Source organism: Anaeromyxobacter paludicola (assembly GCF_023169965.1).
In the GTDB taxonomy this organism is placed as follows: domain Bacteria; phylum Myxococcota; class Myxococcia; order Myxococcales; family Anaeromyxobacteraceae; genus Anaeromyxobacter_B; species Anaeromyxobacter_B paludicola.
In genome coordinates this window covers 2712877-2767737 of sequence record NZ_AP025592.1, presented here as the reverse complement: position 1 = coordinate 2767737, position 54861 = coordinate 2712877, and the positions used below count along the sequence as shown (strand labels likewise).

Sequence of the window (54861 nt, the reverse complement as noted above, 5' to 3'; positions counted from 1 at the left end):
TCACCACCTCCCAGCCCGAGTGCCTGAGGAAGGTCTCGCCCATCTGGCGGTAGAGGCCGGTCAGCTTCTTGAGATTTATCCGCTCCTCGTGCGGATCGGGCGGGGCCTCGCGGTGAGGCGAGGGGCGCCCGCCGCGCGGTCCGCGCCGGTCCTCCTCGCCGCGCCGCGCCTCGCGCTCGGCGTGGGTGCCGGTGAGCCGCTCGCCGTAGGGCGGGTTGGTGCAGAGGGTCCCCTCCGGCCACTCCGGCGCGAGGTCGCGCACGTCGGCCCGCTCGACGCGGAGATCGGCGAGCACGCCGGCCGCGGCGGCGCAGAGCCGCGTCGCCTCGAGCGGCTTGGCGGCGAAGTCGCGCGCCACGATGGGCGCCGGCGCCGCCGGCAGCACCGCCGCCCGGGCCTCCTCCTTGAGCTGGTCCCAGCGCGACTGTGGCTGGCCGCGGTACACCGGCCAGCGCTGGAACCCGAAGGGCCGGCCCAGCCCGGGCGCGATCCGCCGCGCGGCCAGCGCGTGCTCGATGGCGAGGGTGCCCGAGCCGCACATCGGGTCCACGAAGGGCTTCGCCGGGTCCACCTGCCCGAGCGCCAGCACCGCCGCGGCCAGCGTCTCCTTGAGCGGCGCGTCGGTCATGGCGGCCCGGTAGCCGCGCCGGTGGAGCGGGTGGCCGGCGAGGTCGAGCGAGACGGTCGCCTCGTCGCGCGCGACGTGCAGGACGATCCGGACGTCCGGGTCCTTCGGGTCCACGTCGGGCCGGGCGCCCAGCCGGTCGCGCAGGACGTCCACCACCGCGTCCTTGAGCTTCAGCCCGGCGAACTGCGAGTGGGTGAGCGCCGAGTCCTTCACCGAGGCGTCCACGGCGAGCGTGGTGCGCTCGGTGAGCCACTCCTGCCAGGCGACGGCGCGGGCGCCCTCGTAGAGCGCGTCGGCGTCGGGCGCCGGGAAGGTGGCGAGCTCGAGCAGGACGCGCATGGCGATCCGGCTGTGCAGGCAGGCGCGCATGCCGGCCTCGAGCTTGCCCTCGAAGCGCACGCCGCCGCGGTCGCCCTTGAGGTGCTTCAAGCCCATCCGGGAGAGCTCGGTCCGGAGCGGGCCCTCGGTGCCCTTGGCGCAGGTGGCGAAGAATCTCATCCGCGCAACCTAGCGCGTTCCCCGCCGACCTGCGCGAAACGGATCCGGTTCTTCCCCTGGCGCTTGCACTCGTACATGAGGTCGTCGGCCCGGCGGAGCAGCTCGTCCACGCTGCCGGGCGGCTCGACGAAGCAGACCGCGCCGGCGCTGAAGGTGACCTCGAACCCCTGCTCGCGCGCCGCCGCCGCGAGCGTGGCGCGCACGCGGGCGAGCAGCGCCTCGGCCGTCGGCCCGTCCGTCTCCGGCAGGAGCAGGCCGAACTCGTCGCCGCCGAGCCGGGCCACGCCGTCCACCGCCCGGGTGCTGCCGCGCAGCGCCGCGGCGACGGTGGCGAGGAGGAGGTCGCCGCCGGCGTGGCCGAGCCGGTCGTTCACGCCCTTGAAATCGTCCACGTCCACGTAGGCCACCGTGAGCGGCCGGCGGTGCCGGCGGGCGCGCTCGACCTCGAGCTGCGCCGCCTCCAGGAACCCGCGCCGGTTGGGGATGTCGGTGAGCGGATCGGTGCGGGCGAGCTGCGACTCGGCCTCGAGCCGCGACCGGAAGGCGTCGAGCAGCATCACCTGGGCGAGGAGCACGCCGAGCTGGACGAGCAGGTTCCAGGTGAGGATCGCGGCGGGGAGCGGGGTGGTCCGGGTGGCGAGGTCGGTCGCGACCGAGGCGGCCGCCGACGCGGCGGAGAGCGCGGCGCCGGCCCGGGCGCCCACGAACCAGGTCGCGAAGGCCACCGGCCCGAGGTAGAGGAGCGTGAAGACCATCTCCGCGCCGGTGAGCAGGTCGCCCACCGCGACGCAGGCGGTCATCAGCACGGCCAGGGCGAGGGCGAGCCCCGGCGTGAGCTGGCCGAACCAGGCGGCGATGGGGAGCGCCCCGGTCCGGTGCGGCAGGGCGCCGGGCAGGGGGGTGGACTCGTCCGGGAGGGGCGGGCGCGGGGAGGTGACCAAGCGGGGCTCGAGCCCCGAGATCAGCCAGCGCGGGAACGGCTTGTCAACGTTTCGCCAGGTAGGACATCCAACCACCCGTCGGCGCGCGTCACCGGGGCGTTGCAAGAACGCTTCCGGTCCGTCACCGGCCGCCCGTTATAAAGGGGCCGTGCCCTCGGTGCTGATCGTCGACGACGAGCGCGATCTGGTCTCCCTGCTCGACTTCAACCTGCGGCAGGCCGGGTTCGAGACCCTGCTCGCGCAGAGCGGCGAGGAGGCCCTCGGCTGGCTCCGCCGCCGCGTGCCCGACCTCATCCTCCTCGACCTCATGCTCCCCGACGTCTCCGGGGTCGAGATCTGCCGCAAGGTGAAGACCGACCCCCGGACCCGGGCGGTGCCGGTGGTGATGCTCACCGCCCGCTCCGACGAGGTGGACCGCGTGGTCGGGTTCGAGCTCGGCGCCGACGACTACGTCACGAAGCCCTTCAGCGTCCGGGAGCTGGTGCTGCGGGTGAAGGCGGTGCTCCGCCGCGCCGCCGCCGCGCCGGCCGAGCAGCGCCCGCCGTCCGAGGTCGGGCCCATCCGCGTGGACCTCGAGGCGCACCGCTGCTTCGTGGACGGCGCCGAGGTGGAGCTCACCGCCCTCGAGTTCAAGCTCCTCACCACCTTCATGGCCCGGCTCGGGCGCGTGCAGTCGCGCGACCAGCTCCTCACCGACGTGTGGGAGATGTCGGCCGAGGTGGAGACGCGCACCGTGGACACGCACGTGAAGCGGCTGCGCGAGAAGCTCGGCTCGGCGCGCGAGCTGCTCGAGACGGTGCGCGGGGTGGGTTACCGGCTGGTGGCCCCCGGCGCGGGGGCGTGAGCGTTGGCCCGGTTCCGCAACCCGGTGCCCGAGGCGGTGGAGGCGCTCCGCGCCGAGCTCGCCGGCGGTTCGCGCGCGGAGCTCATCCCCGAGGTGCAGCTCCTCTCGGATCTCCTCGAGGCGCGGGCGGAGCGGCTCCGGCCCAAGGAGGAGCCGGAGCGGGAGCTCCTCGCCGCGATCCCCGACGCCGCCGCCCTCGTGGGCAAGAACGGCCGCGTCCGCGCCGCCAACGTCGCCGCCGACGCGCTCGCCGCCGACGGCCGCGCCGCCGGGCTCACCGCCCTCGAGCTCACCCGCAGCGCCGAGCTCTCCGAGGCGGTGCAGCGCGCCCTCGAGGGGAGCTCCCGCAAGCTCGAGCTGCAGCTCCCCGGCGGGCGCCAGACCCTGGTGGCCCACCTCACGCCGCTCCTGCGCGGCGAGGTGCTCCTCATCCTGCGCGACGTCACCCGCGAGCGCGAGGCCGAGCGCGCCCGCCGCGACCTCGTCGCCAACGCGAGCCACGAGCTGCGCACGCCGGTGACGGCCATCCACGGGGCGGCCGAGACGCTCCTCGGCGGCGCGCTGGCCGAGCCGGAGCAGGCCCGCCACTTCGTCGAGATGATCGCCCGCCACGCCGACCGGCTGGCGCGGCTCACGCGCGACCTCCTCGACCTCTCCCGCATCGAGTCGGGGCAGTGGGCCATGAACGTGGGGCCGCTCGACGTGGTGCCGCTGGCGCGCAACCTCCTCGACCTCTACGCGGCGCCCGCCGCCGAGCGGAGGCTCGCGCTCGGGAGCGCGCTGCCCGAGGCGCTGCGGGTGCAGGCCGACGCGCGCGCGCTCGAGCAGATCCTGGTGAACCTCGTCGAGAACGCCATCAAGTACACGCCGGCCGGCGGCGCGGTGACGCTCTCGGGCGCGGCGGAGGGGCCGAGCGTCACGCTCGCGGTGACCGACACCGGCCCGGGCATCGACAAGCACCACCTGCCGCGGCTCTTCGAGCGCTTCTACCGCGCCGACGCCGGCCGCGGCCGCGACCAGGGCGGCACCGGGCTCGGGCTCGCCATCGTGAAGCACCTCGCGCACGCGCAGGGCGGCGCGGTGGGCGTCGAGAGCGGGGCCGGCGGGAGCCGGTTCTGGGTCCGGCTGCCGGCGGCGGACTAGGGCCCCGAGCGCCGTCGCGCCTGCGGCGGCCTGCTCCTCCCTCAGTGAACGTCGTCGAGAGGACCCGCCAGGGTTCACCGAGTCGTCACGCGTGCAGCACGCGCGCGACACCGAGCGCTGCGAAAACCCGCGCACACTTCGAACGGTGAAAGGACCTCTCATGAAGAAGCTCGTTGCCCTCCTCGCCCTCCTGCCCGCGCTCGCGCTCGCCGCCGAGACCGACGTGGCCCCGCCGGCCGCCCCCGAGGCGCCCAAGCCGGCCCCCTCGGTGAAGGAACAGGCCGGTGGCTTCGGCCTCCTGCTGCAGGGCTGGTTCCAGGCCGACTCCGACGCCCGCTTCAACGCCGGCGTGACCAAGAAGGACTTCTCGAGCAACGGCGGCGGCGGCCAGCCCAACGCCGGGTACTCCACCTTCAAGATCCGCCGCAGCGAGATCTCCTACGACAACACCCTCGGCGGCCTCTTCGGCTACCACGTGATGGTCGATCCGGCCCGCATCCAGAACGGCAACGTCGCGGTGCCCGCCGAGACCATCACCTGCAAGGCCGGCGCGACCGCCGGCGCCGCCCCCACCTGCACCGCCGCCGCCACCTCGCTCGGCGTGAAGGACATCCTCCAGGACGCCTGGTTCAGCGCCTACGTCCTCCCCTACACCGAGCTGCGGCTCGGCCAGATGAAGACGCCGCTCACCATGGAGGGCTTCGGCTCCTCCGCGAAGCTCGACTTCGCCGAGCGGTCCTTCCTCGGCAACAACTTCGGCAACCAGCGCGACATCGGGCTCATGGCGGCCTCGACGAAGGACCTGCCGTTCGTCGAGTACGAGGTGGGCGTCTTCAACGGCACCGGCCAGAACGTGTACGACAACCAGCCGACCAAGGACGTGGCCGGCCGCGTCGTGCTGAAGCCCATCCCGGGCGTGAGCGTCGGCGCCTCGGGCGCCATCGGCGGCACCTTCGATCCCGCCTTCGGCGGCGGGCTCGTGAAGAAGACCAAGAACCGCGGCGGTGTCGAGGCCGCGCTCGAGTACGCCGGCTTCACGGTGAAGGGCGAGTGGATGGGCGGCCGCGAGGGGCAGGCCCCCGACGCCGCCGCGCTGGTCGCGAAGGGCGGCAGCGCCACCTTCTACAGCCTCGCGCCGGTCGGCTACTACCTGACCGCCGGGTACCGCTACGACGCCGCGCAGTACGGCATCTGGAACCTCGTCGCCCGCTACGACCACTGGGACTCGGACTCCCAGACCCCGGTGAGCCAGTGCAAGGGCGCCCCCTCCACCGCGGCCGCCGGCGCCTTCGCCGGCAACGCCCGCTGCGTGAAGGACACCACCGTCTCGGTGGGCCTGAACTACGAGGTCCCGCCCAAGCTCGTGAAGAACGTCAAGCTCCAGCTCGACTACTACCGGAACAACGACGACGCCCGCGACGTCTCGGCGGACGAGGTCTTCTTCGTCACGCAGCTCAAGTTCTAGCCGTCCCGCCGTTCCCTCCCGTGGCCGCCCCCTCTCCGGTCTCCCGTGCCCTCGGCGGGCGGCGGGCCTGGGAGGGGGCGTGCCCGTTTCGCCTCGTCTTCACGTAGCCGTCACACGAACGTCACACGCAGCCACCGCCGCGTCACGCTCCGCCTCTAAGAAACCCCGCAACCAAACGAAGAGAGGAAGACAGAGATGAAAAAGCTCCTCGCGACCTTGCTCCTCGCCGGCGCCGCCCTGGCGGCCCGCGCCGACAACCTCCTCATCACCGGCGCCGGCGCCACCTTCCCGTTCCCGCTCTACTCGCGCTGGTTCAGCGACTACAACAAGCAGCACCCGGACCTCCGCTTCAACTACCAGTCGATCGGCTCGGGCGGCGGCATCAAGCAGATCACCGAGAAGACGGTGGACTTCGGCGCCTCCGACGCCCCGATGACCGACGAGGAGCTGGCGAAGGCCCCCGGCATCCAGCACATCCCGACCGTGCTCGGCGCCGTGGTGGTGACCTACAACGCCCCGGTGAAGGACCTGAAGCTCACCGGCGAGGTCCTCTCGCACGTGTTCCTCGGCAAGATCACGAAGTGGAACGACCCGGCCATCGCCAGGGAGAACCCGGGCGTGTCCCTCCCGAACCAGGCCATCGCGGTCGTCCACCGCTCCGACGGCTCCGGCACCACCGCCATCTTCACCGACTACCTCGCCAAGGTCTCGCCGGAGTGGAAGGCCGGCCCGGGCGCCGGCAAGAGCGTGAAGTGGCCGACCGGCCTCGGCGCCAAGGGCAACGAGGGCGTCACCGGCCTCGTGAAGCAGACCCCCGGCGCCGTCGGCTACGTGGAGCTCGCCTACGCCAACCAGAACCACCTCGAGATGGCCTCGCTCAAGAACCACGACGGCGCCTTCGTGAAGCCGTCGATCCAGAGCACCTCCGAGGCGGCCGCCGGCGTGAAGATGCCGGCCGACTACCGCGTCTCCATCACCAACGCGACCGGCAAGGGCGCCTACCCCATCGCCTCCTTCACCTACCTGCTCGTCTACCGGGACCAGCACGACGCCGCCAAGGGCGCCGCGCTCGTGAACTTCCTGAACTGGGCGGTGCACGAGGGCCAGGCCGCCGCCGCGCCGCTCGACTACGCCCCGCTCCCGAAGAAGGTCGTGGACGAGGTGACCGCCACGATCAAGGGCCTCACCGTCCAGGGGAAGCACGTCTCCCTTGCCGCCCAGCACTGACGTCTCCCTCGAGCGCGCGCGCTCGACCGCCTCCGCACCGGCCCCCGGCGTCCGCGCCGGGGCGCCGGGGCGGGCCGCCCGCGGCCGCAACCGCGGCGACCGCGCCTGGGCGGCGCTGCTCGGCCTGCTCGGCGGGGCGGTGCTGGCGCTGGTCGGCCTGGTGGTCCTGTCGCTCGTCCACGTGGCCCGCCCGGCGCTCAAGGCCGGGGCGGGGACCTTCGTGGCCTCGAGCGACTGGGACCCGGTCTCCGGCTCCTTCGGCGCCCTCCCGTTCATCTACGGCACGGTGGTGACGAGCGTGGTCGCCATCGCGGTGGCGGTGCCCATCTCGGTGGGGCTCGCGCTGTTCCTCCAGGAGATGGGGCCGCGCCGGCTCCGCCCGGTGGTCTCGTTCGCCATCGAGACGCTGGCCGCCATCCCGAGCGTCATCTTCGGCCTCTGGGGCCTGTTCGTGATGGTCCCCTGGCTGCGCGACTCGGTCGAGCCGTTCCTCGCGCGCACCCTCGGCTTCCTCCCCATCTTCCAGGGCGCGCCCATCGGCCTCGGCTACCTCGCCGCCGGCCTCATCCTGGCGGTCATGATCCTCCCGACCATCGCCTCGGTGACCATCGAGGTGCTGAAGACGGTCCCGGCGTCGCTCAAGGAGGGCGCGCTGGCGCTCGGCGCCACCCGCTGGGAGGCGATCCGGATGGCCATCCTCCCCTACAGCCGCGCCGGCGTGCTCGGCGCCGCGCTGCTCGGGCTCGGGCGCGCGCTCGGCGAGACCATGGCCGTCACCATGGTGATCGGGAACTCGCCCACCATCAGCACCTCGCTCTTCGCGGCCGGGTACTCGCTCCCGGCGGTCATCGCCAACGAGTTCGCCGAGGCCACCGGCGACGTGCACACCGGCGCGCTCGCCGGCCTGGCGCTGGTCCTCTTCGGCGTGAGCCTCATCCTCAACTCGGCGGCGCGGCTCCTCGTGCGGATGGTCTCCTCGGGGCCCGCCCGCGTCTCCGCCTCCTAGCCCATGCGCTCGCTCCTCCTGCGCCGGGCGAAGAACCACCTCATGACCGCCCTCTGCGCGGTCGGGGTGCTCCTCGCCCTCGCGCCGCTCGCCTCGCTCCTCTGGCTCGTGGTGTCGCGCGGCGTCCCCGGGCTCTCCCTCTCCTTCTTCACCGCGCTCCCCACGCCGGTCGGCGAGCCCGGCGGCGGCGTCGGCAACGCGGTCGCCGGCACCGCCATGCTGGTGAGCCTCGCCTGCGTCGTCGGGCTGCCGATCGGGATCGGCGCCGGCGTCTTCCTGGCCGAGCGGGGCGACGGCCTCTTCGGCCGCGCGGTCCGCTTCACCGCCGAGGTCTTCTCCGGCGTGCCCTCCATCGTGGTCGGCATCGTCGCCTACGGCCTGGTGGTCATCCCCATGCACCGCTTCTCGGCGCTCGCCGGCGCGCTCGCGCTCGGGCTCCTCATGATCCCGACCCTGGCCCGGGCCACCGAGGAGCTGGTGCGGCTCGTGCCGGGGTCGCTGCGGGAGGCCTCGCTCGCGCTCGGGGTGCCGCAGTGGAAGACGAGCCTCCGGATCGTCCTGCGCACCGCCCGCGGCGGCATCGTCACCGCGGCGCTCCTCGCCATCGCCCGCGCGGCCGGCGAGACGGCGCCCCTGCTCTTCACCTCGCTCAACAACCAGTACTGGAACCTGCGGCCGGACCAGCCGACCGCCTCGCTCACCGTGCAGATCTTCAACTACGCCATCAGCCCGTACGAGGACTGGCACCAGAAGGCGTGGAGCGCCGCGCTGGTGCTCCTCCTCGTGGTCGGCGGCCTCAACCTCCTCGCCCGGCTCGCCCTGCGCAGCCGCCTCGGGAGCAGCCGATGAACGCCCAGGAGCCCAAGATCCGCGTCGAGGGGCTCGACGCCTGGTTCGGCCCGAACCACGCCGTCCGCGACGTCTCCATCGACGTCCAGCCGCTCTCGGTCACCGCCGTCATCGGCCCGTCCGGCTGCGGCAAGTCCACCTTCCTGCGCTGCCTCAACCGCATGCACGAGCTCGTGCCGGGCGGGCGCGCCACCGGCAAGGTGACGCTCGACGGCGAGGACCTCTACGACCGGAGCGTGGACCCGGTCTCCATCCGGCGGCGGGTGGGGATGGTGTTCCAGCGCCCCAACCCGTTCCCCACCATGTCCATCTCCGACAACGTCGCCGCCGGCCTGCGGCTCAACGGCTGGAAGGGCGACCTCGACGAGATCGTGGAGCGCTGCCTGCGCCAGGCGGCGCTCTGGGACGAGGTGAAGGACCGGCTCCACACCGCGGCCACCTCGCTCTCCGGCGGCCAGCAGCAGCGGCTCTGCATCGCCCGCGCCCTGGCGGTCGAGCCGGAGGTGCTGCTCATGGACGAGCCGGCGAGCGCGCTCGACCCCATCGCCACCGCCCGCATCGAGGAGCTCATGCACGAGCTCAAGGTGCGGTACACCATCGTGGTGGTGACCCACAACATGCAGCAGGCCGCCCGCGTCTCCGACCAGACCGCCTTCTTCTACATGGGCGAGCTCGTCGAGGTGGGCGACACCGAGACCATCTTCACCAACCCTCGGGAGCAGCGGACCGAGGACTACGTCACCGGGAAGTTCGGGTAGGAGCGCCGATGGTCACCATCCACACCGATCGCGCCTACGAGGCGGAGCTGCAGGACCTCCGCGACAAGCTGCTGGCCATGGGCGGCAAGGTCGAGGCCGCCATCGCCCTCTCGGTCCGCTCCATCCTGGAGCGCACGCCCGAGCTCGCCGAGCGGGTCAAGGACGACGACCGCGAGGTGAACCGGCTCGAGGTGGAGATCGACTCCGCCTGCCGCCGCCTCCTGGCGCTCCGCCAGCCGGCCGCGAGCGACCTGCGCTTCATCACCACCGCGCTCAAGATCGTGACCGACCTCGAGCGCATGGGCGACCTCGCGGTCAACGTCGCCGAGCGGGCGCTCGACCTCGCGAGCGCGCCGGCCCTGGCGCCGCAGCACCGCCTGGCGCGGCTCGCCGAGCTCTCCGAGGCCCAGCTCAAGAAGGCGCTCGACGCCTTCGTCTCGCGCGACGCCGCCAAGGCCGAGGAGGTCATGAAGGGCGACGACCTGCTCGACGCCCTGTACCTCGAGATCTTCAACGAGCTGCTCGCGCTCATGATGGAGGACTCGCGCGTCATCCGGCGGGCCACCGCCCTCATGTTCGTGGCGAAGCACCTCGAGCGCTTCGGCGACCACGCCATCAACCTCGCCGAGATGGTGATCTTCATGGTGCGCGGCACCGACGTGCGCCACCCCGGCAGCCGCGAGCCCGCGGCGTAGCCGATTCGTCACCCGGGGTTCGCCGGCCGGTCTCGCCGGCGCCCCGGGCGCGCCACGCGCCCCCTGCACGATCGTCTCGCTCCGGCCGGTTCCGGAGCGAGACCCGCGCAGGAGGTACCGCCGTGGCCGTCGCCCTGAGCAGCCTGCTCCTCGCCGCCGCCCTCGGCGGCCTCCTCCTGCTGGCGGGGCAGTACCTCGCGCTGCGCGGGCACCTGAGGGGAGCGTCACGGCCGCCCCTCCCCGGCCCTCCCCGCCCGAGCGGGGAGGGAGCGCCGGTCGTCTCGGTGCTGAAGCCCCTCTGTGGCGCCGACGACGACCTCGCGGCCAACCTCGACACCTTCGCCGCCCTCGACTATCCCGACTACGAGGTGCTCCTCGGCGTCCGCAGCCCGCGCGACCCGGCCTGCGCGGTCGCCCGCGCCGCCATGGCCCGCCACCCCGGCCGGTTCCGGCTCTGCCTCCAGCGGGGCGAGCCGGGCATGAACCCCAAGGTGAACCAGCTCCTCACCCTCGCGCGCGTGGCCCGGGGGGAGCTCCTGGTGGTGAGCGACTCGAACGTGCAGGTGCACCCCGACTACCTCGCCGAGATCGCGGTGCTGCTGCGGGATCCGGCGGTGGGCCTGGTGACGCACCCCATCGTCGGCGTCGGCGAGGAGCGGCTCGGCTCGGTGCTCGACGGGCTGCAGCTCGCGGGGGGCGTGGCGCCCGGGGTGGTGGCGGCGAAGCGGCTCGCCGGGCACGACATCGTGGTGGGGAAGTCGATGGCCTTCCGCCGTTCGGACCTCGACGCGCTCGGCGGCTTCGCCGCGGTGAAGGACGTGCTCGCCGAGGACTTCGTGCTCGGCCGCATGGTCCCGGCGGTCCTCGGCAAGCGGGTGGCGGTGGCGCGCCGGCCGGTCCGGAACGTGAGCCAGCGGCGCAGCGTCGCCGACTTCTTCTCGCGCTACCAGCGCTGGAGCGTGCTGCAGCGGGCCCTCGCCGGCCCCGCGCTCCACGCCGCCCAGGGGCTCCTCAACCCGACGCTGCTCGCCACCGGCGCGGCGGCCCTCGCCCCCTGCCCGCGCACCCTCGGCGCGCTCGCGGCGGTGGCCGCGGCCCGCGCCCTCCACGACGAGGGCTGTGCCCGCCTCCTCCGCGGCCGGGGCTACGGCCTCGCCGCCGCCGCCGCGCCGGTGAAGGACCTCGTGCTCGGCGCGGCCTGGGCCCACGGCCTCTTCGCCCGCGAGGTGGTCTGGCGCGGCAACCGGCTGCGCGTCCTGCCGGGCTCGCGCCTCGAGCCGGCCCGGCCCCGCCGCCTCGGCCGCGCCGCGCCCGCGGCGAGGGCGGCGTGACCGGAGCCGCGGCGCCGCTCGTCGTGGCGGCGGACATGGGCTACGGCCACCTCCGCGCCGCCTGGCCCATCGCCGAGGCGCTCGGGGTGGAGGTGCGCGAGGTGGACCGGCCGCCGCTCGCCGGCGCCGAGGAGGAGCGGCTCTGGGCCCGCACCCGGGCCGCCTACGAGCTGACCTCGCGCCTCTCGCAGTGGCCGGTGGTCGGGGCGCCGCTGCGGGCCGCGCTCGACGCCGCCACCGCCATCGAGCCGCTCCACCCGCTGCGGGACCTCTCCGCCGCCACCGGCCCGGTGCGCGCGCTGGAGCGGCTCCTCGGCGGCGGCAAGCTCGGCCAGGGGCTGGTGGAGGAGCTGCGGCGGAGCGGCGCGCCGCTCGTGACCACGTTCTACACGCCGGCGCTCGCGGCCGACCGGGCCGGCTGCCGCGGCGTGCACTGCGTGGTCACCGACTCGGACCTCCACCGGATCTGGGCCCCGGCCGAGCCGGCCACGAGCCGGATCCGCTACCTCGCCCCGACCCCGCGCGCGGTGCGCCGGCTCGTCGCCTACGGCGTGCCCCGCGAGCGGGTGGTCCTCACCGGCTTCCCGCTCCCCGACGAGCTGGTCGGCGGTCCGGAGCTCCCCGCGCTCACGCGGAACCTCGCGGCGCGGCTGGTGCGGCTCGACCCGGAGCGCGAGTTCCGGCGCGACTTCCGGCACGAGCTGTCGCGCTTCCTCGGGCCGCTGCCGGACGAGGAGGAGGGGCGGCCGCCGCTGCTCGTGTTCGCGGTGGGCGGGGCGGGCGCGCAGGCCGGCCTCGCGGCGAGCTTCCTGCCCGGCTTCCGGCCGGCGCTGGAGGCGGGGCGGCTCCGGCTCGCGCTCGTGGCCGGGCTCCGGCGCGAGGTGGGCGACGCCTTCCGCGAGGCGATCGACGCGGCCGGCCTGGGGGCGCTCCCGCCGGGCGCCCTCGAGCTCGTCGAGGCCACGTCGTTCGGCGGCTACTACCGCGCCTTCAACGGGCTGCTCGCCCGCGCCGACGCGCTCTGGACGAAGCCCTCGGAGCTCTCGTTCTACGCCGCGCTCGGGCTCCCGGTGATCTGCGCCTGGCCCGTCGGCGCCCACGAGAAGTACAACCGGCGCTGGCTCCTGCAGGCCGGCGCGGGGCTGAAGCAGGGGGAGCCGCGCTTCGCCGCCGAGTGGCTGCCGGAGTGGCTCGCCGACGGGACGCTGGCCGGCGCCGCCTTCTCGGGCTTCCTCCGGCTCCCGAAGTTCGGGCTCTACCGGATCCTGGAGGAGCTCCGGGCCGCCGCGCGCCCGGCCTGACCTCTCAGGCCGCGAGCCCGGGATCGACCGGCCGCGGCGCCCGCGCCGCCGGCCTGGGCGCGAGGATCGGGGCCACGCCGGCGTCCGAGTGCAGCCACCGTTCCCCGGCCACCCGCCCGTCCGCGTAGTCGAGGAGCCGGGCGGCCTCGAGCTCGGTGGAGCAGCCGGCGTTGAGCACGGCGAGGGGCGCGCCCGCGGCGCCCTCGAGCTCGACCCGCGAGGCCGCGTGCCGGTGGCCGTGCAGGACGAGGTCGCAGCGCCCGGCGATCCGCGCGAGGAGCGCCGGGCCGAGCGCGAGCTCGGCGGTCCAGGGGCGGCCCAGCCAGGAGGAGAGCCGCTCCACGAGGCAGTCCTCCGGGAGCGGCAGCGGGTGGTGGTGCAGCATGAGGACGCGCAGCGCGCCGGGGCGCGCGGCGGCGAGCGCCCGGTCCACGAGGTCGAGGTCGCCCGGCGCGAGCGCGCCGTGGCCGGAGAGGAAGGAGCGGTTGTGGGGACCGGTCGAGTCGAGCCGCACGAGGTGCAGCCCCTCGTGCTCCTCCACCTGGACCCGGTCGCCCGGCATGAGCGCGCCCCCGAGGTCGTGGCCGAGCCGGTCGTGGTTCCCCGGCACGAGGGTGAGCCGCCCGGCGTCGCGCCAGGGGGCGAAGACCTCCTCGAACTCGTGCAGCTCGCCGCGCTGGCCGCGGTGGGTGAGGTCGCCGGTCAGGAGCAGCCGGTCCACGCCGGCGGCGAGGAGGGCCCGGGCGAGGCGGCGGGCGGCGGCCCCGGTCGCCTCGTCGCGGCCGAGGTGGAGATCGGAGAGGTGGGCGAGCGTGGGCATCGAGTCGTCCTCCGGCGGGTGGCGCGACGGACTAGACCAAGGGTGCGTGTCGGGGGCGCGGCGAGCGCGTGAGGAGCGCGCGAACTCGGCGGGGCGGGGCGCCGGGGCCGGCGCGTTCAGGCCCCGCGGGCCCACGTCCCGAGGACCCGCCAGACGCGCTCGCGCAGCATCCCGAGGTCGCCCTTGCAGACGTAGCCCGCCACCCCGAGCGCGCTCACGCTCTGCCGCAGGACGTCCTCGTCGTTCGACGAGTAGAGCACGATGGGGGCGCCGCGCGGCGCGCCGCCCGCCCAGCTCGCCCGCCGCTGCTCGGCCCGGCGCAGGATGCCGGCGAGGGTCTCTCCGGAGAGCCCAGGCATGTTCACGTCGAGGAGCACGAGGTCGGGCTCGACGTCGCGCAGCCGCTGGGTCGCGCCGAACGCGCCCTCGTGGCAGTGCACCTGGAGCCCCTCGTCCTCGAGGAGGCTGCGCGTCAGGTAGAGGTGCGTGGGGTCGTCGTCGATCACGAGCACGACGGGCTTGGCGGTGGGCATCGCGGGGGTCCTTCGTCGAGGGAGGGGATGGTGAGGGTGAAGGTGGAGCCCTGGCCGCGGACGCTCTCGACCGCGAGCCGGGCGCCGACGAGCTCGGCCATGCTGCGCGCGATGGCGAGCCCGAGGCCGGTCCCCTCGTGCCGGCGCACCCGGGCGTCCTCGCACTGGTGGAACGGCAGGAACAGGCGGGGGAGGTCCTCGGCCCGGATGCCGATGCCGGTGTCGCGCACCCGCAGCGCCCAGGCCTCGCCCTCGCGCGCGAGCGAGAGCGCCACCTCGCCCCGGTCGGTGAACTTGACCGCGTTGCCGGCCAGGTTGAGGCCGATCTGGCGGAGCTTCTGCGGATCGGAGCGCACCCGCGCCGGCTCGGGCGGCGCCTCGACCGAGACGCGCACCGGCTTCTGCCCGGCGAGCACCCGCGCGGTCGCGGCGAGCTCGGTCACCAGCGCGGAGAGGTCCACCTCCTCCGGCACCACGTCCATGCGGCCGGCGTCGAGCTTGGAGAGGTCGAGCACGTTGCCGACGATGGCGCGCAGGCCGGCGGCGCTCGACAGGAGGAGCCCGAGCCGCTCGTCCACCGCCTCCGGCTGCCCGCGGGCGCTGGCGCGCCGGGCCAGCTCGGCGAGCCCGATGATGGCGTTCACCGGCGAGCGCAGCTCGTGGGTGACGTGGGCGAGGAAGCGCGAGCGCAGCGCGTTCTCGCGCTCCAGCTCGGCGGCGCGCGCGGTCGCGAGCTCGCGCTGGGACATGCTCGTCGCGAGCGCGGCGCTCTGGTGCAGCGCCAGGTCCCGGACCGAGATGAGGCCGACGAAGCGCCCGCCGTCCTCCACCAGCAGCTCGTCGTAGACGAGCGCCCGGGGGCGCGACAGCGCCCGGTCCACCACGTCGGCGAGCGGCGCCGCCGCCGGGACCGTCAGCGGGGCGGTCTCGGCGATCCGCTGCACCGGGCCGCGGCCGAAGAGCTCGTAGCCGAAGTTGCGGAGCAGCTTGAGGAGGAGCTTCGGGCGGGTGACGAGGCCGCGCGGCGCGCCGTCGTCCACCAGCGCGAGGGCGTCGAGCTCCGGCTGATCGAAGAACCGGTCGGCCACGCGCCGGACCGGCATCGACGGGGGGACGCTCTCCCGGGAGGTGACGAGATCGCCGGCGCTCAGCATCGGGAGGCGAGTAACACGGCGCCGCGAGCGCCCGCGGCGACGGTTCGGTGAAGGGTCGGTGACGGTCCCGGGGCCGCGGTCTTCTGGGGCGCGCCCGAAAGCGGCGCGCCGATTCGCCTCTGTAAACGGACGCTTGAGGACTCCCCCGGCCGTGGGAGGGGTTCGACACCGTCTTGTCACCGACGACCCCGCTCCCGGGGCCTATGGATCGGATCGCACACCCCTCCCCGAGGCTCCCGATGAGCACGAAGCGCGAGCGATTCTTCCGTTGCCGGTCCCAGGACGCCGGGACCGAGGAGCTGGTGCTGCAGGCCTGGGACGCCCAGGCCGCGGCCCGCGCCTACCGGGAGGCGCTCCGGCGCGGCGGCCTGTCCTCCGCCGTCGCGGTGGAGGTCGAGGAGCTCGCCGGCCGGCCGATCACGCCGGGAGCTCTTCTGGCGGCACCGGCCGGCGCTTGAGCCGCAGCTCGAGCCAGAACGCCTCGTCGAGGAAGGCGTCGGGCTCGCCGTCGGCCAGGAAGGCCTCGTGACAGTCGGGGCAGAGGGGCAGGTCGCCGGTGGGGGCGGCGGCGCGCTCGCCCTCGAGCTTGCAGCCGCACATGTGGCAGGTGGTGGGATCGAGCGGTTCGTTCATGGTGGTTCCTAGGCGACGAGCAGGCGCGCCAGCACCCCGGCGGCGACGCCCAGCACCGAGCCGGCGGCGACGTCGAGCGGGTAGTGCGCCCCGAGGTAGACGCGCGAGAGGCCGATCCCTACCGCGAGGACGGTGGCGATCGGTCCCGCCCAGAAGGGCTCGCCCGCGAGGGCGACCGCCACGCCGAACGCGGCGGCGGTGTGGCCCGAGGGGAAGCTGAAGGCGTCGGGGTTGTCGGCCAGCGCCTCGAACTGCTCGATGGCCGAGGAGGGGCGGGCCCGGTTGAGGGTCCGCTTCAGCCCCTGGGCCAGGAGCGCGGCGAGGCTGCTGCCGGCGGCCACGCGCAGCCCGAGGTGGAGCCCGGTGGGGCGCATGCTCGCGAGGAGCACCAGGCTCGCGAAGGTCCAGCTCCGCGCGTCGCCGGCCGCGGTGAGCAGCCGCGCGAGCCGCGTGCGCCAGGGCCCGTGGAAGCGGCGGACCCCGAGGAGGAGCGTCTCGTCGAACGAGAGGAGCCGGTGGAGGCGCGAGGGCGCGAGGGCGCCGGGGAGGGCGGCGGCGCCACCTCCCACCAGCTCCTCGGGCGACTGCAGCGCTGCGGGCCTCTCCATCGCGTCCTCCGAACGGCGCTGGTCCATCCAGCTCCGGTGCCCAGGGTCGCGGCCGCGGAAGGCGCGGCCGGGGCACGCCTGTAACTTTTGGATGGCGCGCCATCGCGGCCAGCCCCCTGGTCGAGGGGCAGGAGCCGGGGACGGGGCCCTCTCAACGAGCGGCCGCCGCGCGGGCCTCGGAGAGGAGGCTCCCGTCCACCAGCCCGGAGAGGTCGCCCTCGGGCGCGAGCTTCAGGGCGGCGGCGCGCCGGGCGGCGGTGGCGAGCTTGTCGGCCATCGGGTCGTCGGTCGGCTCGAGCCGCGAGAAGGCCGCCTGCAGCACCGCCTCCGGGAGCGGATGGCCGGCGAGCTTGCCGAAGGCGGCGTTGGCGGCGCGGGCGAACCCGGCGGGATCGCGCCGCCAGCGCTCGGTGAGCGAGAGGTGCGCCCGCAGCGCCGAGACGAGGTCGGGGCGCCGGTCGCGCAGCGCCCGCTCGCTCACGACCACGACCGTCGTCGGGAAGGTCCGCTCGGGCCAGAGGTCGCGCTCGTCCACCAGGATCCGCCCGCCCGCCTGGGCGACGAGCCGGGACGCCCACGGCTCCGGCACCCAGGCCCCGGCGAGCTGCCCCTGCTGGAAGAGCGCCAGGATCTCGGCGTTGGCGATGGGGCTCACGTTGACCGCCGGCGGCTTCTCACCGATCGGGAGCCCGGCCTCCCGCAGCCACCACCGGAGCGACACGTCCTGGCTGTTGCCGAGCTGCGGCGAGGCGACGCGCTTCCCGGCGAGGTCGGCCGGCCCGCGCGCCTCGCGCACCACCAGCGACGCGCCGCCCGAGGCCGCCCCGGCGACGACGCGCAGCCCGCCGTGGGAGCGGAGGTAGGCGAGCGCGGCCGGCGCGTTGCCGACGTAGCAGAGGTCGAGCTCTCCCGCGAGGAGCGCCTCCATCGCGCTCGGGCCGGCGTTGAAGGTCCGCGCGGTGATCCCCCTGCCGCCCAGCGCGGCGGCGAAGGCGCCCTCCGCGTCGCCCACCAGCGCCTGCGCGTGGGTCACGTTCGGGAAGTAGCCGACGCGGAGCGGCCCGCCGGGCGGCGGCGCGCGGCGGCAGGACGAGAGCAGCACGAGCGCCACCGCCAGGGCGACGAGCAGGGCGACCGCGACCACCGCCGAGGCCGAGCGCCGGAGCTGCTCGCGCCGCCTCACGCCGCCTCCGCCAGGCCCCAGCGGCGCCGGACCCGCACCTCGGCGAGGTGGAAGAGCACCTGGTCCACCGCCGAGCCGATCGCCACGATGGCCGCCATCACCGCCATCACCTGCGGCACGTCGAGCAGCTCGCGCCCCTGCGCCAGGAGCTGCCCGAGCCCGCCCGCCACGAAGAGCAGCTCGCCGGCCATGAGGGCCCGCCAGGCGAAGCTCCAGCCGAGCTTGAGGCCGGTGACGATGCCGGGCAGCGCGGCCGGCACGAGCACCCCGCCGTAGAAGCGGGGGCCCTTGATCCCGAGCGTGCCGGCGGCGCGCAGCAGGAGCGGGTCGATGGCCGAGACGCCGTCCTCGGTGGAGATGGTGATGGCGAGGAGCGAGCCCATCACCACCACGAAGAGGATGGCCCACTCGGTGAGCCCGAACCAGAGCACCGCCAGGGGCAGCCAGCAGATGGACGGGAGCGCCTGGAGCCCGAGCACCAGCGGCCGGATCGCGAGCTTGACCCACCCGATGCGGGCGATGGCGACGCCGAGCGGCAGCCCGATGGCCGCGGAGAGGCCGTACCCCTGCGCCAGCCGCGAGAGCGAGCGCAGCACCGCGGCGCCGAGCCGCCCGTCCTGCAGCATGAGCCAGAAGCTGCGCGCCACCGCCACCGGCCCGGGGAAGAGGTGGTGCGGCCAGGGCCCGATCCTAGAGGCGAGCTCCCACAGCGCCAGGAGCCCGGCCAGGAAGGCGATCCGAACCAGGGAGGCTCTCGCGGTCATCTCGGTCCTCGGGCGGCGGGGTGGCGGGGCCGGGCGGGTCGCGGCGGCCCGGCTCGACGCTGCCGATCTCCTCGCGGATGCGCCGCGAGAGCTGCACCAGCGCGTCGTCGTCCGGGTCGCGCGGGCGCGGGATGTGGACGTCGAGGTCGTGGATGACGCGCCCGGGCCGGGCGGCCATCACCACCACCCGGTCGCCGAGCACCAGCGCCTCGCGGACGTTGTGGGTGACGAAGACCACCGTCTTCTGGTCGCGCATCCAGATCCGCTGCAGCAGCCGGTGCATCTGGTCGCGCGTCTGCGCGTCGAGCGCGCCGAAGGGCTCGTCCATGAGCAGCACCTGCGGGTCCATGGCGAGGGCGCGCGCCAGCGAGACGCGCATCCGCATGCCGCCCGAGAGCTCGTGGGGCTGCGCCCGCTCGAACCCGTCGAGCTGCACGAGGTGGATGAACTCGAGCGCCCGCGCGGAGGCCTCGGCGCGCGAGAGCCCCCGGGCGCGGAGCGGGAAGGTGAGGTTCTGCTTCACCGAGAGCCAGGGGAAGAGCGCCGGCTCCTGGAAGACCAGCATCCGCTCCGGCGAGGGGCCCGACACCTCCTGGCCGTCGATGGTGATCCGGCCGCCGCTCGGCGCGATGTGCCCGGCGAGGGCGTAGAGCAGCGTGGTCTTGCCGCAGCCGGAGGGGCCGAGGAGGCAGACGAACTCGCCCTGGTGGACGTCGATGCTCACGTTGTCGAGCGCCACCACCTCGTTGCCGAAGCGGTGCCCGACCCGCTGCACGGCGATCTTGGCGTCACCCGCGCGGGCGCGGCGCGGCACCAGCAGGCGCCGCGGGCTGAACCCCGACTTCAGCCAGTCGAGCATCTTGGAAGCATGTCGCGGCGAGGCGCGCTTCGCCTGCCTGCTCGCCTGGTTCGGGAGGGCGCGGGTGGATCGGGACACCCGTCAAAGCTGGTACCGGAGGAGCTTGCACGCGAGCCCCCCGTCCACGAACGGCAGCACGGCGGCCTGCCGCGCCGGCAGGAGCCGCTCGAAGCCCCGGTCGGGCGCCACGACGGCGAGGGTCCAGCCGGCGAGCCGGGGCAGGAGCGCGGCGAGCGCCTTCCAGGCCTCGGCCGCCCCCTCGTCGATGCGGACGCCGAAGGGCGGGTTGACCGCGCAGAGGCCGGGCCCGGGCGGCGGCGCCGCCTGGGCGGCGTCGATCCGCGCGAAGCGGATCGCCTCGGCGACGCCCGCCGCGGCGGCGTTCTTCTGCGCGAGCCGGAGGGCGCCCGCGTTCCGGTCGGAGGCCTGGATGACGGCGGGGGGCGGGCGTCGGCCGGCCGTGAGCCGCGCCCGGATCGCGGCCACGCGCCGGGCGTCGGTGCCGGGCCAGCGCTCGAAGGCGAAGGCGCGGCCGGCGCCGGGCGGGCGCCCCGCGGCGAGGAGCGCCGCCTCGATGGGCAGGGTGCCGGAGCCGCACATGGGATCGAGGAGCGGTCGCGCCGGATCGTAGCCGCCGAAGCGTAGGAGCGCGGCCGCGACGCTCTCGCGCAGCGGGGCCGCCCCGACGCGCTGCCGCCAGCCGCGCTTGTAGAGGGGCGCGCCGGCCGCGTCGAGCGAGAGGGTGGCGAGGCCGCCGCGGACGCGGGCCACCGGCCGCGCCCCCGGGCCGTAGCGTCGCCGGGCCTCGGCGCGCGCCGCGTCGAGGCCGCGCTCCGGCCCCTCGTAGAGCCGGAGCGAGACGGCGTCGGCGAGCCGGCTCCCGAGGCAGGCCAGCGCCACCGCGTCCTCGCCCTCCAGCTCGGCGCCGCCGGGCGTGGCGCGGGCGCGCAGCCCGAGCGCGGCGAGCTCGCCCGCGAGGAGCGGCTCGAGCCCGGGGGCGCAGGCGGCGAAGGCGCGTTCGGTCGTCACCGGCCGTTCTTACCTCGGAACGGCCGGCCCGGAGGAGGCTACCTGGGCGACTCCGCCGGCGCGGGGGCGGCGGGCGCCGGGCCCGCCTCGTCGGCCGGTACCTCGGTGACGGGCTCGAGCGCGGGCGCGCGCGCGCCGGCGGCGGTGCCGCCCAGCGAGGCGGGGCCCGGGGTCCGCGGGCTCGACTGCGGGCGGATGCTCGCCGCCTGCTCGCGCGCGTTCGGATCGCTCGGCGAGCCGGTGGTGGGCCCGGCCGAGGCTCGCTGCTGCTCCGACATCGCGGCGCCGGAGGCGCCTTCGTGGGCGCAGCCCGCGAGCCCGAGCGCGGCGGCGGTCACGGCGACGAAGAGACGTGGCGACATGGGGACCTCCCGTTCGCGGTGCGACGGGCCACCCCATGCCGCCGCGCCGGCGCGGCGCCACGGTCCCTCGGGGCGGGGGCGCCGGATCTCCTGGGGCCCCCCGGGCGCGGGCGGGTCCCGGGCCGGCCGCCGCCTGGGCTGGCGGCCGTCCGGCCACCTCGCCAACCGGTCCCGTTTCGGTTACAAGAGCGCCGCTCCCATGATCTCGGTTCAGAACGTCAGCAAGGCCTTCGGGCCGAAGAAGCTGTTCGAGGACGTCGACGTCGCCTTCTCGCCGGGCAACCGGTACGGCCTCACCGGCCCGAACGGCGCCGGCAAGTCCACCTTCATGAAGATCCTCGCCGGCGACGAGGAGGCCGACACGGGCAACGTGCTGCGCCCGAAGAAGGTCGGCATCCTGCGCCAGGACCACTTCCGCTACGAGGACGACCGCGTCATCGACGTCGTCCTGATGGGCAACCAGCGGCTCTGGGAGGCGATGCGCGAGAAGGAGGCGCTCCTCGCCAAGCCCGACATCACCGAGGAAGACGGCCACCGGCTCGGCGACCTCGAGGGGGTCGTGGCCGAGGAGGACGGCTACACCGCCGAGGCGACCGCGGGCGAGCTCCTCGAGGGCCTCGGGATCGAGACCGCCTTCCACGACCAGCCCATGCGCGCGCTCGCCGGCGGCTACAAGCTGCGCGTGCTGCTCGCCCAGGCGCTCTTCGGCCAGCCGCAGGGGCTCCTGCTCGACGAGCCGACCAACAACCTCGACCTCGACTCGATCCGCTGGCTGGAGAGGTTCCTGCGGGCGTACGAGGGCGTGCTCATCACCATCTCGCACGACCGGCACTTCCTGAACGCCATCTGCACCCACATCGCCGACATCGACTACGAGACCATCATCACGTACTCGGGCGGCTACGACGACATGGTGCGGCAGAAGGCCCAGGTGCGCAGCCGGGTCGAGAGCGAGAACGCCGAGAAGAAGAAGAAGATCCTCGCCCTCCAGGACTTCGTCGCCCGCTTCCACGCCGGCACCCGCGCCTCCCAGGTCCAGAGCCGCATCCGGGCCATGGAGAAGCTCAAGGTCGAGGACATCAAGCGGTCGAACATCGCCCGGCCCTTCATCAAGTTCGAGCAGAAGGGGCCCTCGGGCAAGCAGACCCTCACCGTCGAGGAGATCTCCAAGACCTACGGGGACCAGAAGATCGTGCGCCCCTTCTCGGCGCTCGTGACCCGCGGCGAGAAGGTCTGCGTCATCGGCAAGAACGGCGTCGGCAAGTCCACGCTGGTCCGGATGCTCGCGGGCGACCTCGCCCCCGACCACGGCCAGGTGAAGTGGGGCCACCAGGCCTCGGTGGGCTACCTCCCGCAGGACCACGCCGGCGTGATCCGCAAGGGCACCACCGCCTTCGGCTGGCTGCGCGAGCTCGAGGACAAGCTCTCGAACGAGGAGATCTCGGGCCTCCTCGGCCGCATGCTCTTCTCCGGCGAGGAGCGGATGAAGCCGACCGACACGCTCTCCGGCGGCGAGACGGTGCGGCTCCTCCTCTCCAAGCTGATGATGACGAAGGACAACGTCCTCATCCTCGACGAGCCGACCAACCACCTCGACCTCGAGTCGATCGCCTCGCTCTCCGAGGGGCTCTCGCGCTACGAGGGCACGGCGATCATCGTCACCCACGACCAGCAGCTCATCGGCGAGGTGGCGACCCGCATCTGGGCGATGCGCCCCGGCGAGGAGATCACCGACTTCAACGGCACCTTCGACGAGTTCGTGGAGAAGGAACCCGAGCTCGCGGCCCATCACCGTTAGAACGGGACATGCTGTCCCGCCCCACCAGCAGAGCTGGTGGGGCCCCACCCTCCGCTCGGCGGGGCCCTTACGCTTCGCCTGCGGCGAAGCTCGCCCGCCCTGGAGGGCTCCGCCCTCCCCACCTGCGGTGGGACCCCACCCTGAGGTAACTTCAACTCCATGGACAAGGCCCGCCGGCAGGTGAAGGGGGAGGCGGTGTCGCGGGAGCTCCTCCCCGGCACCTCGCCCGGGCTGCTGAAGGAGCTGCACCTCCTCACCCGCGACGGCCAGCTCAACGCCGACAGCCTGCGGAAGCTGAAGCAGGTGAACCACCTCGTCCGGCTGCTCCAGCCGGCGGTGGAGGACGTGCTCGGGCGCTTCGGCGAGCCGGTCATCGCCGACTGCGGCGCCGGGAAGGGGTACCTCGGCTTCATCCTGGCCGAGCTCTTCGTCGAGCCGGCGGGGAAGGGGACCGTCCTCTCCATCGAGACCCGCGCCGAGCTCACGAAGGCCGCCGAGGAGCGGGCCGGGCGGCTCGGCTACCGGCGCATGCGCTTCGTCACCGGCGCGGTCGAGTCGGCCGAGGTGCCGGAGCGGCTCCACCTCGTGACCGCGCTCCACGCCTGCGACACCGCCACCGACGACGCGCTCGCGCTCGCCATCCGCCGCGGGGCGGACCACGTGGCGGTCGTGCCCTGCTGCCAGGCGGAGGTGGCGCGGCAGCTCGAGGGGGCCGCCGCCAGGGCGCCGCTCGACGCGCTCTTCGCGCACCCCTGGCACCGGCGCGAGTTCGGCTCGCACCTCACCAACGTCGTCCGGGCCCTGGCGCTCGAGGCGCACGGCTACCGGGTCACGGTGACCGAGCTCGCCGGCTGGGAGCACTCGCTCAAGAACGAGCTCATCCTCGCGAAGAAGGTCCGCCGGGAGGGGCGCGAGGCGCGGGCGCGGCTCGAATCGCTCCTCGAGGCGACGGGCGTGCGGCCGAAGCTGATCCGGTCGCTCGCCGCGGCGCCGGGAGAGCCCCCGGCCGGGACCCCGGCCGGCGCTTGACCTTCCGGGCAGGCGAGGGTCCGTTTTCACCCGCCGCGCGGGCTCTCGCCGCGCGCCCGCGGGGATTGTGTTTTTACCCCCATCGCACTAACAGTCGCCCCCGTGCCCACCAAGCTCCTCGTCGCCGCGGCGCTGGCCGCCGCCCTGACCACCGCCTGCAGCAAGGGGTCCGGCAGCGCCCCCCGCACCCGCCCCCCGCCGTCGGTCACCGTCGCCCGGCCCCAGGTGCGCGACGTGCCGGTGGAGGTGAAGGCCCCCGTCGATCTGCGCCCCATCGTCCAGGCCGACCTCGGCTCGAAGGTGCTCGGCTACCTCGACGCGGTCTTCGTGGACCGCGGCGACCGGGTGAAGAAGGGACAGCTCCTCGCGCTGGTGCGGCCGGCCGACCTCCCCGACCAGCTCACGAGCGCCCGCGGCGCGCTCGCCCAGGCGCAGGCCTCGGTGGACCTGGCGCGCGCCAACAAGGAGCGGGCCGAGCGGCTCGCCCCCTCCGGCGTCGTCTCCCAGCAGGAGCTGCAGCAGAACGTGACCGCCCTCGCCACCGCCGAGGCGGCGCGCGACGCCGCCCGGGCCAACGTGGCGGCCCTGGCCGTGAAGGTCGGCGAGACCCGCATCGAGTCGCCCCTCGACGGCTACGTCTCGGTCCGCAAGCTCGACCCCGGCGCGCTCGTCGGCTCCTCCACCGGCCCCATCCTCACCGTCACCCGGATCGACGTGCTCCGCGTCTTCGTCCCGGTGAACGAGCGGGACGTCACGAAGGTCCAGCTCGGCCAGGACGCCCACGTCGAGCTCGACGCGGTGCCCGGTAGGAGCTACCGGGGCAAGGTGGTGCGCCTCTCGCCGGGCTTCGACCCGGTGGCGCGCACGCTCGACGCCGAGGTCCACCTCCAGAACCCGGGCGAGCTGCGGGCCGGCATGTACGGCCGCGGCGCCATCGTCACCGACGTCCACCCGGCCGCGCTGGTGCTGGCGGCGAGCTCGGTCCAGCTCTCCGGGGGCAAGCAGTACGCCTTCGTGCTGCGCGGGGAGAAGGTGAAGCGGGTGGAGGTGCAGACCGGCGTGGACGGGGGCGACTGGCTCGAGGTGACGAGCGGCCTCGCCAAGGACGACGAGGTGGTCACGGCCGGCGCCGACGTCCTCTCCGACGGCGCCGCCGTGCGGGCCCAGCGGAACGTGGACCCGTTCACCGGCCAGGCGGTCACCGCCGAGCGCACCCCCTCGAACTAGCCGGCAGGTACCCCGTCCATGTGGCTGACCCGCCTCGCGCTCCGGAACCCGGTCTTCATCCTGATGATGTCGCTGATGGTGCTCGCCCTCGGGTGGGTCTCCGTCGGCCGGCTCTCGGTGGACCTGTTCCCGTCCATCGACATCCCCATCATCCGGGTGGCGACCTTCTACACGGGCGCCGGCCCGGTCGACATCGAGAAGTCCATCACCATGCCCGTCGAGCGCGCCGTGTCGGCGTCGCCGGGCGTGGACAGGGTGGAGAGCACCTCGAAGCAGGGCGTCTCGCTGGTCTCGGTCTGGTTCCAGTACGGCACCAACCTCGACAACGCGCAGTTCGAGGTGTCGCAGCGGGTGGCGCAGATCCTGAACACCCTGCCGCCGGGCATCCAGCAGCCCTTCATCATCAAGTTCGACGTCACCAACATCCCGGTGGTGCAGGTGGCGATGAGCGGCGAGGGGCTCGACGAGAAGCAGCTCTACGACCTCGGCTACAACGTCATCGAGCCGCAGCTCGAGCGCATCCCCGGCGTGGCGAGCGCCACCGTCGGCGGCGGGCAGATCCGCGAGATGGAGGTGAAGGTCCGGCGCGACGCCCTGCGCGCGCGCGGCCTCGCCGTGCTCGACGTGGTGAACGCGGTCAAGGGCACGAACCTGCTCTTCCCCTCCGGCGACCTGCGCGCCGGCGACCGCGACTACAACGTCTTCTCCAACTCGAGCCTGGGCCAGGCGCGGCCGCTGCGCGACGTGGTGATCCGCGAGGGCCGGCCCCCGGCGGGCGGCGACTACTCCGGGCCGGTCCGGATCTCCGACGTGGCCCAGGTGGAGGACGGGATCCAGGACCAGGCCGAGATCGTCCGCATCAACGGGCAGCGCGGCGTCTACTTCCGCGTCCTCAAGCAGCCGGGCGCGAACACCGTCTCGGTGGTGGACGCGGTGCGCAAGCAGATCGCCAACCTGCGCGGCGTGCCGCAGAACGTGAAGCTCGCCATCAGCTTCGACCAGTCCTCCTACATCCGGGCGGCCATCTCGTCGCTCGAGCACGAGGCGGTCACGGGCGGCCTGCTCGCCGTGCTCGTGATCCTGATCTTCCTGGTGAGCTTCTCCGCCACCGGGATCATCGCGGTCGCCATCCCGCTCTCCATCGTCGCCACCTTCATCCTGCTCTACTTCACCGGCCAGACGCTCAACGTGTTCACGCTCGGCGGCCTCGCGCTCGGCGTGGGCCGGCTCGTGGACGACTCGATCGTGGAGCTCGAGAACATCCACCGCCACCTCGCCGCCGGGCAGGACCGCAAGACCGCGGTCCTGAACGCCGCGCAGGAGGTGGCGATGCCGATCTTCGTCTCCACCATCACCACCATCGTGGTGTTCTTCCCGGTCACCTTCCTCGGCGGCGTGGCGCGCAACCTGTTCCTGCCGCTGGCGCTCACCATCGCCTTCGCGCTCATCATGAGCTTCTTCGTGTCGCGCACGGTGACGCCGCTCCTCTGCCTCAAGTACCTGAAGGCCGAGGAGCCCGGCCACGGCAGCCGCTTCGGCGGCTGGATCACCCGGCGGCTCGACGCGCTCGACGAGGCCTACGCCCGCGCGCTGCGCTGGGTGCTCGGCCACCGGCTCCCGGTGATCGCCGGCATCCTCCTGCTCTTCGCCGCCTCGCTCCTGCTCTCGAAGAAGATCGGCACCGAGTTCTTCCCCGACACCGACGAGAGCCAGTTCTCGATCATCTACAAGACGCCCATCGGCACCCGCGTCGAGCGGACCGAGGAGGTGACCAAGCGGGTCGAGGCGGCGGTGGCGAAGGCGCTCGGCGGCGAGAAGGCGAAGGGGGGCGGGCCGGTCTACACCACCGTGCTCTCCGACACCGGCCTCCCGGGCGGGCGCACCGCGCTCTTCACCACCAACACCGGGCCGCACTCCGCCAACCTGGGCGTGAACCTGGTGTCGCACGAGGACCGCGGCCTCACCGACGTCGAGGCCAACGAGAAGGTGCGCGCCGCGCTGCGCGACTCGCTCCCCGGCACGCAGGTCTACACGTTCGTCGGCGGCATCGTGAAGCGCATCCTCAACTTCGGCGCCGCCGCCCCCATCGACGTGGAGATCGTGGGGTACGACCTGCAGGCCGGCGGCGACTACGCCAAGCGGCTCGCCGCCAAGGTGCGGCAGCTGGGCGACGCCGAGGGGAAGCCGCTCCTCACCGACGTGCAGATCTCGCGCGAGGAGGACTACCCCGAGCTCGACGTGGTGGTGGACCGCCAGAAGGCGGGCACCCTCGGCATCAGCGAGCAGGCGGTGGCCCAGAGCGTGCTCACCAGCCTGGTGGGCTCGACGCAGTTCCAGCCCATCCCGTACATCGACGACAAGACCGGCAACCAGTACTACATCAACGTGCGGCTCGACGACCGGTACCGGAGCCACGTGGACGACCTCAAGGACGTCTTCGTGAAGGCGCCCTCGGGCGCGATGGTCTCGCTCGCCAACATCGCCACCGTGAAGCGCGGCTCGGGCCCGGTGACCATCAGCCGCAAGTACCTGCAGCGGATCATCGACGTGACCGCCAACGTGGCGCCCGGCAAGGACCTCGGCAGCGCCAGCGCCGCGGTGCAGAAGGCGATCGACGAGCTGCCGCCGCCGGAGGGCTACACCGCGCAGCTCGGCGGCCAGACCCAGGCGCAGAAGGAGGCCTTCGCGGGCCTCGGCTTCGCGGCGCTGATGGCGATCGCGCTCGTCTACATGATCCTCGCCTCGCAGTTCAAGTCGCTGCTCGACCCGCTCGTCATCATGTTCTCGGTGCCGCTCGGCATCACCGGCGTCTTCGCCATCCTCTGGGCCACCCACACCACGCTGTCGGTGAACAGCTTCATGGGCATCATCATGATGGTCGGCATCGTGGTGTCGAACGGCGTGCTGCTGGTGGACTTCGCCCGCGTGCTCCAGGCCCGCGGCGAGCCGCTCCTCGAGGCCACCGTCAAGGCCGGCAAGACGCGGCTCCGGCCCATCCTCATGACCACCATCGCGACCATCGTGGGGCTCATCCCCATGGCGCTCGGCATCGGGGAGGGGAGCGAGACCAACCTCCCCCTGGCGCGCGCCGTCATCGGCGGGCTCACCGTGTCCACCTTCTTCACGCTGTTCCTCATCCCGGCGCTCTACACGCTGCTGGAGCGGTTCTCGAAGCACGACAAGGCCGAGGACGACGAGGACCTCACGCCGGAGAGCGCGACGTGATCGGGGCCGCGCTCGGGCTGATCCTCCTGGCCGCCCCTCCCCAGCCCTCCCCGCCCGAGCGGGGAGGGGGAACCCCGGGCGCGCTGCCCGAGGCCGCTGCCGCCGGCTCGCCTCGGGGAGGGAGCGCTTCCCGCGGCGCGCCGACCGCGGGCGCCCCGGGCTCACCTCTTCCCCTCTCCCGCGCAGCGGGGGAGGGCCAGGGAGGGGGCGGTGGCCCCGTCGCGGCGCCCCGCCCCGCCCTCCGCGCCGTCTCCTTCGACGAGGCGGTCGCCCGCGCCGCCGCCCGCAGCGTGAACGCCGTCGTGGCCCAGCAGGAGCTCCGCCGGGTGGACGGGCTCCTCGAGCAGGCCCGCTCCGGCTCGCTGCCGAGCCTCGCCGCCAACGGCACCCTGACCCGGCTCGACGGCGACCGCCGCTCCTCCACGGGCCAGCTCTACGCCGCCAGGGACCAGCAGAGCGCCAACGTCACGCTCACGGTGCCGCTCCTCGCGCCCTCGCGCTGGTACCAGTGGTCGCACGCCTCCGACCAGCTCGACGTCGCCCGCGCCAGCGAGGCCGACGTGCGCCGGCAGGTGACCCTCCTCGCCGCGCGCTCCTACCTCGCGGTGGTGGCGCAGAAGCGGGTCATCGACGTCACCGGCCGCTCGGTGTCGGCCGCCCGCGCCCACTTCGAGTTCTCGCGGGCGCGCCGGCAGGGCGGCGTCGGCAACGCGCTCGACGAGGCCCGCGCCGATCAGCAGCTCGCCACCGCCGAGGCCCAGCTCGAGAACGCCTACACCGCGCTCGCCCGCGCCCAGGAGGCGCTCGGCCAGGCCGCCGGCGCCGACGAGCCGCTCGACGCCCAGGCCGAGCCGGAGCTCCGGGCGCCCGCACCCCAGGGCGCGCTCGAGGACGCCCAGGACCTGCGCGCCGACGTGCGGGCCTCGCGCGAGCGCTCCCGCGCCGCCGAGCGGGTGGCGAAGGACAGCTGGGCCGACTGGCTCCCCACGCTCCTCGGCTCGGCGCAGCCCTTCTACCAGCACCCGGCCAGCCTCACGACCCCGGAGACCGGCTGGCAGGCGCAGCTCGTCCTCTCCTTCCCGCTCTTCGAGGGCTTCCTGCGGGTGGGCCAGCGGCACGAGCGCGACGCCCTCGCCGACGAGGCCCGGACGCAGCTCGACGGGCTCCTGCGCCAGGCCCGCTCCGACGTGCGCGTCTCGTTCGAGGCGCTGCAGCACGCCGAGCAGGCCCTGGTGGCGGCGCGGCGGGCCGCCGAGCGGGCCAACCTGACGCTGCAGCTCGCGACCACCTCCTACCGAGCCGGCGCGACCACCAACATCGACGTGGTGGACGCCGAGCAGCGCGCCCGCGACGCCGACACCGCCGCGGTCCAGGCCGAGGACGCCGTCCGGCAGTCGCGCCTCGACCTCCTGGCGGCGACCGGGCACTTCCCGTGAGCCGCCGGCCGGGCGCCCCGGAGCGCCTCGCGTCGCACCCCCTCCCTGTCCCTCCCCCGCTCCGCGGGAGAGGGGAAGAGGGGAGCCCGGGGGCCGCCTCGGGCGCCGGGCTCGAGGCCCCCACGGCGAGCCCGGCGCTCCCCCCGGCGGCGCTCGAGGTCCACCCTCCCCACCGCGTGGGGAGGGCCGGGGAGGGGCGGCGAGCGGCCCTCGTCGCCCTCCTCCCCGCGATCCTCCTCGCGCTCGCCTTCCGCGCCCTCTGCTACGCCGCGATGACCGCGCTCGCGCTCCACTCGGAGCTGCGCCCCGCGCCCACGCTGCCCGACGCGGTGCTGGCGCTCGTCCCCTACGTCCCGTGGGTCGGCCGGGCCAACTACCTGCTCTGGCTCCTCTGCTACCTGCCCCTCACGCTCGCCTTCCTCTGGAGCGAGCCGCGCCGCTGGGTCCGCTACATGGTGACGGGCGGCCTCGTCTCGCTCGCCCGCGGCCTCTGCATCGCCGCCACCGGGCTCGGCCCGCCCGACCCGGCCCACGCCGGCCCGGGGATCGGCGGCCGCTCCTTCCTCGAGGCCTGGGCCGACCTCTGCTCGCCGCTCGGCGTCTTCGCCCGCGGGACCGCCAGCGCCTACCTCACGAAGGACCTCTTCTTCTCCGGCCACACCGCCACCACGCTGCTCATCCTGCTCTACGTGTGGCGCCGCCCCTGGCTGCGCGCGGCGGCGCTCATCGGGCACGTGCTGGTGGTCGCGAGCGTCTTCCTCTCGCACCTCCACTACACGGTGGACGTGCTCGGGGCCTACGCCTTCACCTTCGCGCTCTTCGCGCTGCGCGAGTGGCGGCCGCGCCCCGCGGCGGCGCCGGGCTAGCGCGCGGGGCCCGCCGCGCGCCGGGTGGCCTACGGCTTCACCGCCCGCACCACGCCGGTGGTGATCGCCGGCAGGTAGGTGATGAGCAGCACGCCGATCGCCATGATGACGAGGAAGGGGAGGGTCTTCCTGTAGAGGTACGGCAGCGGCTTCTGGAACCGGGACGCCGAGAGGAAGAGGTTGAGCCCCATCGGCGGGAACAGGAACCCGAGCTCGAGGTTCGCGAGGAACACCACCCCGAGGTGGACCGGCTCGATCCCGTAGGCCACGCCGAGCGGCGCCACCAGCGGCGCCAGCACCACGATGGCCGAGTAGATCTCGAGGACGCTCCCGAGCACCAGCAGGGCCACGTTGAGCACCAGCAGGAACAGCGCCGGGCTGTGGACGTGGGCCGTCATCCAGTCCACGAGCTGCGTCGGGATCTCGGCGTCCACGAACCAGCTCGTGAGCCCGAGCGCGACGCCGAGCAGGATGACCACGCTGCCCACCAGCGTCGCCGCGTGCGCGAGCACGTCCGGCAGGTCGCGCAGCGGGCGCACCTCGCGGAAGACCGCCATCTCGACCACGATCGAGTAGGCGCAGGCGAGCGCCGAGGCCTCCACCACGGTGGCGAAGCCGGTGCCGACCACGAGCACCACGAGCGTGGGCAGGCCGAGGTCCCACTTCGCGTCCCAGAGGGCCCGCCAGGCCTCGCCCGGCTGGAAGGGCTGGCGCGGCGCCCTGGCGCGCACGCCCACGAAGATGCCGTAGGCCGCCACCAGCAGCACCATGATGAGCCCCGGCACCAGCCCGCCGAGGAAGAGGTGGTCGATGGGGGTCTGCGCCACCACGCCGTAGAGGATCACCGGCAGGGAGGGGGGGAAGAGGAGCCCGAGCGAGCCGGCGGCGGTGACGAGGCCGACCGAGAAGTCCTCCGGGTAGCCCTCGTCGAGGAGCGCCGGGAGGATGAGCCCGCCGAGCGCGAGGATGGTCACGCCGGACGCGCCGGTGAAGGTGGTGAAGAGGGCGCAGACGAAGGCCGCCATCACCGCGATCCCGCCCGGCATCCACCCGAAGAGCCCCTTGTAGGCGCGCACCAGCCGCTTCGCCGAGCCGCCCTCGGCGAGCACGTAGCCGGCCACCGTGAGGAGCGGGATGGCGGGGAGGGTGGGGTTGGTGACGAGCCGCAGGGTCTCGGTGGGGACCGCGGCGATGGGCGTGCCGTCCTTGAAGAACAGCGCCATCGCCAGCCCGGCCATGGCCACGAAGACCGGCGCGCCCAGCAGGAACGCGACGAGGAGCGCGAGGCCGTAGATCCAGACGAGCAGGTGCGGAGAGCCGGTGAGGGCCCCGGCGTGCGCCTCGAGGAACGCGGCGGCGGCCGAGATCGCGTGGCCGAGGGGCCCGAGCGCCGAGAGCGGGAAGTCGTCGGGCGTGGCGTGGGCCGCCTCGCCGACGAGGAGCACGAGGCCGATGGCGGCGAACGCGCCCGCGCGGGCGAGCCCGGCGCGGCGACCCTCGCCGGCGCGCCAGGCGAAGCGCACCGCCATGAAGGCCGTGCCGACCGGCACGACGAGCTCGCTCCACCAGAACGGGATGCCGAAGGTGAGGGTGCGGGCGCTGCCGCGCTCCTCGTTCACCAGGATGGCGGCGGCGACGGTGAGGAGCGCGCAGACCACCGCCGCGACGGTGCTGGAGAGGAAGCCGGCGGCGCGGCGCGGCCAGCCGGCCGGGATCGCCTCGGCGGTGGAGAGCGCGAGGTGCTTGCCGGCGGCGGTGGCGAGGAGCGCGCCCAGGAAGCCGACCCAGAGCGTGAGGTGCTGCACCACCACCGCGGAGCCGGGGATGCCGCGCCCGAGCAGCCGCCGGGAGAGGGTCTCGCCGGCGGGGAGCGCCACCATGGCGAGGAGCAGCACCGCCACCGCGCCCCGTTCGAGGCGGGTGCCGGCGCGCGGCGACGCCGCTCCCGGAGCGGGAACGGGCGACGCGGCGGGATCTGCGGCGGGAGCGCTCACGAACGAAATTGACCCCTCGACGAGGGGAACCTATGACTAGCACGAACCGGACGCGAGAAGAGGTGAGGAGATCGTGAAGCGCATCGCCCTGTGTGCCGCCTTCGCGTGGCTCCTCTCGCTCGCCGCCTGCTCCACCGCCGCCTCGAAGGTGCTCGCCAACGCGCTCTCCGCCGGCGGCCCCAACTCCAAGGCCTTCGCGGCCGACGACGACCCGCAGCTCGTGAAGGACGCGGTGCCGTTCGGCCTCAAGACCATGGAGAGCGTGCTCGAGGAGCAGCCGCGGCACGTGGGGCTCCTCACCTCGCTGACGAGCGGGTTCACCCAGTACGCCTACGCCTTCGTGGCCGCCGACGCCGACCAGGCGGAGCTCGAGGGGCGCTCCGGCGACGCGCGCGCCGGCCGCGAGCGCGCCCGCAAGCTCTTCCTGCGGGCCCGCGACTACGGCCTGCGCGGGCTCGACGCGCGGCACGAGGGGATGGCGGCGAAGCTCCAGGCGGTGAAGGACCTGCCGGCCGCGCTGAAGGACGCCGAGAAGGAGGACGTCCCGCTCCTCTACTGGACGGCCGCGAGCTGGGCGCTCGCCATCGCCAACGGCAAGGAGCACATGGACCTCGTGGCGGAGCTGCCGGTGCCGCAGGCGCTGGCCGAGCGCGCGCTGGCGCTCGACGAGACCTGGGACCACGGCGCCATCCACGAGTTCTTCGTGGCCTTCTCCGCGGCGCGCGGGGACCCGAAGGCGGCGCGCGCCCACCTCGACCGGGCCCTGGAGCTGTGCCAGGGCAAGCGGCTCGGCGGCCTCGTCTCCTACGCCGAGGGGGTGAGCGTCCAGGCCCAGGACAAGCCGGAGTTCGAGTCGCTCCTGCGCCGGGTGACGGCGTACGACGCCGAGGACGCGCCGCAGTACCGGCTCGCCAACCTCATCGCCCAGAGGCGGGCGAAGCTCCTGCTCGCCCACGAGGACGACCTCTTCCCCTGATCCGGCCGCGCCTGCGCGGCGCTCGCCTGCCCCTTATCATTCGACCCTCTCGCCGCACGGAGAACCCCGTGAGAAAGCTCCTCGTCGCCCTCTGCCTCGCCCTCCTCGCCCAGACCGCCCGGGCGGAGGACGTGGTCATCAAGCTCGCCACCCTCGCCCCGCAGGGCTCCACCTGGCACAACCTCCTGAAGGAGCTCGCCGACCGGTGGAGCCAGCTCTCCGGCGGCAAGGTGAAGCTCCGGATCTACGCCGGCGGGACGCAGGGCTCCGAGGGCGACATGGTCCGCAAGATGAGCGTGGGCCAGCTGCAGGCCGCCTCCATCAGCGCCGTCGGCATGCACGACGTGGTGAAGGAGCCGCAGGCGCTCTCGGTGCCGGGCATGATCGACAGCCAGGCCGAGTTCCAGGCGGTGTTCCCGAAGGTGGAGCCGAAGCTCGACCAGCTCCTCGAGCAGAAGGGCTACGTGGCGCTGCAGTGGGCCCAGATCGGCTTCATCAAGTTCTTCTGCACCAAGCCCTACCAGACGCCGGCGGCCATGGGCGACGCCAAGATCTTCGCCTGGGACGGGGACCCCGCGAGCGTGGAGGCCTGGAAGGCGGCCGGCTTCCGCCCGGTGGTGCTCTCCTCCACCGACATGATGCCCTCCCTGCAGACCGGCATGATCAACTGCATCGCCAACGTGCCGTCGTACGTGCTCGCGGCGCGCCTGCACGACCGGGCGCCGAACATGATCGACGTGAACTGGGGCTACCTCATCGGCGCCACGCTCGTCCGCAAGGACGCCTGGAACAAGGTCCCGGCCGAGCTCCGCCCCAAGCTCATCGCCGCGGCGCGCGAGCTCGGGCAGCGGGTGGACGCCGAGGTCCGCAAGCAGAACGAGGACGCGGTGGCGGCGATGAAGCGGCAGGGGCTGAACGTGGTGAAGGCCGACCCGGCCCCGTGGCGCGCCGCCGCCGAGCGGGCCTGGCCGGTGGTGCGGGGCAAGGTGGTCCCGGCCGCCTTCTTCGACGACGTGAAGCGGGCCCGGGACGAGTACCGGGCCTCTCACAAGTAGGACCGGTCGCACTCCCTCCCCGCTCGGGCGGGGAGGGTGGGGGAGGGGCGGCCAGGAGCGCCCGCGGCCCTCGCTCGTCCGCCGAGATCTCGGGGCGCCGCCGCCGCGCCCCGCTTATGGGGAGCACATGGCTCCCTTCCGGCCCGAGCTCGGGGAATCGGAGGTCACCCCGGAGCGGCTCTACCTGCGCCGCCGCGAGTTCCTCGCGCTCGGGGCCGCCGGCGCCGTGGGGGCGCTCCTCCCGCGCGCCGCCCTCGCCGAGGCGGGGGCCGAGCCCACCGGCGCCGCCCTGCCGCCGGCGAAGCGCGCCGAGCTCGCCGGCGGCGAGAAGCCGACGCCCTGGAAGGACGTCACCGGCTACAACAACTTCTACGAGCTCGGCACCGGCAAGGAGGACCCGGCCCGGAACGCCGGCTCGCTCCGGCCGCGCCCCTGGACGGTGCAGGTGGACGGCGAGGTGAAGCGGCCGCAGACCCTCGACGTGGACGCGCTCGCCCGGCTGTTCCCGGTGGAGGAGCGCATCTACCGCATGCGCTGCGTCGAGGCCTGGTCGATGGTGATCCCGTGGGACGGGATCCCGCTCGCCGACTTCGTGAAGCGGATGGAGCCCACCTCGAAGGCGAAGTTCGTGAAGTTCACCACGCTCGAGGATCCGGCGCAGCTCCCCGGCCAGCGGCGGCACGTGCTCGACTGGCCCTACGTGGAGGCGCTGCGCATCGACGAGGCGACGAACCCGCTGCCGCTCCTCGCCCTCGGCCTCTACGGCCGCGTGCTCCCTGGCCAGAACGGCGCGCCGGTGCGGCTCGTGGTGCCCTGGAAGTACGGCTTCAAGGGCGCCAAGTCGATCGTCCGCATCACCTTCACGGAGGAGCAGCCGCGCACCACCTGGAACGAGGCCGCGCCGGACGAGTACGGCTTCTACGCCAACGTGAACCCGGCGGTGGACCACCCGCGCTGGAGCCAGGCCCGCGAGCGGCGCATCGGCGAGTTCTTCCGGCGCAAGACGCTCCCCTTCAACGGCTACGGCGATCAGGTGGCGCAGCTCTACGCCGGGCTCGACCCGAGGAAGCTCTACTGATGGCGGCCTCCACCCCGACGCCGGCGGCGGAGGCTGCGACCTCCGCCACCCCCGCGCCCACCGCCCCCGCGCCCCCGCGCGCCGCCGGGGCCGCGCCGCCGCCGTCCCGCGCCCGCCGGGCGGGCGGGCGGCGCTGGCTCGTCCCGCTCGCCTGGGCGCTGGGGCTCCTCCCCATCGCCAAGGTGGCCTACGACGGCCTGCTCGCGCCGGGGCTCGGCGCGAACCCGATCGAGAAGGTGCTCAACCGGCTCGGCTTCTGGACCCTCACCTTCCTCTTGCTCTCGCTCGCGCCCACGCCCGCCCGGGCGTTCCTCGGGATCTCCTGGCCGGTGCGCGTCCGGCGCGCGCTCGGGCTGCTCGCCTTCCTGTACGCCTGCCTCCACTTCACCACCTACGTCGCGGTGGACCAGTTCTTCGACTGGCAGATCATCGGCGCCGACCTCGCCCGGCGCCCCTTCATCGGCGTCGGCTTCGTCACCCTGCTCGTGCTCGCGCCGCTCGCGCTCACCTCGAGCGACGCCATGGTGCGCCGGCTCGGCCACGCGCGCTGGAAGCGGCTCCACCGGCTCGCCTACGCGGCGGGCGTGCTGGGCGTGGTCCACTTCCTCTGGCGGGTGAAGAAGGACCACACCGAGCCCCTCCTGTTCGCCGCCGCGTTCGGGACCCTCTTCGCGCTCCGCGGCCTCGACGCCCTGCGCCGGCGCCTCGTCCGCCGGGCGGCGGGCCCTCGCCCCGGCGCGAGCCTGTCGGGGCGTGGCGCAAAGGTCGATTGACACCCGATGTGACGGAGCGATAACCGGCTCATGGTCTCTTCGAACGGAGGCGGCAGCAGCTCAGGGGGGTTCGGCCGGGCGTCGCCGCCCCGCGTGGCGCTGCCGAAGAAGGGCGTGCTGCTCGGCGTCGGCTGGAGCGGCGCGCAGGGCGCCGGCAACCAGATCATGGTCGCCAAGGTGGACCTGGGCGCCACCAAGGCCAAGCTGTCACAGGTCTGGCGCCCGTTCACCGACGCGCCCGGCCGGCGCGACGTGCTGCAGCGGCTCCCCGAGTTCCTCGCCGAGGCCGCCCGCTGGGCCGAGGGGAAGCTGGTGGTCGGCTTCGACTTCCCCTTCAGCCTCTCCGAGACGCACCTGCGCCAGCTCAACCTGCTGCGCCAGGCCATCCGCGGGCCGGCCGCGCTCGGCAAGGCCATCGAGGAGCGCTTCCTGCCGCAGGGCGTGGACTTCAGCGAGGCGGCCGAGGTCTTCCGCGACCAGCTCGGCAAGGAGCGCGTCCGGCTCACCGACGGCTACCGCGCCACCCCCAACTCGCCCGCCGGCCAGAAGCTCTACCGCCACACCTTCTTCGGCCTGGTGGCGCTCTCGAAGCTCGGCGACGACGTGAACTTCGTGCCCTGGGACCCGCCGGTGGCGGGGCAGACGTCGGTGGTCGAGGTCTGCCCGTTCCACGTGGCCCGCGTGCTCACCGGCTCGCAGGCCTTCGCCGACGACGCCCGCGACGGCGTGAGCCGCTCCAACCAGCGCGCGGTGCTGCTGCGCACCATGCGCACCGCCTCCAAGCTCGAGTTCGACATGGAGACGGCGGCGAGCATCGTCGAGGACGAGCGGGGCGACGGGATGCGGGCCGTGCTCGCGGCGGTCGGCGCGGGCGCGGCGGCGGCGGCCGGCTTCGAGGGCGTGCCCGCCAACGTGCCGCGGAGCGAGGGCTGGATCTACTCGGTGCGCGAGGAACCGTGGCGCGACGAGTAGCCTCCGAAGCCGAGGTCGTCGCCGCGCTCGAGGCCGTGCACGAGGACATCCGGGCCCTCACGCTGCCCGGCTTCATGGGGCCGGCGGTGCACGGGCCGCCGGTGGCGAGCCGGATCTTCCTCATCGGCCAGGCGCCCGGGCCGCACGAGGGCGAGCTGGGCCGCCCGTTCGCCTGGACCGCCGGCAAGACGCTCTTCCGCTGGCTCGAGCGGGCCACCGGCGCGGCCGAGGAGGAGGTGCGCCGCAGGGTCTACATCGCCGCGGTGGTGCGCTGCTTCCCGGGCAAGGCCAAGGGCGGCGGCGACCGGGTGCCGAGCCCCGAGGAGATCGAGGCGTCGCGCGGGTTCATCGCGCGCGAGATCGAGATCCTGCGCCCCACGCTGGTGATCCCGGTCGGCCGCCTCGCCATCGAGCAGGTGCTCGGGCGGAAGCCGCCCCTCGAGGAGGTGGTCGGCAAGCGGCTGCGCCTCCACTATCACGGCGTGGAGAGCGACGTGGTCTGCCTGCCGCACCCGAGCGGCGCCTCGACCTGGTTCAAGATGGAGCCGGGGAAGACGCGGCTCGAGGAGGCCCTCGCGCTCCTCTCGCGTCACCCCGAGGTGCGCCGGACCTTCAAGGCCGGCCGGAGGAGCTCCGCCTGAGGGGCCGGCTCGCCCCGGCCGTCCTCCTCGCCGCGGCCCTCTCGGCCTGCGCGCACGCCCGCCCCGAGCGCGAGGCCCCGGTGGACGTGGGGCTGGCGAGCTTCTACGGCCGCGACTTCCACGGCAAGCGGACCGCCAGCGGCGAGCGCTACGACCCGGCCGCGCTCACCTGCGCCAGCCGGACCTTCCCGATCGGCAGCCGCGTCCGCGTCACCGACCTCGAGACCGGTCGCAGCGTGGAGGCGACCGTGAACGACCGCGGGCCGTGGGTGAAGGGGCGGGTGGTGGACCTCTCCCTCGCCGCCGCCCGCGCGCTCGGGATCCTGGAGCGCGGGGTGGCGCGGGTGAAGGTGGAGGCGGCGCGCTAGACGATCTGCGCCCGCGCCGCTTGCGCTAGACGACCCGCCCGCGCGCCGCTTCCGCGTTCCCCCGCAGCGCCGCGATGACCTGCCGGTAGTCCTTCGCCCCGAACACCGCCGACCCGGCCACGAACACGTTGGCCCCGGCGGCCGCCACCTCGGCGATGGTGTCGGGCTTCACGCCGCCGTCCACCTCGATCTCGAGCGCCTGGCCGCGCGCGTCGGCCAGGGCCCGCAGGCGGCGCACCTTCTCGGTGCAGGCGGCGATGTACTTCTGCCCCCCGAACCCCGGGTTGACCGTCATGAGGAGCACCATCTCGCAGTCCCCGAGCACGTAGTCGAGGCAGTCGAGGGGCGTGGAGGGGTTGAGCGCCACCGCCGGCCTGGCCCCGGCGTCGCGGATGGCCTGCAGGGTGCGGTGGAGGTGGGGCGAGACCTCGGCGTGGACGCTCACGAGGTCGGCGCCGGCCCGGGCGAAGTCGGCGACGTACCGCTCCGGCTCCACGATCATGAGGTGGCAGTCGATGGGGAGCTTCGTCACCTTGCGGACCGCCTCGACCACGAGCGGGCCGATGGTGATGTTCGGGACGAAGCGGCCGTCCATCACGTCCACGTGGACCACGTCGGCGCCGGCCGCCTCGACGGCCCGCACCTCCTCGGCCAGGCGGCCGAAGTCGGCGGACAGGATGGAGGGAGCGATGCGGATGGGGAGCGCCATCCGGCGAGGATACCACCCGCGGGCTAGCCTCGGCGCCGGTCGCTCTCGACCGAGCGGCTCACGTGCAGCGCGTCCACCTCGGGCGGCTCGGGGGGCTCGGGCTCGGAGAGGCTCGAGAGGTCGTCGATGGAGCCGGGGAGGTCGCCGCCCGAGTCGCCGCCGAGCTCGGTGGGCGCGGCGCCGCCCACGTTGGCCGTGGGCACCACCCGGTCCTCGGCGTCGTCGTCGTAGCGCGGGCGCTGGGAAGGCTGGGCGGTCGGCTCCTCGCCGAGCGCGGTCTCGTCGTCGTCGAAGGGGCGGGTTCTCTTGGGCACGGGGGGAACATGGCCACGCGCGCGCCCGGGGCCAATGGGGGGCCGCGAAGAGGGGCTAATGGCCGCGCGGGCGCGCCCGCCGCCGGCGGCCCGGTCAGCGCGCGGCGAGCGACTCGAACAGCCGCTCGTACGTCTGCGCGCTCCGGTCCCAGCTGAAGTCCTGGGCCATGCCCCGCGCCTGGAGCCCCGCCCAGGCGCGCCGATCGCGGTAGAGGTCGAGGGCCCGGCGCACGGCGGTGAGGAGCGCCCGCGGCTGGTACTCCCGGAACTTGAAGCCGGTGCCGCTGCGGAACCCGTCGTAGTCCTCGACCGTGTCCTCGAGCCCGCCCACCGCCCGGACCACCGGCACGGTGCCGTACCGCAGGCTGTACATCTGGTTGAGGCCGCAGGGCTCGAACCGGCTCGGCATGAGGAACACGTCGGCGCCGGCCTCGATCCGGTGCGCCAGCCCCTCGTCGAAGCCGACGTGGGCGGCGAGCCGGTCGGGCTGCTCGCGCGCCACCCGCCGGAAGAGCTCCTCGTAGTCGTGCCGCCCGCTCCCGAGCACCGCGACCTGCACGTCCTGGCGCAGGAGGTCGGGGAGCGCCGCGGCCACCAGGTCGAGCCCCTTCTGCTCGGCGAGCCGGCCGACCATCCCGACGAGCGGCACGCCCGGCCGCACCGGCAGCCGGAGCTCGCGCTGCAGCGCCTCCTTGCAGGCCGCCTTGCCGGAGAGGTCGTCGCGCGAGAAGCGGGCCGGCAGGTGGGGGTCGGCGGCCGGGTCCCACTCCCGCACGTCGATGCCGTTGAGGATGCCGTGCAGGTCGCGGGCGCGGTGGCGCAGCTGCGGGTCGAGCCCGTTGCCCGACTCGGGCGTGAGGATCTCGCGCGCGTAGGTGGGCGAGACGGTGGTGAGGGCGTCGGCGAAGACCAGCCCGGCCTTCATGAAGTTGAGCTGGTCGTAGAACTCCATCGCCTCGTAGCGGAAGACCTCCCAGGGCAGCCCCACCGCCGGGACCTCGTGCTTCCCGAAGACCCCCTGGTAGGCGAGGTTGTGGATGGTGAGCACCGTGCGCGCGCCGCGGGCCCAGGCGAGCTCCTGCTTCTCGTGGCGCACGAGCCAGGCGCCGAGCGCGGTCTGCCAGTCGTTGAGGTGGACCACGCGCGGCGAGAAGCCGAGGGCGGCCGGCAGGTCGAGCGCGGCCCGGGTGAAGAAGGCGAAGCGGGCGGCGTTGTCGGGGTAGTCGCGCCCGTGCTCGCCGTAGAGCCCGCGGCGGTGGCCGAAGAGCCGCTCGTGCTCGATGAAGTAGACCGGGGCCGGCCCGTCGGCGACGTAGGCGCCGGCCCGCTCCCCGCGGGCGTGCAGGGTCAGGTCCACCCGCCGCAGCCCGCGCCCCGCGGGGTCGATCGACCCGTAGCGCGGCGTCGCCACCACCACCCGGTGGCCCCGCGCCGCCAGCGCCCGGGGCAGCGCGCCCGCCACGTCGCCGAGGCCGCCGGTCTTCGACCAGGGCGCCACCTCGGACGCGAGGAAGAGCAGGTCCATCGGGGCGGTCCTACCCGGAGACCTTGCGCAGGAACTCGGCGGCGTCCTCGGGCGGCACCGGGTTGATGTGGAAGCCGCTGCCCCACTCGAAGCCGGCCACCGACTGCGTCGAGGCCGGCATCACCTCGACGTGCCAGTGGTAGCTCGGGCTCGAGGGGTCGCGCAGCGGGTTCGAGTGGACCATGAAGTTGTAGGCCGGGTGCCCGAGCGCCGCGCCGATGCGGCGGAGCGTGGTGCGCAGCGCCTGGGCGCAGTACCCGAGCCGCGCCTTCGGCTCGGCCTCGAAGTTCGACTCGTGCCGCTTCGGCACGATCCAGGTCTCGAAGGGGCTGCGCGGGGCCCAGGGCGCGAAGGCCACGAACTCCTCGTTCTCGAACACCAGCCGGCTGCGCTCCTTCCGCTCCTGGCCGACGATGTCGCAGAAGATGCAGCGCTCGCGGTGCTCGAAGTGGCGGCGGGCCCCCTCGATCTCCTCGGTCACCTGCCGCGGCGTGATGGGCAGCGCGATGAGCTGCGAGTGGGCGTGCTCCAGGCTCGCGCCGGCGGCGGCGCCGCTGTTCTTGAAGAGCAGGACGTAGCGGAAGCGCAGGTCGTTGCGCAGGTCGAGGATCCGCGCCTTGAAGGCGAAGAGCACCTCGGTGACCTCCTCGTCCGTGAGGTCGGCGAGGCTCTTCCCGTGCTCGGGCGTCTCCACGATCACCTCGTGGGCGCCGACCCCGTTCATGCGGTCGTAGATCCCCTCCGCCTGCCGCTCCAGCTCGCCCTCGATCATGAGCGCCGGGAAGCGGTTCGGGACCACCCGGACCTTCCAGCCCGGCCCGTCGGGGGGGCCGCCGGGCCCGCGCCCGCTGACGTAGACCTCGTGCGGCGTCTTGTCCTCCTGCCCCGGGCAGAAGGGGCAGAGGCCGCCGGCCGGCGCGGGCGCGCTGCGCGGCTGCTGGGGCCGGTGGGCCCGCTCGGTGGCGATGATCACCCAGCGGCCGACGATGGGGTCCCTGCGAAGTTCGGGCATGGTCTACGAGTCCTCCGCCGCCGTCCCCGCTCGTACCGCGGCGGGGAACGGTTCTCAAGCGCTCCGCGCCGGTCCCGGCCCCTTGATGGTCCAGCCGATGACGGTCGCCACCAGCATCACCGCCGCGCCGCCGAGGTACGGCCAGGCCATCGACTGCTTGAAGGTGTAGGTCCCGGTCTCGGGCCCGACGATCCGGCCGATGGCCGCCACCGACTGGCCGATGCCGAGCGAGCCGCCCTGGGCCTCCTGGGCGGCGAGCCGCGAGATGAGGCTCGACACCGCCGGCTGCGCGAAGCCCTGGCCCACCGCGAGCGGCACGCAGGCGGCGAGGAGCCCGGGGACGCCGCCGGCGTACGGCAGCGCGCCGAGCCCCACCACCATGAGCGCGGCGCCGGTGCCGAGCATGGGCACCTCGCCGAAGCGGCGCGAGAGCCGGCCCACGAGGCCGCCCTGCACGACCACCATCACCACGCCGATGAAGCCGAACACGTAGCCCACCTGCCGGTCGGTGAGGCCGTAGCGGTCGGCGGCGAGCAGGGTGAAGGTGCTCTCCATGGCGCTGAAGGCGAAGATGACGAGGAAGTAGAAGACCAGCAGCCGCGCGAAGCCGGGGCGGCTGAAGGCCTCCCGCAGCTCCTCGAGCCGGCGCACGCCGGGCGCGTGGGCGCCCTCCCGGCGCTGGTGCGGCTCGGGCAGGATGAAGAACGCCGCCACCCCGTTGAGGAGCGAGAGCCCGGCGGCGCCGAAGAAGGGCGCCCCGAGGTGCACGCCGGCGAGGAGCCCGCCCACCGGCGGCCCGAGCACGAACCCGAGGCCGAAGGCCGCGCCGATGATGCCCATGCCGCGGGCCCGGTCCTCGGGGGTGGTGACGTCGGCCACGTAGGCCTGCGCGATGGCCACGTTGGCGGTGGCGGCGCCGGCGAACAGGCGGGTGAGGAGCAGCGCCAGGAAGGTGCGGGCGAGCCCCGAGAAGAGGAAGGCCACCGCCGAGAGGACGATCGACGCGAGCAGCACCGGCCGCCGCCCGACCCGGTCCGAGAGCCGCCCCCAGAGCGGCGCGAAGACGAACTGCATGGCGGAGTAGCCGGTGAACAGGAGCCCGATGTACTCGACCGGCGCGCCCAGCTCCCGCGCGTAGCGGGACATGAGCGGCATCACCATCCCGAACCCGAGCAGGTCGATGAAGACGATGATGAAGAGGATGGGCAGAGGGCTGGGTTTCTTCACGCGCGCCGAATCTAACCCGGATCAAGCCCCGCTGCCGAGCAACCCGGGCCCCGGCGAGGCCGCCGGCGGCGGGCGCACCCGCGCCTACACGCGCCAGTGGACGCGCTCGAAGTCCTCGTCCGGCACCTGCACGTCGAGGTACCCGTAGCGGGGCAGGCGCTCGACCGCCACGCCACCGCGCAGGACGTGGACCGCGACCGCCACCCTGGCGCGGGGCGCGAGCTGCAGCGGGGCGAACGGGACCCCGAGCTCGAGGATGCGCGCGAAGGCGGCCTCGCCGAGGGGCCCCTCCCGCCAGCGGCCCGCGAAGGGGCCGCCGTCGGTGAGCGCGAACTCCACCCGCTCCGTGCGGCCGTCGCAGGTGAGCTCGACCCGGACCGAGCTCGCCACCTCGCGCGACCGCTCCGGCGACTCGGCCGGGTCGAGCCGGAGGTAGAGCCGGCCGAGGTCGAAGCCGAAGTGCAGCACGTTGAAGGCCTGCGCGCCGCCGAACATCGAGCCGCGGTGCTGGCCGGGCCGGTAGAGCCCCGCCCCCTGCCACTCGAAGTAGGTGGTCTCCTGGCCGTCGAGGCGCGGCGAGAGGAGCAGGGTGGGCTCGCGCAGCGGCTTGAGCGCGGCGGCGGCGGTGGGGCCGACGCGCTTGATGGGCTCGAGCGCCTCCGGCGGCGGCGGCGCGCCCACGAGGTGGCAGGCGGCGAGGACGTGGCCGCGGAAGAGGCTGTCGAACTCGGCCGCGAGCTCGGTGGTGAAGTCCTCGCCGTACCACCAGTACCAGTCGGAGCCCTCGGCCGCGTAGAGGTGGCGCCGCGCCCGGTCGAGCCGCTCCGGCGGGACGTCCCGCACCTGCTCGAGCGCCTCGCGCGCCTTGGCGAGCGCGGTCCAGGCCTGGCGATCCTCCTGGTGGCCGATCCAGATCCGGTAGCTCCCCTCGATCCAGGAGCCGGAGTGGATCCGCGCGATGGCGGGGCCGGCGGGCGCGGCGGTCGCCTCCGACACCGTGGCCGTCGCGAGGGTCTGGGAGCCCTCGAGCTGCCGGTAGAGCTCGTCGAGGAACTCGAAGCCGGAGCCCTGGAAGTGCTCCCAGGGGTTCTCGCCGTCGAGGAAGACGCCCACGGTGGCCGGGCCGTCGAGCTCCGCGTCGGTCCAGGCCGTGCCGATGCTCTCGAGGTGGGAGACGAGGTCGGCCACCGCCTCCCGGGCCGGCGTGCGCGCGTAGGTGAAGCCGATGAGGTCGGAGAGGCCGCGGTCGCGGAAGAGCATCCGCACCGCCCGGCCGGCGCCGGCCTCGGCGAGCCAGGGCCGGTAGAGGGTGCGGAGCCGCGGCGGGTCGGGAGAGAGGGACCGGAAGAGGACCGCCTCGTCGGTGCAGAGCCAGCCGACGCCCTCGGAGGCGAAGACCTCGAGCGCCTCGGGGGAGACGGAGCCCTCGGCGGGCCACATCCCGTCCGGCCGGCGGCCGAAGATCCGCTCGTGGACCGCGATCGCCTCGCGCACGTGCCAGCGGGCGTCCTCGGGCCAGGCGAAGCGCTGCGGGAGCGGCAGGCCCGGCAGGGCGCGGCGGGCCACGTCGGTGTCGCAGACGAGCGGGAGGATGGGGTGGAAGTACGGGGTGGTCGAGAGCTCCACCTGCCCGCGCTCGGCGAGGCGCCGCCAGCGCGGCGCGATCTCGCCCACGATGCGGCGCTGCGCCGCGAGGAGGTAGTCCACGTCGGCCCGGCCGAAGTCGCGGCCCTTCTCGCGCAGCGCGCGCAGCCCCTCGTCGTCGGCGAGTGCGCCGAAGCCCATCCAGCCGAGGTTGAAGAGCACCTGCAGGTCGGTCAGGTCGGCGGTGGTGAAGCGCTCGGCGGTGCGGGCGAGGTCGATCTGCCGGATGTCGCGCCCGCGCTGGTGGAGGAGGCTCCAGTAGCGCGGGAGGGGGCGGATCACCGTCTCCCAGTCCACCATGAAGAAGCTCTTGAGGAGCTGCTGCCGCTCCTCCGGGCCGAGCTCCTCGGCGGGGCGGGCGGTGAGGTCGAGGAAGCGGTCGCGCGCGGTGCCGCGGGCGTAGTCCTCGAGCTGCTCGAGGAGCACCGGGGTGAAGTTGACGGTGCAGCGCACGCCCGGGTGGCGCTCCAGCATCCAGGCCATGTCGTAGTAGGCGCGCGTCGCGTGGAGCCGCACCCAGGGCATGAGGTACTCGCCCGTCTCCGGCTCCCGGTAGAGGGGCTGGTGCATGTGCCAGAGGAAGGCGACGCGGGTCTTGGCCATGAGGGGTCGCAAAAGCTAGCAGCGCGCGGCGGGCGGCGACAAGGGACCGCGGGTGTCGTCAGGGCGGGGCGATGGGCGGGTGGTGGATGACCTGCACCACGAGCCCCTCCGGACCCGAGACGTAGAGTGAACGCGCCCCGTCGCGGTGCGTGCGCGGACCGGCGAGGAGGCGGGCGCCGCGCGCGGCGAGCCAGTCGGCCCAGGCGTCCACGTCGGCCGGCCGGCCCACCAGGAGGCCGACGTGGTCCAGCAGCCCCGCCGCGGCCTCCGACGGGCTCGCGGGACGGTCCATCCGGTGCAGCGCCACGTTGTCGCCGGCGCGGCGCAGGTAGACGTTCTGGGGATCGGGCCGCCACTCCACCTCGTAGCCGAGCACGTCCACGAAGAAGGCCTCGGCGGCGGGCAGATCGGCGAAGCGCAGGGCGACGTGGCGCAGGCCCAGGGTGGGGGGCGCGGGCATGCTCCTGCCTTAACTGCGGCGGCGGCGGGCCGCCCGGGATTGCCCGCGGGCGGCCAGGAGGCTACGGCGCCGCGGTGCCGGTGACCTCGCAGGCGCCGCCGGCGATGGCGGCGCAGTCGTGGCCGAGCACGCAGTCGATGGTGTGGCTCTTCTCGCCGCCGGTGACGTCGCAGGCCGAGTTGCAGGCCGCCTCCGCCTTGGCCGGATCGGCCTGGTCCCAGTTCTCGAAGATCGAGGTCTGGCCGGCCGCCGCCCGGGCCGCCTCGCAGGAGGCGACCTTGGCGCAGTAGCGGGCGCAGTCGGGGCCGCAGCCGGCGAGGGTGAGCGCCGCGGCGACGAGGGCGAGGGGGAGCGCGCGCGTCATGGCCCCTCCTACTTCGGCACCGGGAGGGCGCAGGCGCCGGCGTTCACGTCGGCGCAGGCCTTGTCCTGCACGCAGGCGATGAAGGCCGAGTTGTCGGAGCCGGTGGCGTTGCAGCTCGAGACGCACTGCGCCTGGGTGGACTGGAACGTCGGCGTGCGCTGGGACGGGTCGGTCTGCGACCACTCCAGGAGCTGGCAGTCGTTCCACTTCTGGCAGAACTTGTCGCAGTCGATGCCGCAGCCGGCGAGCAGCAGCGGGGCGGCGAGGGCGAGGGCGAGGAACCGCTTCATCGTGACGTGCTCCTTCGGAGCCGGACGGTAAGGCCGCGGGGAGGCGGCGTCAAACTTCGGGGTGCTCGTGGCGGCCCCTCCCCGGCCCACCCCACGCGGTGGGGAGGTGCGCCTCGAGGAATCCCCTCCCCGCTCGGGCGGGGAGGGATAGGGAGGGGCGGCCAGCGGTGCCGAGCGCCTACGGCGTCGCGGACGGCGCCGGCGCCGGCGAGGTGGCCGGGGTCGGCGCGGCCTGGGCGGCGCCCTCCGGCGGCTTGGTCGGCGTGCCCACGCTGCCGGCGGTCCGCTGCGCCCGGTAGAGGTCCTCCACCATCGGCTCCACCTGCCGGAGCAGGAGGAAGGCGTCGGCGGCGCGGGGCGAGCTCGAGTCGGCGGTGGTGCGCAGCTTCTCGCGCGCGGCGCGCAGCGACTCCGCGGCCTTGTCGAGCAGCTGCTTCGCCTCGAAGAAGCCCACCTCGGCCCGCAGCGCCCGCAGCTCGTCCCGCTGCGCGCTCGACATCGAGGGCAGCTTCTCGGCCCGGGCCACGCCGGCGGCGGCGCGCTCGAGCCCCTCGGGGCGGCCGGTGGCGATGTCCGCCGTGGCCCACTTCGCGAGCAGGGCGAAGATCGCCTCGTCGAGCTGGGCGCGGTCGTCGAAGGCCTGCTCGTCCTTCACCTCGGCGCCGGCCGGGATCGGGATGGGGGCGTAGGCGGCCACGAGGCCCGGGTCGCTGCTCTTGAAGGCCTGGCGCCCCACCGGCAGGAACATCCCCTTCTTCACCACCAGGGCGCCGCTCTCGGGGGTGAGGAACCAGGTGCGCGCGTTCCGCTCCGAGGCGAGCCAGAGCACCACGCCCGCCAGCGCCACGATGACCAGCCCCGCGAGCGTGAGCTTCCCGCCGGTGGCCGGCTTCTTCTCCCAGCGCTTCTCGGCCTTCGCCGCCTCGGCCTGCTCAGGCTTCTGTTCCTCGGCCACCTAGAGCCCCCCGCGGAGGACGCCCACGTAGGGCAGGTTGCGCAGCTTGCCGTCCACGTCGAGCCCGTAGCCCACGAGGAACTGGTCCTCGACGACGAAGCCCTTGTAGTCGATGGGGATCTTCACCTTGGCCCGCGACGGCTTCTCGAGGAAGGCGGCGAGCTTGAGGCTCGCGGGGCGGCGGGTGCCGAGGTTCTCGAGCAGGTACTGCATGGTGAGCCCCGTGTCGATGATGTCCTCGACGAGCAGCACGTCGAGCCCCTCGATCGGCCGGTTGAGGTCGGAGGTCACCCGCACCACGCCGGTGGACTTGGTGCCCACGTAGGAGCTGATGCCCATGAAGTCGATGGTGAGCGGCAGGTCGATGGCGCGCGCCAGGTCGGCGAGGAAGACGTAGCTCCCCTTCAGCACCGCCACCAGCGCGAGGTCCTTGCCCTGGTAGTCGCGCGTGATCTGCGCGCCCATCTCCTGGATGCGCGCCTGGATCTGCTCCGCGGACAGGAGCGTCTCGACGCGGAACGGCCCTTCCCTAGACGTAGGCATTGTTCATGATCTCCCCGAAGCCGCCGCCGCCCGGGACGATGTACTGGTGGTCGTCGAGCCCGCGCTCCTCGGCCCAGCGGGTGCCCGGCACCGTGGCGAGCACCTCGGCCGGCGAGAGGCCGCGGTCGAGCCGGATGGCGTAGACCATCACGTCGGGGTGCTTGGTGGTCATCGTCTTCAGGTACTCGGGGGTGACGATGAGGTGCATGTTGACGATGCGCCGCGGCGTCCCCTCCACCTTGTGCTTGTAGGTGTCGATGGCGACGTCGAGCGAGCCGCCGGTCGCGCCCATCGGGTCGGGGAAGAGGAGGAAGGCGTCGTGGACGTCGCCGCCGATCTTGGCGCCGCCGATCCCCGAGCCGACCACCTGCTGCCCGTCGCCCAGCATGCGGCTCATGATGATGTGGTCCTGCCGCACCTGCTCCGGCTGGAGCGTCATGTTGGCGAGGTCGTAGACCGTCTGCGAGGGGAGGGCGCCGGCGCGGGCGATGTTGACCGTGACCACGCGGGTGGTGGGGTCGATGTTCTCGCCGTGGAAGACCGCCTGCGGCGCGCTCTCGATCATGCGGGTCGGGACGTTGACCATCCGCCGCGGGAACTCGTTGTTGAGCACCACCTTGAAGAGCTCGCCGTAGAGCTGCGCCACGAGGCGGTTGATGGTCGGCTGGACCGTGCCCTTCGCGCAGAGCGTCGCGAGCTGCGTCAGCAGGAACGGATCCGCGAGCAGGTGGACGTTCGGACCGTAGCGGTGCTCGATCTCGGGCGTGCGGTAGGGGATCTTCTCGTACAGGTGGTCGGGCAAGGGGTGCTCCGGGAGGCGTGAGGTCGCGACAGGGTACTCGCCCCGCGCGCCCGGCAAAAGGGGCTAATCTTGCCTGCCGTGAGCCACAAGACCAACGCCGCGCGCCTCCTGGAGAAGCTGGGGCTGCCCTACCAGCTCAAGACCTATCCGCCCGAGCCCGACGACCTCTCCCCCGAGCGGCTCTCCCGCGAGCTCTCGCTGCCCCCCGAGCAGATCTTCAAGACGCTGGTGGTGCGCGGCGAGCGCACCGGGGTGATGTTCGCGGTCATCCCGCTCGCGCTCCGGCTCGACCTCAAGGCGCTCGCCCGCCTGGCCGGCGACAAGGGGGTGGACGTGGTGCCGCTCAAGGAGGTCCAGCCGCTCACCGGCTACGTGCGCGGCGGCGTCACCGCCCTCGCCGCCAGGAAGGACTACCCGGTGTTCGTGGACGAGACCATCGAGCTCTTCGACGTGATCAGCGTCTCCGCCGGCGCGAAGGGGGAGCAGCTCCTCGTCGCGCCGAGCGACTATCTCCGGGCGACCCAGGCCAGGGTGGGCGCCCTCGCCGTGGGCGACTGAGGGTAGACGGAGTCAGGCCGACCGGTCGGCCAGTCGGCATACTTCTCTTACCAGCTTACCGAAGGATGGAAGCTTCCCCGTCAAGTCGAGATCCAAGAGAGCGCTGAACGCGGGTTGGTCCAGCGTTTCTGAGTATCCGTTCTGCATTCGCGCGCCGAGCCATTCCTTAGCCCCTCTGATGGATTCCGGATCAGCAGGCGGCACGGCCTCTGTAGACAGGCCTCGCTGCCCGCGCAGGGAGAGCACGGAACCCAAGAACCAAGCTTCGTACTCACGAACTGCTGCGACTACCGCAATTCTCAGGTCCGGCCGCGCAGTGCGAGCTATGTTGGTAAGCGTGTCGCCAAGGATAGCTGGGCAGTCGTCGTCGGCATCCAGCAGCACGAGAATAGACCCCTCTAGTCCAACCCGCCGGGCGAGAAAATCGACGGCACGTTCGAGTTCCCTGCTCTTCAGCATGCGAGTGCGAGCGAGTCGAAACGGAATCAACTGGACACTTAGGGCGGGACGTTCCCTGCCGAGAATTCTCCGAATCAGCACGGGTGCCGCTGATTCGTCTCCGTGTCCCTCGACGATGATCCCGAGTCGCATCATCGTCCGTCCGATTCGAAAAGGTGCAGCTGACTCTCGCTCGGGACAGCGGTTTCGTCCGGTCTTAGCTGGTCCACGCGGAGGAGTTCGCCCGCAGTGTACAGACGCTCCCGCAGCGCGGAACGCCCAGCATCGTCCAAACGAGCCATTCTCGTTCGGCCATGGTCGGAGGCTACCGCGATAATAGCTTCGTCTGGAATGCTCGGGTCATCAAGGAGTTCCGGACTGTGGCTGGTTACCAGAACCTGGGTATGTCGGCTTGCGTCTCGTAGTGCGTCGCGCAACACTCCAGCAGCGGCTGGATGTAGTGCCACCTCAGGTTCCTCGATCCCGACCAGCGGCACACGCCCTGAACCATTTGACTGGAAGAGAGCCACCAACAGCCCGAGGGCGCGCAGGGTGCCATCTGACATGTTGATGGCAGGAAACCGCCATGGGTCCTTTGCTCCAGCGATGGACTGACGAAACTGCAGAGTTTCCATGTGGCCCGCCGCGACCCGGCTGACCCCTTCGATGCCGGGCACGACCATTCGAAGGTACTCCTCGACACGGGTCTTTACCTGAGGAGAGCTCTTCTCCAATCGTTCGAGAACGCTCGCGAGATTACTTCCATCTCGCGCCAGGATGTCTCCCTTGTCCGGGGGCTGCAGCGCGCGAACGTGATCAGGGTTCAGACTATAGAAGCCCATTCGGGAAAGTGCATCGAACACGGGCCGAAATGCGGGCAATCCAGCGGCGTTTACGAGGTAAAGACGATCGCTTGAAGCGGGGGGAAAGACTTCCGAGGGGGCAACGACCACCTCGCCTGACCTTACGACGTACCTTGCGTGGCCAGTTGTGCATTCCTCTTTTGTAATCTCGTACGAGCCACGCTGAGCGCCCACTTCAAAAGCATAGGCGCCGAATAGGCCGTCGCTCAGCCGAAACTCCAGCCTAATTCCAAAGTTGGTTGGGTGGCCACTTGAGCGCCGCCTCACCTCATTGATGCCTCCGCGGTCACGGAGCGCATGATCGAGTGAAGTGCGCAAGGAGTCCGCGATCAGGCGCAGCGCATCAAGGAAGTTGCTCTTCCCTGAGCCGTTCGGCCCGACCAAGAAAGTCAAGGGGTCGAGACTGACGTCGCATCCTCCGATGCTTCGGAAGTTACGGACGACCACACGAGTGAGAAACTGAGATCTGATGTGATCGGAAACAGTCATGGGGAGAACTCAAGTCCAGCAAAGAGGGCGAGAACTGGCGAATATAATGTAGCAGTTCGATGCCCAGGCCGTTTCTGAATGCTCGTTCGGTTACAGTGCCCACCCCATGATCCTCGTCTCCCGCGCCCCGGCCAAGGTGAACCTCGTGCTGCGCGTCGGCCCCCGCCGCGCGGACGGATACCACGACCTCGCCACGCTGATGGTGCCGCTCGACCTCGCCGACGAGGTGGAGGTCCAGGTCTTCCCCGGGCGCGCGGGCGAGCTCACCTGCGAGTGCCCCGGCCACCCGGCGCTCGAGGGCCCGGACAACCTGGCCGCCCGCGCCGCCCGCGCGCTCATGCTCCGGCTCGGCCGGCGCGACCGCTGCCACATCGTGGTGCGCAAGCGGATCCCGGTGGTCGCCGGCCTGGGCGGCGGCAGCTCCGACGCCGCCGCGGCGCTGCGCTGCCTCGCCCGGGCGTACCACCTCGCGGACCGGGCCGCCCTCGCCGAGGTGGCGCTCTCGGTCGGCTCGGACGTGCCCTTCTTCCTCGGGCGCGGGCCCGCCTGGGCGGCGGGGCGCGGCGAGCGGCTCGAGCCGGCCCGGGTCGCGCCGCTCGACCTGGTGCTCCTCTACCCGCGCGATCCGGCGCTCGCGATCCGGGCCGGCGACGCCTACCGCTTCCTCGACGAGGACCGGGAGGCCGGCCGCGCCCCCGCGCCGCGCGGGCTCGAGCGTGGGACGGGATCCCCGTCGGGGTTCGACGCGGCCGCCCTGCACAACGACCTGCAGGGCCCCTGCTTCGGCCGTCACACGCCCCTTGCGGCGCTCGCCGCCCGTCTTGAAGGGGCCGGGGCACGCCCGGCTATAATGTCCGGGAGCGGGCCGACCATCTTCGGCCTCTTCGCTGGCCGGGCGGAGGCGAGGCGCGCGTCGCGGGGCCTGGGGGAGCGGGGGGCGGTGGAGGTCTTCGTCGTGCGGACACTGCAGCGGTTGCCGGGGGTCTCGCCATGGAAATCACGGACGTCCGCGTCTTCCCGGTCAACGAGGACAAGCTCAAGGCGTACGTGACCATCACGCTCGACCGCTGCTTCGTCGTGCGCGACCTCAAGGTGATCCACGGCAACACCGGGCTCTTCGTCGCCATGCCGGCGAAGCGGCGCAAGGACGGCACCTTCAAGGACATCGCCCACCCGCTCAACTCGGAGACGCGCGACCGGATGGAGCGCATCATCCTCGCGGAGTACGAGCGCGAGGTGAAGAAGGGCGCGCCGGCCGCCGACGCGGGCGCCTCCTCGCTCGCCGCCGGCCAGGGGCTCTGAGCCGCCGCTCCGGGTGACGGCGGCGGGTCCGGAGCGCACCGGTCGACGGAGCGCCCCCGGAGTGGTATGCAGCGCTTCTTCCCGGAGGCACACCAGATGAGCAGCGAGCACGGGCTCCGGCCCGGGTACAAGATCTTTTCCGGAAACTCGAACACCGCCCTCGCGCAGGCCGTCGCCGCGCAGCTCGAGGGGCCGCTCTCGAAGGCGCTCGTCGGCCGCTTCTCCGACGGCGAGATCCAGGTCGAGATCGGCGAGAACGTCCGCGGGCTCGACGCCTTCATCGTCCAGTCCACCGCGCCGGACGCCAACAACCGGCTCATGGAGCTGCTCATCATGATCGACGCGCTCAAGCGCGCGTCGGCCGGCTCCATCACCGCGGTGATCCCCTACTACGGCTACGCCCGGCAGGACCGGAAGGTCGCCCCGCGCACGCCCATCACGGCCAAGCTCGTGGCCGACCTCATCGAGGCCGCCGGCGCCACCCGCGTGGTGTCGATGGACATGCACGCCGGGCAGATCCAGGGCTTCTTCAACATCCCCTTCGACCACCTGTACGCCGCGCCGGTGCTGCTCGACCACATGCGCAAGCGCTTCGACGGCCAGGCCCAGGACGTGGTGGTGGTCTCGCCCGACGCCGGCGGCGTGGAGCGCGCCCGCGCCTACTCGAAGCGGCTCGGCTCGACCCTCGGCATCGTGGACAAGCGCCGCACCAAGCCGAACGTCGCCGAGATCATGAACGTGATCGGCGAGGTGAGCGGCAAGACCGCGGTGCTGCTCGACGACATGATCGACACCGCCGGCACCCTCACGCAGGCCGCCAACGCCCTCATGGACAAGGGCGCGGCCAAGGTCTACGCGTACGCCACCCACGGCGTGCTCTCCGGCCCGGCGGTGGAGCGGATCCAGAAGAGCCCGATCGAGGAGGTGGTGATCACCGACACCATCGCGCTCTCGCCGCAGGCCCAGGCCTGCCCCAAGATCAAGACCCTCAGCGTCGCGAAGCTGTTCGGGGAGGCGATCCGCCGGATCCACACGGGGGACAGCCTTTCGAGCCTCTTCGTCTGAGCGTGTGGACGGGACATGCCGTCCCGAGCTGGTTCCTGATCCTCGCTGATCCTCGAAGGGCGGCTTGACCGCGGCCGCCCTTTCCGCTAAAAGCCCGCGGTTCCATTGGCAAACACCCCCAGGGACGGGGCACCGCCACCGTCCCCTCGCCGGCCGTCATCGGTGAGTCCGTTGGGAGATCACATGGCTGACACGAGCGTTCTTTCCGCGCAGCGCCGCGAGGGCAAGGGCAAGGGCCCGGCCCGCCGCCTGCGCGCCCAGGGTCTCATCCCCGCGGTCGTCTACGCGCCCCACGGCGAGCCTTCGAACCTGGCCGTCGATCCGGCCGCGCTGCAGAAGGCCATCGCGACCCCCAAGAAGTTCAACACGCTGCTGACGCTCGCCCTCGACGGCGGCGACAAGCAGGTGCTCTTCAAGGACTACCAGGTCGATCCGGTCACCCGGAAGCTCCTGCACGCCGACTTCCTCGAGGTGCAGCTCGACAAGCCGGTGAAGGCCCACGTGCCGGTCGCCATCGTCGGCCGCGCCGAGGGCGTCGCCTCCGGCGGCATCCTCCAGGTGAGCGCGCACGAGATCGAGGTCCTCGCCCTCCCGGCGGCGATCCCCGAGAAGATCGAGGTGGACGTCACCCCGCTCAAGATCGGCGCCTCGATCCACATCGCCGACGTGAAGGCGCCCGAGGGCGTCAAGCTCAAGTTCGCGACCAACTACACGGTCGCCGTGGTCGCCGTGCCCGAGAAGGAGGAGGTGGCCGCTCCGGTCGCCGCCGTCGCGGGCGCGGAGGGCGCGGCTCCTGCCGCTGGCGCGGCTCCGGCCGCTGGCGCGGCTCCGGCCGCCGGCGCGGCTCCGGCCAAGGGTGGCGCGGCTCCGGCCGCCGCCGCTCCGGCCAAGGGCGCCGCCAAGAAGTAGGGCGACGCCTTGAAGCTGGTCGTCGGCCTTGGGAACCCCGGTCCCGAGTACGCGCGCACGCGCCACAACGTCGGCTACCTGGTGGCCGACGCGCTGGCGCGCGACCTCGGCGCCTCGTTCGCGGCGGGCAAGTTCGCCGCGGACGTGGCGGAGGGCCGGATCGCCGGAGAGAGGGTCCTCGTCGTGAAGCCGAGGACCTTCATGAACCACTCCGGCGAGGCCGTGGGCCCGCTGCTCCGCTTCTGGAAGGCGGAGCTCGCGGACCTGGCGGTGGTCCACGACGACCTGGAGCTCGAGCCGTTCCGGGTGCAGGTGAAGGTCGGAGGTGGCCACGCCGGCCACAACGGCCTGAAGAGCCTGAACGCCCACCTCGGCAGCCCCGAGTACGCCCGCGTCCGCGTGGGCGTGGGGCGGCCGCCGCCGCAGATGGACCCGGCCGACTGGGTCCTGGGGCGGTTCGGGAAGGGCGACGAGCCCCGGCTCGCCGAGTGCGTGGAGTGGGCCACCGCGGCCGCGCGCACCATCGTCGAGCAGGGCGCGGTGAAGGCGATGAACGAGTTCAACCGGCGGGTGAAGTCGCCGGGGTAGTCGCGGCAAGGCAGCACAGAGGGTGACCACCGGGATGGGCCCGGCGGCACCGGCAGCTCCTCGCGGCGGGCGAACCGCCGCTTTAATGGTGGCGCGCAGCAGGGCGCCTCCTCAGACCCGAGGGGAGTTCAG

General features: G+C 73.5%; 57 protein-coding genes (1 of these 57 only partly in view). 30 read left to right on the top strand and 27 right to left on the bottom strand.

What is annotated here, in order from left to right:
• Together AMPC_RS12570 and AMPC_RS12565 are read right to left on the bottom strand one after the other, a co-directional pair.
• Positions 1 to 1126, bottom strand: the 5' portion of a protein-coding gene (locus AMPC_RS12570) for a THUMP domain-containing class I SAM-dependent RNA methyltransferase (protein ID WP_248341470.1). Its footprint begins 113 nt before the window's first position; the window shows 1126 of its 1239 coding nt (coding positions 1–1126); it begins with the start codon at positions 1124 to 1126; the stop codon falls past the left edge of the window.
• Entirely contained in the window at positions 1123 to 2067 is a 945-nt protein-coding gene (locus AMPC_RS12565) for a GGDEF domain-containing protein (RefSeq protein WP_248341461.1), read from the bottom strand. Before AMPC_RS12565 ends, AMPC_RS12570 begins: the two co-directional genes overlap by 4 nt.
• 148 nt (positions 2068 to 2215) lie before the next feature.
• Between AMPC_RS12565 and AMPC_RS12560 the strand changes: the two genes are divergently transcribed.
• From AMPC_RS12560 to AMPC_RS12515, 10 genes are all read left to right on the top strand, one after another.
• Entirely contained in the window at positions 2216 to 2911 is a 696-nt protein-coding gene (locus tag AMPC_RS12560) for a response regulator (protein WP_248341460.1), read from the top strand.
• 3 nt (positions 2912 to 2914) lie between these two features.
• On the top strand, positions 2915 to 4054 hold the full coding sequence (locus tag AMPC_RS12555; RefSeq protein ID WP_248341458.1) for a sensor histidine kinase: 1140 nt from the start codon (positions 2915 to 2917) through the stop codon (positions 4052 to 4054).
• Between the two features lie 160 nt (positions 4055 to 4214).
• Positions 4215 to 5519, top strand: coding sequence for a porin (locus AMPC_RS12550; RefSeq protein ID WP_248341454.1), 1305 nt, complete (start codon positions 4215 to 4217; stop codon positions 5517 to 5519).
• Between the two features lie 195 nt (positions 5520 to 5714).
• On the top strand, positions 5715 to 6746 hold the full coding sequence (gene pstS, locus AMPC_RS12545; protein ID WP_248341452.1) for a phosphate ABC transporter substrate-binding protein PstS: 1032 nt from the start codon (positions 5715 to 5717) through the stop codon (positions 6744 to 6746).
• Positions 6730 to 7752 carry a phosphate ABC transporter permease subunit PstC gene (gene pstC, locus AMPC_RS12540; RefSeq protein WP_248341449.1) on the top strand — a complete coding sequence of 341 codons (1023 nt, stop codon included), beginning with the start codon at positions 6730 to 6732 and terminating at the stop codon, positions 7750 to 7752. Before pstS ends, pstC begins: the two co-directional genes overlap by 17 nt.
• A gap of 3 nt (positions 7753 to 7755) precedes the next feature.
• Entirely contained in the window at positions 7756 to 8601 is an 846-nt protein-coding gene (gene pstA, locus AMPC_RS12535) for a phosphate ABC transporter permease PstA (protein ID WP_248341448.1), read from the top strand.
• Between the two features lie 17 nt (positions 8602 to 8618).
• Entirely contained in the window at positions 8619 to 9359 is a 741-nt protein-coding gene (pstB, locus tag AMPC_RS12530; RefSeq protein WP_449658162.1) for a phosphate ABC transporter ATP-binding protein PstB, read from the top strand.
• 8 nt (positions 9360 to 9367) lie between these two features.
• Positions 9368 to 10054 carry a phosphate signaling complex protein PhoU gene (gene phoU, locus AMPC_RS12525; RefSeq protein ID WP_248341443.1) on the top strand — a complete coding sequence of 229 codons (687 nt, stop codon included), beginning with the start codon at positions 9368 to 9370 and terminating at the stop codon, positions 10052 to 10054.
• Positions 10055 to 10176: 122 nt separating this feature from the next.
• Positions 10177 to 11385 carry a glycosyltransferase gene (locus AMPC_RS12520; protein WP_248341440.1) on the top strand — a complete coding sequence of 403 codons (1209 nt, stop codon included), beginning with the start codon at positions 10177 to 10179 and terminating at the stop codon, positions 11383 to 11385.
• Positions 11382 to 12686 carry a glycosyltransferase family protein gene (locus AMPC_RS12515; protein WP_248341438.1) on the top strand — a complete coding sequence of 435 codons (1305 nt, stop codon included), beginning with the start codon at positions 11382 to 11384 and terminating at the stop codon, positions 12684 to 12686. The genes AMPC_RS12520 and AMPC_RS12515 overlap by 4 nt, the downstream gene beginning before the upstream one ends.
• A 4-nt stretch (positions 12687 to 12690) precedes the next feature.
• On the opposite strand, the gene AMPC_RS12510 is transcribed toward AMPC_RS12515, so the two are convergent.
• From AMPC_RS12510 to AMPC_RS12500, 3 genes are all read right to left on the bottom strand, one after another.
• Positions 12691 to 13506, bottom strand: coding sequence for a metallophosphoesterase family protein (locus AMPC_RS12510; protein WP_248341437.1), 816 nt, complete (start codon positions 13504 to 13506; stop codon positions 12691 to 12693).
• Positions 13507 to 13622: 116 nt separating this feature from the next.
• Positions 13623 to 14039: a response regulator gene (locus AMPC_RS12505; protein WP_248341435.1), complete on the bottom strand. Its 417-nt coding sequence runs from the start codon at positions 14037 to 14039 to the stop codon at positions 13623 to 13625.
• Positions 14009 to 15142 carry a sensor histidine kinase gene (locus AMPC_RS12500; protein WP_248341434.1) on the bottom strand — a complete coding sequence of 378 codons (1134 nt, stop codon included), beginning with the start codon at positions 15140 to 15142 and terminating at the stop codon, positions 14009 to 14011. Before AMPC_RS12500 ends, AMPC_RS12505 begins: the two co-directional genes overlap by 31 nt.
• A gap of 290 nt (positions 15143 to 15432) precedes the next feature.
• Here AMPC_RS12500 and AMPC_RS12495 point away from each other — a divergent pair, with 290 nt between their 5' ends.
• A complete protein-coding gene (locus AMPC_RS12495; protein WP_248341433.1) occupies positions 15433 to 15651 on the top strand; it encodes a hypothetical protein in 219 nt (72 codons plus the stop codon).
• On the opposite strand, the gene AMPC_RS12490 is transcribed toward AMPC_RS12495, so the two are convergent.
• The 7 genes from AMPC_RS12490 to AMPC_RS12460 form a co-directional block, all read right to left on the bottom strand.
• Positions 15611 to 15826 (bottom strand): hypothetical protein, encoded by a 216-nt coding sequence (locus AMPC_RS12490; protein ID WP_248341432.1) that lies wholly within the window; start codon positions 15824 to 15826, stop codon positions 15611 to 15613. The genes AMPC_RS12495 and AMPC_RS12490 overlap by 41 nt on opposite strands.
• A gap of 8 nt (positions 15827 to 15834) precedes the next feature.
• On the bottom strand, positions 15835 to 16434 hold the full coding sequence (locus AMPC_RS12485; protein ID WP_248341431.1) for a phosphatase PAP2 family protein: 600 nt from the start codon (positions 16432 to 16434) through the stop codon (positions 15835 to 15837).
• Between the two features lie 151 nt (positions 16435 to 16585).
• Positions 16586 to 17617 carry an ABC transporter substrate-binding protein gene (locus AMPC_RS12480; RefSeq protein ID WP_248341429.1) on the bottom strand — a complete coding sequence of 344 codons (1032 nt, stop codon included), beginning with the start codon at positions 17615 to 17617 and terminating at the stop codon, positions 16586 to 16588.
• On the bottom strand, positions 17614 to 18381 hold the full coding sequence (locus tag AMPC_RS12475) for an ABC transporter permease (RefSeq protein ID WP_248341427.1): 768 nt from the start codon (positions 18379 to 18381) through the stop codon (positions 17614 to 17616). Before AMPC_RS12475 ends, AMPC_RS12480 begins: the two co-directional genes overlap by 4 nt.
• Positions 18308 to 19240, bottom strand: coding sequence for an ABC transporter ATP-binding protein (locus AMPC_RS12470; protein WP_248341425.1), 933 nt, complete (start codon positions 19238 to 19240; stop codon positions 18308 to 18310). The genes AMPC_RS12475 and AMPC_RS12470 overlap by 74 nt, the downstream gene beginning before the upstream one ends.
• Before the next feature lie 81 nt (positions 19241 to 19321).
• Positions 19322 to 20269 carry a THUMP domain-containing class I SAM-dependent RNA methyltransferase gene (locus AMPC_RS12465; protein WP_248341424.1) on the bottom strand — a complete coding sequence of 316 codons (948 nt, stop codon included), beginning with the start codon at positions 20267 to 20269 and terminating at the stop codon, positions 19322 to 19324.
• A gap of 38 nt (positions 20270 to 20307) precedes the next feature.
• Positions 20308 to 20631 (bottom strand): hypothetical protein, encoded by a 324-nt coding sequence (locus AMPC_RS12460; protein WP_248341422.1) that lies wholly within the window; start codon positions 20629 to 20631, stop codon positions 20308 to 20310.
• A 199-nt stretch (positions 20632 to 20830) separates the two neighbouring features.
• Here AMPC_RS12460 and AMPC_RS12455 point away from each other — a divergent pair, with 199 nt between their 5' ends.
• From AMPC_RS12455 to AMPC_RS12430, 6 genes are all read left to right on the top strand, one after another.
• Entirely contained in the window at positions 20831 to 22429 is a 1599-nt protein-coding gene (locus AMPC_RS12455; protein WP_248341420.1) for an ABC-F family ATP-binding cassette domain-containing protein, read from the top strand.
• 159 nt (positions 22430 to 22588) lie between these two features.
• Positions 22589 to 23458, top strand: coding sequence for a class I SAM-dependent methyltransferase (locus tag AMPC_RS12450; RefSeq protein WP_248341419.1), 870 nt, complete (start codon positions 22589 to 22591; stop codon positions 23456 to 23458).
• A 102-nt stretch (positions 23459 to 23560) separates the two neighbouring features.
• The gene (locus AMPC_RS12445; protein ID WP_248341417.1) at positions 23561 to 24685 is read left to right on the top strand and encodes an efflux RND transporter periplasmic adaptor subunit; all 1125 of its coding nucleotides are present in this window, start codon (positions 23561 to 23563) and stop codon (positions 24683 to 24685) included.
• 18 nt (positions 24686 to 24703) lie between these two features.
• Positions 24704 to 27910 carry an efflux RND transporter permease subunit gene (locus AMPC_RS12440; RefSeq protein ID WP_248341416.1) on the top strand — a complete coding sequence of 1069 codons (3207 nt, stop codon included), beginning with the start codon at positions 24704 to 24706 and terminating at the stop codon, positions 27908 to 27910.
• 290 nt (positions 27911 to 28200) lie between these two features.
• Positions 28201 to 29346: a TolC family protein gene (locus AMPC_RS12435; RefSeq protein WP_248341414.1), complete on the top strand. Its 1146-nt coding sequence runs from the start codon at positions 28201 to 28203 to the stop codon at positions 29344 to 29346.
• Positions 29347 to 29522: 176 nt separating this feature from the next.
• Complete coding sequence (locus tag AMPC_RS12430; protein WP_248341413.1) at positions 29523 to 30212, top strand: sphingomyelin synthase family protein; 690 nt, start codon at positions 29523 to 29525, stop codon at positions 30210 to 30212.
• Between the two features lie 29 nt (positions 30213 to 30241).
• Here the strand turns inward: AMPC_RS12430 and AMPC_RS12425 are convergent, their stop codons facing one another.
• Positions 30242 to 32113, bottom strand: a complete 1872-nt coding sequence (locus AMPC_RS12425; RefSeq protein ID WP_248341412.1) for a TRAP transporter large permease — start codon at positions 32111 to 32113, stop codon at positions 30242 to 30244.
• A gap of 166 nt (positions 32114 to 32279) precedes the next feature.
• On the opposite strand from AMPC_RS12425, the gene AMPC_RS12420 reads away from it, so the two are divergent.
• From AMPC_RS12420 to AMPC_RS12390, 7 genes are all read left to right on the top strand, one after another.
• On the top strand, positions 32280 to 33182 hold the full coding sequence (locus tag AMPC_RS12420; RefSeq protein WP_248341409.1) for a TRAP transporter TatT component family protein: 903 nt from the start codon (positions 32280 to 32282) through the stop codon (positions 33180 to 33182).
• Positions 33183 to 33250: 68 nt separating this feature from the next.
• A complete protein-coding gene (locus AMPC_RS12415) occupies positions 33251 to 34237 on the top strand; it encodes a TRAP transporter substrate-binding protein (RefSeq protein ID WP_248341405.1) in 987 nt (328 codons plus the stop codon).
• A 127-nt stretch (positions 34238 to 34364) separates the two neighbouring features.
• A complete protein-coding gene (gene msrP, locus AMPC_RS12410; RefSeq protein ID WP_248341393.1) occupies positions 34365 to 35315 on the top strand; it encodes a protein-methionine-sulfoxide reductase catalytic subunit MsrP in 951 nt (316 codons plus the stop codon).
• On the top strand, positions 35315 to 36088 hold the full coding sequence (locus AMPC_RS12405) for a protein-methionine-sulfoxide reductase heme-binding subunit MsrQ (protein WP_248341382.1): 774 nt from the start codon (positions 35315 to 35317) through the stop codon (positions 36086 to 36088). The genes msrP and AMPC_RS12405 overlap by 1 nt, the downstream gene beginning before the upstream one ends.
• Before the next feature lie 30 nt (positions 36089 to 36118).
• Positions 36119 to 37060, top strand: a complete 942-nt coding sequence (locus AMPC_RS12400) for a DUF429 domain-containing protein (RefSeq protein ID WP_248341369.1) — start codon at positions 36119 to 36121, stop codon at positions 37058 to 37060.
• A complete protein-coding gene (locus tag AMPC_RS12395) occupies positions 37045 to 37701 on the top strand; it encodes a uracil-DNA glycosylase family protein (RefSeq protein WP_248341367.1) in 657 nt (218 codons plus the stop codon). Before AMPC_RS12400 ends, AMPC_RS12395 begins: the two co-directional genes overlap by 16 nt.
• 80 nt (positions 37702 to 37781) lie before the next feature.
• On the top strand, positions 37782 to 38069 hold the full coding sequence (locus AMPC_RS12390; protein ID WP_248341350.1) for a septal ring lytic transglycosylase RlpA family protein: 288 nt from the start codon (positions 37782 to 37784) through the stop codon (positions 38067 to 38069).
• A gap of 25 nt (positions 38070 to 38094) precedes the next feature.
• Here AMPC_RS12390 and rpe read toward each other — a convergent pair whose 3' ends face one another.
• The 12 genes from rpe to AMPC_RS12330 all read right to left on the bottom strand — a co-directional run bounded on the left by rpe (position 38095) and on the right by AMPC_RS12330 (position 48517).
• The gene (gene rpe / locus AMPC_RS12385) at positions 38095 to 38778 is read right to left on the bottom strand and encodes a ribulose-phosphate 3-epimerase (RefSeq protein WP_248341349.1); all 684 of its coding nucleotides are present in this window, start codon (positions 38776 to 38778) and stop codon (positions 38095 to 38097) included.
• Positions 38779 to 38801: 23 nt separating this feature from the next.
• Positions 38802 to 39092, bottom strand: coding sequence for a hypothetical protein (locus AMPC_RS12380; protein ID WP_248341345.1), 291 nt, complete (start codon positions 39090 to 39092; stop codon positions 38802 to 38804).
• Positions 39093 to 39186: 94 nt separating this feature from the next.
• On the bottom strand, positions 39187 to 40617 hold the full coding sequence (gene glgA, locus AMPC_RS12375) for a glycogen synthase GlgA (RefSeq protein ID WP_248341337.1): 1431 nt from the start codon (positions 40615 to 40617) through the stop codon (positions 39187 to 39189).
• 10 nt (positions 40618 to 40627) lie between these two features.
• Positions 40628 to 41629 (bottom strand): galactose-1-phosphate uridylyltransferase, encoded by a 1002-nt coding sequence (locus AMPC_RS12370; protein ID WP_248341328.1) that lies wholly within the window; start codon positions 41627 to 41629, stop codon positions 40628 to 40630.
• Positions 41630 to 41683: 54 nt separating this feature from the next.
• Positions 41684 to 42856, bottom strand: a complete 1173-nt coding sequence (locus tag AMPC_RS12365; RefSeq protein ID WP_248341326.1) for an MFS transporter — start codon at positions 42854 to 42856, stop codon at positions 41684 to 41686.
• Between the two features lie 84 nt (positions 42857 to 42940).
• Positions 42941 to 45103, bottom strand: coding sequence for a glycoside hydrolase family 57 protein (locus AMPC_RS12360; protein ID WP_248341317.1), 2163 nt, complete (start codon positions 45101 to 45103; stop codon positions 42941 to 42943).
• Positions 45104 to 45161: 58 nt separating this feature from the next.
• Positions 45162 to 45563 (bottom strand): VOC family protein, encoded by a 402-nt coding sequence (locus tag AMPC_RS12355; RefSeq protein ID WP_248341315.1) that lies wholly within the window; start codon positions 45561 to 45563, stop codon positions 45162 to 45164.
• Between the two features lie 61 nt (positions 45564 to 45624).
• Positions 45625 to 45927, bottom strand: a complete 303-nt coding sequence (locus tag AMPC_RS12350) for a hypothetical protein (protein ID WP_248341292.1) — start codon at positions 45925 to 45927, stop codon at positions 45625 to 45627.
• Between the two features lie 8 nt (positions 45928 to 45935).
• A complete protein-coding gene (locus AMPC_RS12345) occupies positions 45936 to 46217 on the bottom strand; it encodes a hypothetical protein (RefSeq protein WP_248341290.1) in 282 nt (93 codons plus the stop codon).
• Positions 46218 to 46395: 178 nt separating this feature from the next.
• Entirely contained in the window at positions 46396 to 47172 is a 777-nt protein-coding gene (locus AMPC_RS12340) for a hypothetical protein (protein WP_248341282.1), read from the bottom strand.
• On the bottom strand, positions 47173 to 47715 hold the full coding sequence (gene hpt, locus AMPC_RS12335) for a hypoxanthine phosphoribosyltransferase (protein WP_248341280.1): 543 nt from the start codon (positions 47713 to 47715) through the stop codon (positions 47173 to 47175).
• On the bottom strand, positions 47702 to 48517 hold the full coding sequence (locus AMPC_RS12330; RefSeq protein ID WP_248341278.1) for a uracil phosphoribosyltransferase: 816 nt from the start codon (positions 48515 to 48517) through the stop codon (positions 47702 to 47704). The genes hpt and AMPC_RS12330 overlap by 14 nt, the downstream gene beginning before the upstream one ends.
• Before the next feature lie 78 nt (positions 48518 to 48595).
• Between AMPC_RS12330 and AMPC_RS12325 the strand changes: the two genes are divergently transcribed.
• A complete protein-coding gene (locus tag AMPC_RS12325; RefSeq protein WP_318654298.1) occupies positions 48596 to 49075 on the top strand; it encodes an aminoacyl-tRNA deacylase in 480 nt (159 codons plus the stop codon).
• Positions 49076 to 49087: 12 nt separating this feature from the next.
• Here AMPC_RS12325 and AMPC_RS12320 read toward each other — a convergent pair whose 3' ends face one another.
• Together AMPC_RS12320 and AMPC_RS12315 are read right to left on the bottom strand one after the other, a co-directional pair.
• Complete coding sequence (locus AMPC_RS12320) at positions 49088 to 49666, bottom strand: DUF4276 family protein (RefSeq protein ID WP_248346310.1); 579 nt, start codon at positions 49664 to 49666, stop codon at positions 49088 to 49090.
• Positions 49666 to 50865, bottom strand: coding sequence for an AAA family ATPase (locus AMPC_RS12315; protein WP_248341274.1), 1200 nt, complete (start codon positions 50863 to 50865; stop codon positions 49666 to 49668). The genes AMPC_RS12320 and AMPC_RS12315 overlap by 1 nt, the downstream gene beginning before the upstream one ends.
• A 106-nt stretch (positions 50866 to 50971) precedes the next feature.
• Here AMPC_RS12315 and ispE point away from each other — a divergent pair, with 106 nt between their 5' ends.
• From ispE to pth, 5 genes are all read left to right on the top strand, one after another.
• Complete coding sequence (gene ispE / locus AMPC_RS12310; RefSeq protein ID WP_248341272.1) at positions 50972 to 51916, top strand: 4-(cytidine 5'-diphospho)-2-C-methyl-D-erythritol kinase; 945 nt, start codon at positions 50972 to 50974, stop codon at positions 51914 to 51916.
• Entirely contained in the window at positions 51856 to 52167 is a 312-nt protein-coding gene (spoVG, locus tag AMPC_RS12305) for a septation regulator SpoVG (protein ID WP_248341263.1), read from the top strand. Before ispE ends, spoVG begins: the two co-directional genes overlap by 61 nt.
• A 96-nt stretch (positions 52168 to 52263) precedes the next feature.
• Positions 52264 to 53232, top strand: a complete 969-nt coding sequence (locus tag AMPC_RS12300; RefSeq protein ID WP_248341254.1) for a ribose-phosphate pyrophosphokinase — start codon at positions 52264 to 52266, stop codon at positions 53230 to 53232.
• Between the two features lie 183 nt (positions 53233 to 53415).
• Positions 53416 to 54141 (top strand): 50S ribosomal protein L25/general stress protein Ctc, encoded by a 726-nt coding sequence (locus tag AMPC_RS12295; protein ID WP_248341252.1) that lies wholly within the window; start codon positions 53416 to 53418, stop codon positions 54139 to 54141.
• Positions 54142 to 54150: 9 nt separating this feature from the next.
• Positions 54151 to 54729, top strand: coding sequence for an aminoacyl-tRNA hydrolase (pth, locus tag AMPC_RS12290; RefSeq protein WP_248341251.1), 579 nt, complete (start codon positions 54151 to 54153; stop codon positions 54727 to 54729).
• Positions 54730 to 54861: the final 132 nt, after the last annotated feature.

What these genes read in the sequence shown, in the direction of transcription:
- AMPC_RS12550 (WP_248341454.1), top strand. Translation starts at nt 4,215, where the DNA reads ATGAAGAAGCTCGTTGCCCTCCTCGCCCTCCTGCCCGCGCTCGCGCTC.
- pstS (WP_248341452.1), top strand. Translation starts at nt 5,715, where the DNA reads ATGAAAAAGCTCCTCGCGACCTTGCTCCTCGCCGGCGCCGCCCTGGCG.
- pstA (WP_248341448.1), top strand. Translation starts at nt 7,756, where the DNA reads ATGCGCTCGCTCCTCCTGCGCCGGGCGAAGAACCACCTCATGACCGCC.
- phoU (WP_248341443.1), top strand. Translation starts at nt 9,368, where the DNA reads ATGGTCACCATCCACACCGATCGCGCCTACGAGGCGGAGCTGCAGGAC.
- AMPC_RS12510 (WP_248341437.1), bottom strand. Translation starts at nt 13,506, where the DNA reads ATGCCCACGCTCGCCCACCTCTCCGATCTCCACCTCGGCCGCGACGAG.
- AMPC_RS12505 (WP_248341435.1), bottom strand. Translation starts at nt 14,039, where the DNA reads ATGCCCACCGCCAAGCCCGTCGTGCTCGTGATCGACGACGACCCCACG.
- AMPC_RS12500 (WP_248341434.1), bottom strand. Translation starts at nt 15,142, where the DNA reads ATGCCGGTCCGGCGCGTGGCCGACCGGTTCTTCGATCAGCCGGAGCTC.
- AMPC_RS12495 (WP_248341433.1), top strand. Translation starts at nt 15,433, where the DNA reads ATGAGCACGAAGCGCGAGCGATTCTTCCGTTGCCGGTCCCAGGACGCC.
- AMPC_RS12490 (WP_248341432.1), bottom strand. Translation starts at nt 15,826, where the DNA reads ATGAACGAACCGCTCGATCCCACCACCTGCCACATGTGCGGCTGCAAG.
- AMPC_RS12485 (WP_248341431.1), bottom strand. Translation starts at nt 16,434, where the DNA reads ATGGAGAGGCCCGCAGCGCTGCAGTCGCCCGAGGAGCTGGTGGGAGGT.
- AMPC_RS12475 (WP_248341427.1), bottom strand. Translation starts at nt 18,381, where the DNA reads ATGACCGCGAGAGCCTCCCTGGTTCGGATCGCCTTCCTGGCCGGGCTC.
- AMPC_RS12470 (WP_248341425.1), bottom strand. Translation starts at nt 19,240, where the DNA reads ATGCTCGACTGGCTGAAGTCGGGGTTCAGCCCGCGGCGCCTGCTGGTG.
- AMPC_RS12460 (WP_248341422.1), bottom strand. Translation starts at nt 20,631, where the DNA reads ATGTCGCCACGTCTCTTCGTCGCCGTGACCGCCGCCGCGCTCGGGCTC.
- AMPC_RS12455 (WP_248341420.1), top strand. Translation starts at nt 20,831, where the DNA reads ATGATCTCGGTTCAGAACGTCAGCAAGGCCTTCGGGCCGAAGAAGCTG.
- AMPC_RS12450 (WP_248341419.1), top strand. Translation starts at nt 22,589, where the DNA reads ATGGACAAGGCCCGCCGGCAGGTGAAGGGGGAGGCGGTGTCGCGGGAG.
- AMPC_RS12440 (WP_248341416.1), top strand. Translation starts at nt 24,704, where the DNA reads ATGTGGCTGACCCGCCTCGCGCTCCGGAACCCGGTCTTCATCCTGATG.
- msrP (WP_248341393.1), top strand. Translation starts at nt 34,365, where the DNA reads ATGGCTCCCTTCCGGCCCGAGCTCGGGGAATCGGAGGTCACCCCGGAG.
- AMPC_RS12405 (WP_248341382.1), top strand. Translation starts at nt 35,315, where the DNA reads ATGGCGGCCTCCACCCCGACGCCGGCGGCGGAGGCTGCGACCTCCGCC.
- AMPC_RS12400 (WP_248341369.1), top strand. Translation starts at nt 36,119, where the DNA reads ATGGTCTCTTCGAACGGAGGCGGCAGCAGCTCAGGGGGGTTCGGCCGG.
- rpe (WP_248341349.1), bottom strand. Translation starts at nt 38,778, where the DNA reads ATGGCGCTCCCCATCCGCATCGCTCCCTCCATCCTGTCCGCCGACTTC.
- glgA (WP_248341337.1), bottom strand. Translation starts at nt 40,617, where the DNA reads ATGGACCTGCTCTTCCTCGCGTCCGAGGTGGCGCCCTGGTCGAAGACC.
- AMPC_RS12370 (WP_248341328.1), bottom strand. Translation starts at nt 41,629, where the DNA reads ATGCCCGAACTTCGCAGGGACCCCATCGTCGGCCGCTGGGTGATCATC.
- AMPC_RS12360 (WP_248341317.1), bottom strand. Translation starts at nt 45,103, where the DNA reads ATGGCCAAGACCCGCGTCGCCTTCCTCTGGCACATGCACCAGCCCCTC.
- AMPC_RS12355 (WP_248341315.1), bottom strand. Translation starts at nt 45,563, where the DNA reads ATGCCCGCGCCCCCCACCCTGGGCCTGCGCCACGTCGCCCTGCGCTTC.
- AMPC_RS12350 (WP_248341292.1), bottom strand. Translation starts at nt 45,927, where the DNA reads ATGACGCGCGCGCTCCCCCTCGCCCTCGTCGCCGCGGCGCTCACCCTC.
- AMPC_RS12345 (WP_248341290.1), bottom strand. Translation starts at nt 46,217, where the DNA reads ATGAAGCGGTTCCTCGCCCTCGCCCTCGCCGCCCCGCTGCTGCTCGCC.
- hpt (WP_248341280.1), bottom strand. Translation starts at nt 47,715, where the DNA reads ATGCCTACGTCTAGGGAAGGGCCGTTCCGCGTCGAGACGCTCCTGTCC.
- AMPC_RS12320 (WP_248346310.1), bottom strand. Translation starts at nt 49,666, where the DNA reads ATGCGACTCGGGATCATCGTCGAGGGACACGGAGACGAATCAGCGGCA.
- AMPC_RS12315 (WP_248341274.1), bottom strand. Translation starts at nt 50,865, where the DNA reads ATGACTGTTTCCGATCACATCAGATCTCAGTTTCTCACTCGTGTGGTC.
- ispE (WP_248341272.1), top strand. Translation starts at nt 50,972, where the DNA reads ATGATCCTCGTCTCCCGCGCCCCGGCCAAGGTGAACCTCGTGCTGCGC.
- spoVG (WP_248341263.1), top strand. Translation starts at nt 51,856, where the DNA reads ATGGAAATCACGGACGTCCGCGTCTTCCCGGTCAACGAGGACAAGCTC.
- AMPC_RS12300 (WP_248341254.1), top strand. Translation starts at nt 52,264, where the DNA reads ATGAGCAGCGAGCACGGGCTCCGGCCCGGGTACAAGATCTTTTCCGGA.
- AMPC_RS12295 (WP_248341252.1), top strand. Translation starts at nt 53,416, where the DNA reads ATGGCTGACACGAGCGTTCTTTCCGCGCAGCGCCGCGAGGGCAAGGGC.